Here is a 57,671-nt window from a genome sequence, read left to right as displayed (position 1 = left end):
TGCACGGCCGCGCCCCACGCCCCCGTCCACACCGGGCCTTCCGCGGCGCGCGGCTCCCGCCACGCGCCCTCGCGCGCTGTCGCTGCCGCCGCGACGACGAGCGTGGTGAGCACGGCCGTGGCGGCCGCGAGCCCGCCTCGTCGTCCTGCCCTCTGCCACGGTCGGAACGTTGCCGAACGCATCACGGATCTCCTCGGAAATAGAGTGATGAGGAGATCTCACCGCGTTTCGAGCCGGAGATCAGCGGGGCTGCCCCCCGAATCGTTCCTCCGGTTAGCCCCCGTCAGGGACGCGGCCACGTTCCCCGACAACTCCCGGCTGATCGCGCTGGCTTACGTCCGGTGACCTGCTCGTACCACCGGCGGCACCGGTACGCGCCGGGGCGTGACCGGACGCGGACCGGTACTTTGCTGCCATGTGCATATCGACAGGTGAGGCGGCGTTCTCCGGCACGATCCTGTACTGCGGGCGTCAACACCACGGCGAGCACGGCCTGATCCATGTCCTGGGCTACCAGAACACGGCCGTCAATTTGGCGGACGGCCCGAACGCCATGCTGCTGCACGTGCCGACCAGGCAGCTCACTCCGCGCCACTTTCTCTCCGCGGGGCGCTCCGGCGACGTCCTGCACCGCATGGTCGCCGCCGTGGACGTCGCCGCCGCGGCGGCCGACGACATCGTATGGATGGGCATGGAACCGCGGGCGGTCGTCCAGGTCTTCGACCACGACGTCTACACGGTGCTCCTGGCGGACGACCCCACCTCGATCCCCGCCGCGCTGTGGCAGGTGCCGCCGCAGCGGCGCCCCGACCTCGACCCGGAGCTCCTGCACTTCTACGCCGAGCACTTCCCGGACCACACCATCGTCGTGTGCTGCTTCGACAACGCCGAGGCGCGACGGGCCAAGCCCCTGTTGCTCTGGTACCAACCCCTGGACCCCGACCGGATGACCGTACCGGCCCTGGACAGCCACACCGGCAAGGCACCGGACCTCGACGCCGCCGTGCCCGTGGACCACTGGGTCCTGTTCTCCACCGACGAGGGTCCCGCAGACTGGGGCGCGCCCGTCGAGTACTCCGGGAGCATGCGCCACAGCCTGCGCGATTTCCTCCCCGCAGCGGTCATCGGCCGACACTACGGAGACGGGCGGACTCTGCCGAACGGGGACTTCACCATCAGCCACGGTGACCTGCTCGACGGCGACCCCGATCGCATCGAGCGCCTGCGGCCGAGCCGGGTCAGTGGTCGGAGTAGCTGAAGTCGCCCATGGTCCAGGCGCTGACGTCCTCGATCGCCACGCGGTACATCCCGCCCGTCTCCGGGATTCCCACCGTCCCCTGGAGAATCCGCGCCACATGGAAATGCAGATGTGTGGGCGGCCCCTCCTTGCGCGTGGTGGTGGTGAAGACGGCGGAGAAATCGCGCAGCTGGGCAGAGTCCGCCAGGACCTCGGAGACCCGCTGCCTCCAGACGGACTCGGGGGCCAGGCGGCCGGTGATGACAGCACCCCCGGCGACCACGGTCAGGGACATCTGGTTGCTGTGCCCGGATTCCACCAGGGCAGCGACTTCGGTGAGCAACTCGTCAGGCTTCGACATGAAAGAACATTTTAGCCGGGGGCTCCCGTCCCCGGCTGTCCGGTAGGCCCGGGGCGGAGCATCGGTGACCGGCCGTCGGCGAACCGTCCTCGGACGGGCGTCAGGGCAGCTGCCAGAGCAGGACCGAGTCCTTGTTCTCCTCGAAGATCGCCATGCTGAGGCCGATCGCCACGGTCCTGCCGTCCGGGCTGACAGCCACCGCCTCGACCTGGTTGGGGCACTCGTAGCCGCCGACCTTCTTCCCCGCCACCGTGTCCCACACGGCGACGGTCAAGCCCTCGCCGCCGACCAGCAGGCGCCCCTCCGGATGGAAGGCAAGTGTCCGGCACCACTGCTTGAACCGGGTGACCTCCGAGCGGGACTCCGTGTTCCACACCACGGTGTGGCCGTCCACGCCCGCGTAGGCGAGAAGGCTCCCGTCCGGGCTGAACACGACAGCTTTGGTGTTGCCGCTTCCCTTGATCTTGCCGGTGGCCTTGCCTGCGGGGGTCAGGGTCTCCAGATACTGCCCGCCGCCGACCAGCATCTCACCGTCGCCGCGGAACGCCACGGGCCCGCCGGAATTGCTCGTGGTGACGGTCTTGTGCTTGCCGGACGGCAGCTCCCAGAGGTGCAGGCTCCCCCCGCTGCTCGCGGCCAGTCTCCTGCTGTCCGCGCTGATCGCGAGGTGCGTGGGCCAGCCCTCCTGGCTCGTGCCACTCGCGGTGGACAGCGTGAACGTGTGCACGATCTTGCCGGTCTCCGTGTCCCAGACGCGGATCCTGCCCTCTTCCGCCCTGACCAGAAGGCGGAGATCCCGGCTGAACGCTGTGGACTGCCGGAACGCCTGGGCGCCGATGTGGACCGGGTCGCCGGTGCCGGCGCCGGTGCTCGGATTCCAGCGCCGGATGGTGTTCTGGTCGGCACCGTACAGGTGCCGGCCATCCTCGCTGAAGGCGAGCGTCCGCCCGTTCGCAAGGCCCTCCAGACGGACGACCTCTTCGGCTTCGTCCGGCTTCGAAGTGCCTTGCGGGGAACCTGTCTTGTCGCCGGTGCCGGAAGAACCGTCTGCCTTGTCGCTGTTACGCAGCAGGAGCGGCACCCCGACCGCTGTGGCGGCGGCCGCCGTGCCGAGCCCGGCGAACAGGAGCGTGCGCCGCGACAGGCCGCCCGGGCGCGGCTTGTCGCCCGCGGCATCGATGGTGCTCACCACCGGCCCGAATTCCGGTGGCGGAGCAGTCGGGGACAGCGGGAGGGTCGCCTGCGAGGGCGCGGCAGCCGCGGGCGACATCAGGGGAACACGGGGGTCCTCCGCGCCGGCTTCTGCCGGCCGTGGCTCCACCCCTCCACGCCCGCCCTCGGCCGCACGGGTCGCGAACCACCCGGGCAGGTCGTCGACGGTCGGCCGTGCCTCGGGGGCCTTGGCCAGGCACGCTGCGAGCAGCTCCCGCAGCGCACCGTCGTCGATACCGTCGAGTGCGGGCGGCTCGTCCAGGATGCGCTGGACGATCTCGATCAGCGTGGGCGCGTCGAACGGCCCGCGTCCGGTCGCGGCGTACGCGAGTACCGAACCGAGCGAGAACACATCGCTCGCCGTTCCCGCCCGGTCGGCGCGGATCTGCTCCGGAGACATGTACGAGTAGGTGCCGATGACCGTGCCCGTCGTCGTGAGCGAGCCGGCGTCCACGAGTCGGGCGATGCCGAAGTCGATGATCCGAGGCCCGTCATCGGCGATGATCACATTGCCGGGCTTCAAGTCCCGGTGCACCAAGCCGCACTTGTGGATCGCGGCGAGCCCTTCCGCGAGCCCCGCACCGAGCCGCAGCACGGCGGTGGCCTCCAGCGGTCCGCCCTTGGCGACGACTTCGTACAGTGTCGGACCCGGGATGAACGTGGTGACCAGCCAAGGGGATTCGGCATCGGGGTCGGCGTCGACCACCTGCGCGGTGTGGAAGCCACCCACCCGCCGGGCCGCGTCGACCTCGCGCGCGAACCGCTCCCGGAACTGCGGGGTCGTCGAGAGCTCACGCTTGATCAGCTTGACCGCGACCTTCCGGCCGCCCGGCGACGTACCGAGGAAGACCGACCCCATACCCCCCTCCCCGAGCCGTCCGTCCAGGCGGTAGGGGCCGACCCACTGCGGATCGTCGGGCCTGAGTGCGTCCATGGGTATCCGTCCGGTGTGAGGTGGCGCAGGGGGATTCGGGCAGTGGCTCGGTGGTCTCTCGGCACCGCCGCTCACGGCAGCTCCCACAGCTGGACCGATGGCTCGATCCCGTCCTCGCCGGCTGCCGGAGTGCATGCGCCCGCGAGAGTTCTGCCGTCCGGGGTGAAAGCGAGGCGGACGATGTAGGCCCGCATCGGAGTCTTCGGGTCGCCGACGACCAGGGTGGTGGCGAGTTTCCCGCTGTCCGCGTCCCAGACGCTGACCGTACGGCCGACGGTGTCGGTCTTCTCGGTCTCCACGAAGCGGCCGCCTCCCACGACGATCGCCTTGCCCGAAGTCCCGGCGTCGGCGGGCCGGTAGCCAACGCAGTCGATACGTCTGTGCTGGTCGGTGAGTGTCTGGACGAGACTTTCGGAGGCCAGGTCCCACAGCTCGACACCGGGGCCGCTCGCGATGAGGGTCCGCCCGTCGGGGCTGAACGCCACCTCGGAGTAGTTCGCGGACTTGTCGTCGCCCAGGGCACCGAGCAGGCGGCCGTTCGCGGTGTCCCACAACCGGATGCCGTTTCTGCTCTCCTCGCCGGTGATGCCGGCCAAAGTCTTGCCGTCCGGGCTGAAGGCGATGCTCCCCGCTTGTCCTTCGAGCGTCTCGCGGACCCGGCCCGTGTCCGGGTCCATCAGCTCGATCCGGCCGACGACGCCGACGGCCAGGGTCCTGCCGTCCGGGCTCACGGCCAGTGACGTGACGAAGTCGTTCTCGCCGGTGTACCCGGCCAGTTGCTTCTTCGGGGCTCCGCTGTACGTGTCCCAGGCCCGCACCTCCTTCAAGGCGCCGGAGTACACGGTGGCGCCGTCGGCGCTGAAGGTCACTGCCCAGACGGAATCGGTGTGGCCTTCGAAGGTTGCCCTCTCGCGGCGCGCGGTGAGGTCCCACAGTTTCACCGTCGTGTCGTAGCCGCCCGTGGCGAGGTACTTTCCGTCCCGGCTGACCGCCATGCTTTCGATCTTCCACCTGTGGCCTTCGAGCTCACCGACAGGCCTGGTGATGTCCCGGTCGGGGCTCTTGCTCGCGCGTGGCCTGCCCTTCGGCCCGGCGGATGGTTCGTCCCTCGGCCACAGCACGGCGGCGGCGGGCACGGCGACCGCGGCCGTCGCGGCGGCAAGCCCGCCGAACAGCACGGAACGGCGTCGCACCGGACTGCCGCCGCCGGGAGGCGCGGCCGGCTGCGGGGGTGCGACCGGGGGGATGGCCGGAGCGGGAGGCGCGGGGGCTGTGACCGACAGTCGGCGCAGGACTTCCGAGGTCGGCGGTCGAGCGGCGGGGTCCTTGGCGAGGCAGTGAAGGACCAGGTCGTGCAGCGGGCTGCCCACGGCGATGCCGGTGAGTACGGGTTCCTCGCTCGTGACCCGGTGGATGATGGCCAGGACGGTCGACGCGTCGAACGGGCCCCGGCCGGTGGCGGCGAAGGTGAGCACGGAGCCCAGTGAGAAGACGTCACCGGCGGGTGTCACCTCAGCGGGGGTGCGGATGTGCTCCGGCGACATGTAGGAGTAGGTGCCGATGACGGCGCCGGCGTGCGTCAGCTGTCCGGCGTCGGCCGCCTGGGCGATCCCGAAGTCGATGATGCGCGGGCCGTCGTCGGCGATGATCACATTGCCGGGCTTCAAGTCCCGGTGCACCAGGCCGCAGTTGTGGACCGCGGCCAGGCCCTCGGCGATTCCGGCGCCCAGGCGGAGCACGGCGTCGGGCGCGAGAGGCCCTTGCGCGGTGACGACCTGCTGGAGTGTGGGGCCCGGAATGTACTCGGCGGCCAGCCAGGGTGTCGCGGCCTCGGGATCGGCGTCGACGATCTGGGCGGTGTGGAATCCGCCCACGCGCAGTGCCGCCTCGACCTCGCGGGCGAATCGTGCGCGGAACTGGGCGGAGGCGGCGAGCTCCGACCGGACGACTTTCACCGCGACTCTGCGTCCGGCGGCCGATGATCCCAGGAAGACCTGTCCCATACCGCCCGCACCGAGCCGCCCTTCGAGCTGGTACGGGCCGACGCGCCGAGGGTCCGAAGGTGCCAGAGGGGCGACCATGGCTACGCGAATCTTCCGGATATACCTGTGATCACACGCGGAATATAACCATGATCGAAGGGGCGGGGGGTGCGGAACACCGCGCTGTTCATGACACTGCGCGTGTACGCCCGTTACCTGCCTGGCCTGCCCGCGCCACCGGCCCCCGGCGGCTCACCCCCGCCGCACCCGCCCCGCGATCCGGCGGCCCAGGCGGCCCAGCGTGCTCGACCGGTTCCACGTGCGGAAGGCGTCGGCCCGGACGCTGCTGCCCGTGCGGCCCACCGTCGCCTCGACCTCCGCGACGGCCTCGGGGGACATGGCGCGGACCGCCGGGCGCAGGACCTCGTCCAGGAGGGCGGCGGCCACCGGGGGCCAGGTCCTGCCCGCGTGCGGGTGGGCCGTCCAGACGGTGAAGCAGTCCGCCGCGTAGGCGGGTTGGGTGCGCAGCCGGGTCCGTACGGTCTCGGTCCGGGCCGTGCGGTCGTACGCGGCGATCAGCTCGGCGTCGTCGCCGTGGACGAAGTCGTACAGCTCGGCGCCCGGGCGGTCCGGGGCCAGCAGCCGTTCGACCAGGGCCGCGTGGGCCCGCTCCCGGAGTGCCGGTTCGACCGGCTCGGCCTGGGCGCACAGGGTTCGGACGGTCTCCGCCCAGCCGGGTTCCGGTGCGCCCGTGCGCAGTTCGCGGACCAGGTCCAGTAGCAGGAGGCCCGCCCGCTCCCGGCCGCCGATCTCCCCGGGGAAGCCGCGCAGCAGGTCGTGGGCGAGGGCCGCCGCCTCGTCGGTGCTCGCGGGGGACGGGCCGGTGGTGGGCGGCTCGGCGGCGGACGCGCTCAGCGCCGCGTCGACCAGGCGGGCCCACGTACCCGCCGCGCGGTGCGAGTCCGACGTGGCCGCGTCCAGCAGGAGGCGGGCCTCCTCGACCGTCGGGGCCCGGTCCTCCCACACCAGGCCCACCGCCGTGCGCAGCACCAGCGGCTCGGCGAAGGGGGAGAGGCCGGCCGCCCGCAGCACCCGGTGCCACACCGCCGCCCGGTCACCGCCCAGCGTCGCCATCGCCCCCGGCACCTCGGCGCACATCCGCAGATGCGGCAACGCCTGCGTCCCCGTGAACGGCAGCGCCACCCGCTCCAGGAACCGGGCCACCGCCCCGGGGTCCCGCGGGGCGATCCGGTCCAGCGCGCCGAGCAACGCCGTCCGCACCTCGAACTGCTCGTCCAGCAACTCCAGCAGGGCCGGGGCGAAGTCCGGGGCGCCCGGCCCTTCCTCGGCCGCCGCCTCCGTCAGTAGGGCCGGGGCCAGGCAGTCCACAACCCCCGGCAGCGACTCCGTACCGTCCACGCCCAGCAGCCTTGCCACCCGCAGCAGTTGTACGGTTCGCGCGACCGACCGGGGCCCGGCCTTGTCGCCCAGCTCGGTCAGGATCTCCGGGGCCAGCCGCTCCGCGACCGCCGCACCCTCCGGCCCCACGAACGCGTCCCGGCGCGGCAGTTCCAGCGAGCCGTTGCCGCCCCGTACCGCCTCCGTCACCAGCATCGCCGCGAGCGGAGCGGTCACCGACGCGGGGCAGCGGCCCTCCAGGGCGCCGAACAGCCGCCCCACCGCGTCGAATTCGGGGCCCGTACGGTCGTCGATGCCGGGGGAGGTGAGGGCCTCGACCAGCTGGCCCGTACGTTTGGCGTCCAGGGCGTACGGGCGGTCCGCCGCCCAACCGGCCGCCGCCGCACGCTCGTCCGGCCCGAGCGCGATCCCCGCGCACAGGGCCGTCACCGTCAACGGGCCTGCGGCGAAAGGCTCCCCGGGCAGCTCACGGGCTTCTCGGAACAGCTCCGGCGACCGGCTCCGCCAGACCCGCGCCGCCGTCGTCGCCCACACGTCGTCCGTACCGCCACCCGACGCTGGCCGCTCCGCGCACACATGAACCCGCAGGCCCGCCGCCCGCGCCGCCTCCGCATCTTCGGGCAGCACCCCCACCACCCGCGCCGCCGAACTGCCCAGCCGCCGGGTGTACGTGGTGAACGTCAGCCGCTCCGCGCACTCCCTCGGCAGGGTCACGGACGCGAGCCCCAGCCACCTCGCCACGTCCGCGCACTGCCGCTCCACCAGCACCACCGGCCGCCCGCCGGGCTCCGTCGGCTCGCTCGCCCGGCGCAGATCCGCCAGTACGGCCGCGAGCCAGGGGCCGCGCGACACGGCGAAGTCGTCCAGGCCCTCGGAGACCGCCGTCGGGCCGGGCGGCAGCGTCAGCGGGTCCGGTATCGCGCCGCCGGGCGTCACCGCCACCCAGTGCGGCGACCGCCACGCCTCGACCGGCAGCCGGTCGCCCGGCAGCGGCACCCCCGGCGGCAGATGCACCGCGTGCGCGTGGAACCGGACCCCCGGTCCCGCGCCGCCACTCGTGTCCCGTACCGGAGCCGACCGGGACACCAGACGGCTACCGTCGGAGAGGACGGCGTACGTGAACGACTGCGGCAGCGAGCGCAGTTCGCCGTCCGACAGGCGGTCCGGAACGCCCTCGGGCAGCTCGTAGCGCACCAACGGCTCGATCTCCGCCAGCAGGGCCCCGGACACCCCGGGACCGACCGCCGTGAACCGGCCCGCCGTCTCCTCGTCCCCCGGCGCGGCGGAGGTGTAGTGCACCTGTGCAAGGCTCATCTGTCGGCCCTCTTCGTCCTGCCGCGCCCGGTCCCCGTGCCCACCCCGTACGGCTGGGTCGGGGGAGAAGTCCGCAGCCGCGGGGGCGACGTTATCAAGGACGGGGAGGTAATCCCCACGCTGCGTCAGGTGCTGGCCCGAGGGCGGCCGGACTATGTTGACCGCATGGACGACGTGAGGCTTTCGGCGGGTGTGATCGAGTACCGCGACACCGGTGGTGACGGGCCCGTCGTGGTCCTTCTGCACGGCGTGGCCATGAACGGTTCGCTGTGGGACGAGGTCGTGGCCGGGCTCGGCGACGGGGTGCGGTGCGTCGTGCCGACCCTGCCGCTCGGCGGGCACCGCAGGCCCATGGACGCCGGGGCCGATCTGTCCGTCCTCGGGGTCGCGCGGCTGGTCGCCGAGTTTCTGGAAGCCCTCCAACTGGAGGACGTGACACTCGTGATGAACGACTGGGGCGGGGCCCAGGCCCTGGTCGCGGACGGGCGGGCCGACCGGATCGGCCGACTCGTCATCACCTCCTGCGAGGCGTTCGACAACTATCCGCCCGGGCTGCCCGGCCGGAACCTCGCCGCCCTCGCCAGGCTGCCCGGAGGGATCAGGGCCGCCTTCTCCCTGCTCCGGCTGAAGCCCGCCCGGCGGCTCCCCATGACCTGGGGGTGGATGAGCAAACGGCCCGTCCCGCACGCCACGATGGACGAGTGGTTCCGGCCGCTGCTGACCTCTGCCGAGATCCGGCGCGATCTGCGCGCCTATGTCCTCGGCGTACCCGAGAAGGCCGAACTCCTGCGCTGGACGGAGGAATTGCGGACCTTCGACCGGCCCGCGCTGGTGGTCTGGGCGACCGAGGACCGGGTCATGCCGCTCGACCACGGGCGACGCCTCGCCGACATCCTGCCGAGGGGACGGCTGGTGGAGGTGGCCGACAGCTACACGCTGATTCCTCAGGACCGGCCGGACGCCCTCGTCGAGCACCTGCGCGCCTTTCTGGCGGAGACCGGCTGACCCGGCCGGAGCCGCCCGGTTCTCCTGATGTCGCGATGAGGCAACAGTCCCCGGACACCTCCACCCACGGCAGCCCGCCGAACCTATGATCGATACGGCGTCGTAGAGGAGAGCGGGGGAGCGCTGTGACCTGTCATGTGCCGTTAAGAGGGGGCCGGTTCGCGCTGCCCCTGGCCCTGACCCTCGTGACCGTGCTGCTCGCCGGTTGCTCGGAGGCGGCGGACGATCCGGGGAAGGCAGAGAATCGCGACGCTTCGGCGAGCGCGAGCGCGGGCTCCGGCGGCGGCACCGGTGCCGGGCCGTCGCCCGAGGACGCGTTCGTACCCGACCCCGCCCGGCTCCCGAAGACCCGCGCCGAGGCACGCGACTTCATCGACCGCGTCATCGCCGGCCCCGACAGCTTCGGCCCCGGGGTGGTGAAGCGGAGCCCGTACGAGAGCGACCCCGCGACCTGGCCCGTGCTCGGCGAGGACTGTGTCTGGCAGCAGCGGAAGCCCGCGCCCAGCGTCCTCGCCACCCTCACCCGGTCGTTCGAGGTGCCCGCGGAGGCCGGCAAGGGGCCGGTGCGCCTCGCCGCCGTCGTCACCGTGCACCGCACCCGCCAGGACGCCACCTGGGAGATGGCCGAGTCGATCGAGGAGAGCATGCGCTGCCCCACCCAGCAGCTGCGCGAGGGCGAGCAGATCGGCTCCATGTTCGCCGGTGCGCTCCTCGGCGGCGAGGCCACCCAGAACACCTCCGAGGACTCCCTCACCGAGCTGGGGGAGTACCGGAGCTCCGAGCTCGGCGGGCCGCACCACTACTTCTGGCAGCAGGCGCAGACCCTCCAGTTCACCGTGGCCGTGACCGGCAAGGGGGCGAAGGGGCGCACCGAGCGGGAGATCGACGAGCTCGTCGTCCAGGCGCAGGGCACCATGCTGGCCCGGCTGGAATCCACCGTCGAGAAGCAGAGCTGAGGCCGGACGATGGACGACCTGCGACCCACCGACCCCGCCCGGATCGGCGGCCACCGGCTCCTCGGCCGCCTGGGAGCCGGCGGCATGGGCGTCGTCTACCTCGGACGCACCGACGCCGGAGCGCTCGCCGCGATCAAGGTGATCCTGCCCGAGTACGCCGGGGACGAGGACTTCCGGGCCCGCTTCCGCCGCGAGGCCGAGGCCGCCCGCCGCGTCGACAGCCCCTGGGCCGTGTCCGTCACCGGCGCCGACACCGAGGCCGAACGGCCTTGGCTTGCGACCGAGTTCGTGCCCGGGCCGACGCTGTCCGACGTCGTTGCCCGGCGCGGACCGCTCCCCGTACGCAGCGTCACCGTCCTCGGCCGACTGCTCGCCCGCGCCCTGTCCGCCGTGCACGCCGCCGGGCTCGTCCACCGCGACGTCAAGCCGGGCAACGTGCTGCTGACCGCGAGCGGCCCCCGGCTGATCGACTTCGGGATCGCCCGCGCCGCTGACGCGACCGCGCTCACCGCTACTGGGCTGATCGTCGGCACCCCGGGCTTCCTCCCGCCGGAGCAGGTGTCGGGTGGTTCGGTGGGGGCGGCCGGGGGTGTCGGGGCGACCGGGTCCGCCGGGGCATCCGGGCCCGGCGGGGCTATTGGGGTGATCGGGGCAGCCGGGTCCACTGGGGCTGCCACTGCCGTCGGGTCCGCCGGGTCCGGCGAAGCAAGCGGGGCCGCTAGGCCCGCCCGGGCGGACAGGGCCGCCGGGCCCGCCGGGGCGACCAAGTCCTCCGGGTCCACCACGGCCGCTGAGTTCGCCGGATCCGCCGAGCCCGCCGGGTCCGCCGATCCCGCCGAGTCCACCACAGCCGCCGGGTCCGGCGAAGGGGCCGGGTCCGCCGAGTCCACTGGGCCCGCCACTGCCGCCGGGTCCACCGATCCCGGCGGGTCCACCACGGCCGCCGGGTCCGGCGAAGCGACCGGGGCCGCTGGGCCCACCCGGGCCGACGGGTCCACCGGGCCCGCCGGATCCACCGATCCCGCCGGGGCGACCGAGTCCGCCGGACCCACCACGGCCGCCGAGTCCATTGGATCCACCGGACCCACCACGGCCGCCGGGTCCACCACGGCCACCAGGCCAACCGGATCCGCCGGGGACGTCTTCTCGCTCGGCTGTCTCCTGGCGTACGCGGCCACCGGGCGGCCGCCCTTCGGCAGCGGTGCGGTCGACGCCATCCTCTACCGGACCGTGCACGACGCCCCCGACCTCGGCGGCATCGACGACCCCGCGCTGCGCGCGCTCCTGGAACGCTGCCTCGCCAAGGACCCCGACACGCGTCCGACCGCCGCCGATCTCGACACCCTGATCGCCGAGGACCTCCCCGCCGGAGGCACCGCCGACTGGCTGCCCGAGGACGTCGTCCGGATCATCGCGGACCGGGCCGCCGCGCTGCTGGCCCTGCCCGCCATCGACGCCACCGTCGCCGTCACCGAGGAGCCCGGGCCCCCGCAACCCGCCCCCGGCCGACGGCGGTTCCTGCTCCTCGCGGCCGGTGGTGCTCTCGCCCTCGGCGCCGGAGCCTTCGCCGCCGTACGGCTCACCGGTGACGGAGCAAGCGGGGGAGGAGACGACGGGGCGCCCGGCGGACGGCGCCTCATCATCGGCGTGCACGCCGATCTCACCGGGCCCCTGAGCGCCGCCGGACGCGCCCAGGAACGCGGCGTCCGGCTCGCCGTCGACCGCTTCAACTCCCTCGACGACCGGCCCTTCCGGCTCGCCGTGAAGGGCCTCGACGACCAGGGCGACCCCGCCCGCTCGGCCCGGGTCGCCGAGGAGTTCGCCCGCGACCCGGAGGTCGTCGCGGTCATCGGCCCCACGAGCGACGATACGGCGGGGGCGGCCCTGTCCGCGTACGACGAGGCCGTGATGCCGGTCCTGACGGTGTCGGCCCTCCTGATGTCCTTCCCGACCCGGGCCAACGGTTCCTTCTTCCAGGCCTCCCCCTCCTACGCCGAGCTCTCCTTCCCCGTCGTCCACCGCCTGCTGCTGCGCCCCGACGTCGAGCGGCTGGGCATCCTGATCGACCGGTCCGGCGGGCAGTCCGCCTACCAGGCGGGCTACGCCGTCAACCTGCTGACACCCAAACTCACCACCGGTACCACCCACCCCCGAGTGGTGCCCGCCGGGACCACCGTCTTCGACCCGGTCGTCACCGACCTCCTCTCGCACCGGAGCGACGCCCTCTTCTACGCCGGTGAAGCAGCCGGCGCCGCCAAGGTCGCCCGCATCCTGGCCGACGGCTCCTTCCCCGGGCCGTGCATGGCCCAGCACACCGCCATGGGGCCGGAGTTCCTGGAACAGGCGGGCGCGGCGGCCGACGGCTGGGAGTTCGTCGCCCCGTTCATCGACGCCACCGCCCCGGCCGCCGCGACGTTCGCCGCCGCCCACCGCAAACGCTTCGGCGCCGCGCCCGCCGCGTGGTCGGCCGAGGCGTACGACGTGGCGGGGCTCGTCGCCCGTGAACTGGCCACCCTCGCCGAGGCGGCGGCCAAGGGATCCACCGCCACCACCAAGGGCGCGACGGACGCGGCAAAGGGGGCGTCGGCAAGTGTGACGCCCTCCGGCGACGGCCGGCCCAGCCGGTCCGCGCTCACCGCCGCGATCGCTGCCTCCCGGTACGAGGGGATCTCGCGCACCTACGCGTTCGACAAGGAGCGTCAGCGACTCGTCGGCCAGGACGCCCACTTGTACCGTGTGAAGGACGGTCGCGTCCGCTACGTCGGCCCCGCCCCGAAGCCCAAGAGCTGACGTGCGGCCCCTCACCTCCGAGGACCCCCGCACCGTCGGCCCCTACCGCACCCTCGTCCGGCTCGGCGCGGGCGGCATGGGCGTGGTCTACCTGGCGCGCTCGGCGGGTGGGGCGCTCGCCGCCGTCAAGGTGATCCGGGCCGAGCACGCCGCCGACCCCGGCTTCCGGGCCCGCTTCCGTCGCGAGGCCGAGACCGCCGCCCGGATCACCGGTCCCTGGGTGGTCCCGGTGCTCGGCGCGGACACCGAGGCCCGCGAGCCGTGGCTGGCGACCGCGTTCGTCCCCGGGCCCTCGCTGGCCCAGGTGGTGGCGGCCGGAGGCCCGCTGCCCACGGACACCGTCCGGGCGCTCGGGAGCCGGCTCGCCGAGGCCCTTGCCGCGGTCCACGAGGCCGGGCTGATCCACCGCGACGTGAAACCCGGCAATGTGCTCCTCGCCCTCGACGGGCCCCGCCTCATCGACTTCGGGATCGCCCGGCACGAGGGCGCCACCGCGCTGACCGCCACCGGTGCGGTGATCGGGACGCCCGGCTACCTGGCCCCCGAGCAGGCGTCGGCCGGGCCGCTGGGGCCGCCGTGCGACGTGTTCTCGCTCGGCTGCGTCCTCGTGTACGCGGCGACCGGGCGGGGGCCGTTCGGCGAGGGCGGTGGGGCGGGCGCTCTGTTCCGTACGGTCCACGAGGACCCGGACCTGACGGGTATCCCGGCCGGCCTGGCCCCCCTGATCGCCACCTGCCTCGCGAAGGACCCGGCCATCCGGCCGACCGCGAGCCGGGTCCGCGACGCGCTGGCGGGGGGCGGGGAGGCGGCCCCGATCCGGGGTGCGTCGGGAGACCCGCGCGAGTCCCCGGACGCGCTCCGGCCGAGGCCACCGGACCCGCGCGAAGCCCTCCGCGCCGCCTCGGACCCGGACCTGGCCTCAGACCCGGGCGAGCCCCCTCGTAACGCCCCCGCCCCCGCCCTCACCCCCTGGCACGCCCCCGCCGGGCTCCCCGCGCTGATCGCCGAGCGGTCCGCCGCCGCCCTCGCGCTGCCTGACCCCGAACCCCTGCCCACCACGCTCACCCCGGCCGGCGACGAAACCGCCGGCGACGAAGCCGTCAGCCGGGAAGGCCGGGAAGGCCGGGAAGGCCGGGAAGGCGGCCCCACCCGCCGCCGGGTCCTGACCGCCGGGGCCGTCGGGGCCGTCCTCCTCGTCGGTGGAGGTGCCGCGGGCTGGAACGCCCTGCGTGGGCGCGGTAGCCGGGCGGGCGGGCCGTCGGGTGGGGCCGGGGAGCCGCCCACGTACACGATCGGGCTCCACGCCGACCTCGGCGGAAGCGGACGGGTCACCGGGCTCGCCCACCAGCGCGGTGCCCAGCTCGCCGTCGCCGACCACAACTCCCTTAAGGACAAGGCGTTCCGGCTCGCCCTGCGTACCGAGGACGACCGGGGCGACCCGGCGGCGGCCCTCCGGGTGGCCGAGCGGCTGGCGGCGGACCCCGCGGTCATTGCGGTCCTCGGGCCGACCGGTCCCGTCCTGCGCGAGGAACTCGTCCAGCGGTACGGCGCGGCGCGGCTGGCCAACGTCGTCGTCGCGGCGGGCTCCAGCACCGTCGAGTCCGGGACCGGGCTCCACCTCTGCGTCACCCGCCCCCTGGACGGCATGCTCACCCCCGGCCTGATCAGCCACCTGGCCCGTACCACCCCGGCCGGCCGCATCCTCCTCGTCGAGGACGCCGCCGATGCCGGGCTCGCGGGGGAGGTCGGGCGCGCGTTCCGCGAGTCCACCCCCACCGGTGCCACACTCCTCGAACACCCTCTCGTCCGGGGCGACGCGGGCTTCGGCGCGGTCGCCCGTAAGGCCGTGAGCAGCGGGGCGGACGCCGTGGTGCTCGGGGGCGGCGACGCGTCCCGGGCCGCCCGCCTCGCCACCGCGCTGGCAGGCGAGGGTTTCACCGGCACCCGGGTCGCCGCCGGACCCGCCCTCGGGCCCGCCTTCCTCGACGGGGCGGGCGAGGCGGGCGACGGCTGGGTCTTCGCCGAGGCCTACGCCGACCCCGCCGCCCTCCCCGCGGCCCGGGCCTTCACCGCCGCCCACCGCAAGCGCTTCGGCGCACCCCCGGCGACCTGGGCCGCCGAGGCGTACGACGCGGTCGGCCTCATCGCCCGCGCCGCCGGGACCACCAGTGCCGCGGGCGAGGTGCGCAGCGGTATCGGCGGGCGGATCGTGCGCACCGAGCACCGGGGGATCGTGCGGACCCTCGCCTTCACCGCCTCGACCCGCCAGGTGCGCATCCCGGACGGGATCTTCCTCTACCGGATCGAGAAGGGGAACCCCCGCTTCCTGGGGCCGTACGGGGAGGTCCGGGAGGCGTCCGGCGGCAGCGGTCGGTGAACCCCCGGCCAGGTGTGAAGATCTCCTGGGGCGGCGCTTAAGAAATCCTCGATGGACCGGGGACCCCGCCGTACGGCAGCCTTTTCGGTGACGGCCGGGGACGGCGCGTGGAGCTTTTCGAGATGCTCCGTCCCGCCCCGCCGAACCCCCACCATGGGGGGTGACACCCAAGACCACCCCGGGCCGCAGGGTTCCTCCGACATGCCCCGCGGCCCGGGGTATTCACTCGCGTACCGACGTCAGGGAGCCACAGCCGTGAAGGCACTCGTCAAGCAGAAGGCCGAGCCCGGACTGTGGCTGATGGACGTGCCGGAGCCGGAGTACGGCCCCACCGACGTCCTGATCAAGGTCCTGCGCACCGGTATCTGCGGCACCGACCTGCACATCCGCGCCTATGACGGCTGGGCCCAGCAGGCGGTCACCACCCCGCTGATCCTCGGCCACGAGTTCGTCGGCGAGGTCGCCGCGATCGGCTCCGACGTCGCCGACATCGCCACCGGCGACCTGGTCAGCGGCGAGGGCCACCTCGTCTGCGGCAAGTGCCGCAACTGTCTCGCCGGCCGCCGCCACCTCTGCCGCTCCACCGTCGGCCTCGGTGTCGGCCGCGACGGAGCCTTCGCCGAGTACGTGGTCCTGCCCGCCTCCAACGTGTGGGTGCACCGGGTCCCCGTCGACCTCGACATCGCGGCGATCTTCGACCCGTTCGGCAACGCCGTGCACACCGCGCTCTCCTTCCCGCTGGTCGGCGAGGACGTCCTGATCACCGGCGCGGGTCCGATCGGCATCATGGCCGCCGCCGTCGCCAAGCACGCAGGCGCCCGCAACGTCGTCATCACCGACGTCAGCGAGGCCCGCCTCGCCCTCGCCCGCAAGGTCGGCGTCAGCCTCGCCCTGAACGTCGCGGACCGCACCATCGCGGACGGACAGCGCGAACTCGGCCTGCGCGAGGGCTTCGACATCGGCCTGGAGATGTCCGGCCGCCCCGAGGCGATGCGCGACATGGTCGCGAACATGACGCACGGCGGCCGGATCGCCATGCTCGGCCTGCCCGCCGAGGAGTTCGCCGTCGACTGGGCCCGCATCGTCACCTCGATGATCACCATCAAGGGCATCTACGGCCGCGAGATGTTCGAGACCTGGTACGCCATGTCCGTCCTGCTGGAGGGCGGCCTCGACCTCAGCCCTGTGATCACCGGCCGGTACGGCTTCCGCGACTTCGAGGCCGCCTTCGACGACGCGGCGAGCGGCCTCGGCGGCAAGGTCATCCTCGACTGGACCGTCTGACCGCCCGACCGTCTGATCCTCGAACTTCTCCTCGCACTCCTTAAGGAATCCGCATGTTCGACTCCGTACGCGACGATCTGCGCACCACCCTCGACGAGATCCGCGCCGCCGGGCTGCACAAGCCCGAGCGGGTGATCGGCACCCCGCAGTCCGCGACCGTCGAGGTCACCTCCGGCGGCCGCCCGGGCGAGGTCCTCAACTTCTGCGCCAACAACTACCTCGGTCTCGCCGACCACCCCGAGGTCATCGCCGCCGCCCACGAGGCGCTGGACCGCTGGGGCTACGGGATGGCCTCGGTCCGCTTCATCTGCGGCACCCAGGAGGTCCACAAGGAGCTGGAGCAGCGGCTCTCGGCCTTCCTCGGTCAGGAGGACACGATCCTCTACTCCTCCTGCTTCGACGCCAACGGCGGAGTCTTCGAGACGCTGCTCGGCCCCGAGGACGCGGTCATCTCCGACGCCCTCAACCACGCCTCCATCATCGACGGCATCCGGCTCTCCAAGGCCAAGCGCCACCGTTACGCCAACCGCGACATGGCCGAGCTGGAGACGCAGCTCAAGGAGGCCTCCGGGGCCCGCCGCCGGCTCATCGTCACCGACGGCGTCTTCTCCATGGACGGTTACGTCGCCCCGCTCCAGGAGATCTGCGACCTGGCCGACCGCTACGACGCCATGGTCATGGTCGACGACTCGCACGCCGTCGGCTTCGTCGGCCCCGGCGGCCGCGGCACGCCCGAGCTGCACGGCGTCATGGACCGGGTCGACATCATCACCGGCACCCTCGGCAAGGCGCTCGGCGGGGCCTCCGGAGGTTACGTCGCGGCCCGCGCGGAGATCGTCGCCCTGCTGCGCCAGCGCTCGCGCCCGTACCTCTTCTCCAACACCCTCGCCCCGGTCATCGCCGCCGCCTCCCTCAAGGTCATCGACCTGCTGGAGTCCGCCGGTGACCTGCGCGAGCAGCTCGCCGCCAACACCGAGCTGTTCCGCACCCGGATGACCGCCGAGGGCTTCGACATCCTGCCCGGCGACCATGCCATCGCCCCTGTCATGATCGGCGACGCGGGCAAGGCGGGCCGGATGGCGGAACTGCTCCTGGAGCGCGGTGTGTACGTGATCGGCTTCTCGTACCCCGTCGTCCCGCAGGGCGCGGCCCGCATCCGCGTCCAGCTCTCGGCCGCGCACTCCACCGCCGATGTGAACCGCGCCGTGGACGCGTTCGTCGACGCCCGGGCCGCGCTGGAGGCGGAGGCGGTCTGACCCGCCCGACCCGGTCGGTGGTTCCGCCGCCACCTGGGACAATGGGCACATGATCGATGCGCGGCGGCTGCGAATCCTCCGTGCGGTGGCCGACCACCGCACGGTGACCGCGGCCGCCGCCGCGTTGTACCTGACCCCGTCTGCGGTCTCCCAGCAGCTGGCCGCCCTGGAGCAGGAGACCGGCCACCGCCTCGTCGAACGCGGCGCGCGCGGGGCCCGGCTCACCGCCGCCGGGGAGATCCTGCTCGGCCACACCAACCTGGTCCTCGCCCAGCTGGAGCGGGCCGAGGCGGAGCTGGCCGACTACAGCGCGGGCGTCGCCGGTACGGTCACGGTCGCCGCGTTCGCCACCGGCATCGGCCTCGTGCTCGCCCCCGCCCTCACCGAGCTGGCCCGCACCGCGCCCGGCATCCGGGTCAAGGTCCAGGACGCGGAGGGCGACGCGAGCGTCCCGATGGTGCTGGACCGGCAGGTGGATGTGGCGGTGGCCGTCGAGTACCGGGGCGCGCCCGCCGAGGACGACCGCCGCCTGACCCGCGTCCCGCTGTACTCGGAGCCGTTCGACGCGGTGCTCCCGGTGGGCCACCGCCTCGCCGACCAGGCCCAGGTGGCGGTCGCCGACCTGGCGAAGGACCCGTGGATCGGTCCGTACCCCGGCAACCCCTGCCACGATGTGGTGGTCCTGGCCTGCGAGTACGCCGGTTTCGCCCCGCGCCTCGACCACTCGTCGGACGACTTCCACGCGGTGGTCGCGCTGGCTGGAGCGGATGCCGGGGTGGCGCTGGTGCCCCGCTCCGCGCTGCGCGGGATGGAGCTGACGGGGGTCGTCGTCCGCCCGGTCGAGGGCAGCGCCCCCACCCGCCGGGTCTTCGCGGCGGTACGCCAGGGAGCCGAAGGCCATCCGCTGATCCGGCCGGTGCTGGACGCGATGGAGGCGGTGGCCGTGCGGGAGGCGGGGCTGACGGCCGGGTTGTGACCCTGGGGCCGTGGGGCCGTGGGGCCGCAGGGTCCCGCGCCCTGGCACCCCGGCGCTCTGGGGCCCCGCGCCCTGGCGCCCCGGCGCTCTGGGGCTCCCGCGCCCCGGCGCTCCCGCGCCCCGGCGCTCCCGCGCCCCGGTGCTCCAGGACCGCAGGACTCCAGGGCCCCGGTCCCCTCGCGCCTCAGAGGCCCGGGCCCCGTGCCACCGCAACCCGCGCCCGCTCAGGCCGCCCGCGGCACCGACCGCCGGAACCTCCGCCACCGCCGCCCCGACGAAGCCGTCCCCGCCGCCCCCGGGTCGTAAGCGATCTGCCAGCAGACCAGTGCCACCAGGATCCAGATCGTCGCCCAGGCCGGAAGGCCCACCCCGAGCGGGGCCAGCGCGATCGACACCGCTACGCACGGCAGCGCCCAGCCCAGGAGCCAGATCCGGTCGGACCGGTCCGCCAGCGGTAGCGCCGCCGCCACGCCGGCCGCGAAATACCCCGCCATCGCCCCGCACAGCAGCCAGTGCTGTCCCCTCGGCAGGACGTCGTCGACATGCGCGACCGCCGAGCCCAGCGCCGTCGCCAGTGCGACCAGGAAACCGGTCATCACCGCGTGCAGCAGCATCGCCAGCCTCGGCGCGAGCGCGCCCCTGCGCAGGTGGGGGATGCCGTTGGTGCCGTACAGCAGACTCAGCGTGCAGATCGCGGCCAGCAGCCCGAACGCCCCGAGGCCGGTGGCCGCGAGCGGCCCGTCCCAGCCGTCGCGCTCGGACGCCGCGTCGATGATCTGGATGACGCCCTCACCCAGCACGATGATCACGTACAGCCCGAGCCGTTCGCCCATGTGCGCCGCGTCGATCCGCGACTCGCTGAGCCGGGGCGGTCCGGCGAACGGCCCGTGCGCGGGGCCCGGCGGCGGGCGGCCCTCACGGCGGCGCGCGGCCCGTTCGCCCGCCCGCCGCAGGGTGCGCTCGCGAGTGGAGACCAGCAGGGTGACGATGTCCAGCGCGATGCCGAGCGCCCAGAGCCAGTACCGCAGCGGCGTGTCCACGAAGAGCGAGACGAGCCAGGGCACGGCCCCCGCCCCGAACTGGGCCAGCGGCCAGTCCACCACGATGCTGCCCCGCCGCCAGACCTGGCCCGCCTGCCAGCGCAGCGCGACATACGCGACCACGAAGGCGATCGCGTGGCTGGACTGCACCGCGTGCACGGAGGCGGCCATCACGGCCATGCCGAACATCGCGATCAGCAAGGTACGGACCCGGGTCTCGGAGGCCGCGATGTCCCCGTAGACGGCGAACCCGGCCCAGGTGGTCCAGAAGGCCAGGTAGACCACCGCGTACAGGGCGAGATCCGCCAGATGGGGGCCGTCGTGCAGCAGACGGGCCAGCTGGCCCGCCCCGGCGACGACGACGAGGTCGAAGAACAGCTCGTTCCACCCGGCGTGCCGCTCGGCCGGCGCGGCGCTCCCCGTGGACTCCTTCGACTCCATGGACCCATGGTCGTCGGAGGGTGTCCGGCCGCGCCTCGGCTGTGGGCCGAATGGCGACGGCTCAGCCGGCCGGCTGGAGCAGATCCCACCGGTTGCCGTACAGGTCCTCGAAGACCGCGACCGAGCCGTACGTCTCGTGGCGCGGCTCCTCCAGGAAGCGCACCCCGGCCGCGCGCATCCGCTCGTGGTCGGCCGCGAAGTCCTCGGTGTGCAGGAAGAAGCCGACCCGGCCGCCCGTCTGCGCCCCGACGGCCCCGGCCTGCGCCTCGTCCTTCGCGCGGGCCAGCAGCAGCCCCGTGCCGTCCGCCGCTCCGTGCGGGCGCATCACCACCCAGCGGGAGCCGTCGCCCCGGTCGGTGTCCTCCACCAGCTCGAAGCCGAGCGCGTCGCGGTAGAACGCGAGCGCTTCGTCGTAGTCGCGGACGACCAGGGTGACCAGGGCGATGTGGGACATGGCGGGCCTTCCGGAGGTTCTGCGGCGGTGGGTTCTGCGGCGATGACGTTATACGTAACACTATCGCTTCGGTCCCCGGCCGCCGGGCACAATGCGCCGCATGGACTTCGTGGACGCTACGAGCACCGGCGGCCGGGCCGCGCTGAACGACCGGGCCCGCGCGCTCGCGGACACCGGACAGCGGCGCATCCTCGGGATCGCGGGCCCGCCCGGAGCCGGGAAGTCCACTCTGGCGGACCGGCTGGTCGCGGCCCTGGACGGACGCGCCGCCCTCGTCCCGATGGACGGCTTCCACCTGGCCGCCGCCGAGCTGGACCGCCTCGGCCGCGCCGACCGGAAGGGCGCGCCCGACACCTTCGACGCGGCCGGGTACGCGGCGCTGCTGCGGCGGCTGCGGACGCCGGACCCGGTGCACGCGGTCTACGCCCCGGCCTTCGACCGGTACCTGGAGGAGCCGGTCGCGGGGTCCCTGCCCGTCCCGCCGGACGTCCCCCTCGTCGTCACCGAAGGCAACTACCTGCTGCTCGACGACGGCCCCTGGGCCTCGGTGCGCGGGCTGCTGGACGAGGTGTGGTTCCTGGACCTCGACCCGGAGGTGCGGGTACGTCGACTTGTCGACCGTCATGTGCACCACGGCCGGCCCCGGCCCGACGCGGAGGAGTGGGTGGCCCGGTCCGACGAGGCGAACGCCCGGCTGGTGGAGCGGGGTCGCGACCGGGCGGACCTGATCGTACGGCTGCCCGACGGACGACGAACGGCGGCCGGCGACTGAAGACTGACAGCTGACGGCTGCCGAGGACCGACGAGGCCGACGCGGCTGAAGGCTGACGGCCCGACAGACGCGCAGCGCCGGAAGCCCGAAGACGGTCACTAACACCCCAAGCCCTGACACGCCCCCGGAAGCCGGTCGCATACGCCCCGCCGGGCGGGCAGGATGCTGTGTGCCGTGTCGCACCGCCAGGAGGCCCTGATGTCGAGCCCGAGCCACTTCGCCCAGCAGTCCGCTCCGCCCCCGCCCTTCACCGCCGACGACTACCGGGCCCGGATGGCGAGGGCCGCCGAGTCCGCCGCCGAGGCCGGGCTCGCCGGGGTGATCGTCGCGCCGGGGCCCGACCTCGTCCACCTCACCGGCTACCGCCCCGTGAGCACCGAGCGCCTCACGCTCCTCGTGCTGCGGGCCGGCCACGACCCGGTGCTGGTGGTCCCGACCCTGGAGGCGCCCGACGCGGCCGCCGCCACCGGGGCGCCCGCGCTGACCCTGCGGGACTGGACCGACGGCAAGGACCCGTACGAGGTCACCGCCCCGCTGCTCGACGCCGAGGGCCGCTTCGGGGTCAGCGACAACGCCTGGGCCATGCATCTGCTGGGCCTCCAAAGGGAGTTGCCCGGGACCTCCTACACCGCGCTCACCGAGCCCTCCCGATGCTCCGCGCGGTGAAGGACGCCGCCGAGCTGGAACGGCTCGCCGCCGCCGGGGCCGCCGCCGCCGCCACGTACGAGGAAATCCTCAAGGTGCGCTTCTCCGGCCGCCGGGAGGTCGACGTGGCCACCGATCTCGCCGCGCTGCTGCGGGAGTTCGGGCACTCCCAGGTGGACTTCACCGTCGTCGGATCCGGCCCCAACGGGGCCAACCCGCACCACGAGGCGGGCGAACGCACCATCGAGCGCGGCGACATGGTCGTCCTCGACTTCGGCGGCCTGAAGCACGGTTACGGCTCCGACACCTCCCGTACGGTCCATGTCGGCGAGCCCACCGCCGAGGAGCAGCGGGTCCACGACATCGTCCGCGAGGCCCAGCAGGCGGGCTGCGCCGCCGTCCGGCCGGGCGTCGCCTGCCAGGAGATCGACCGGGCCGCCCGCGCGGTGATCACCGAGTTCGGCTACGGCGACCGGTTCATCCACCGCACCGGCCACGGCATCGGCGTCACCACCCACGAGCCGCCCTACATGATCGAGGGCGAGGAGCAGCAGCTCGTCCCCGGCATGTGCTTCTCCGTGGAGCCGGGCATCTACCTCCCGGGCCGCTTCGGCGTCCGGATCGAGGACATCGTGGCGGTGACCGAGGACGGCGGGCGGCGGCTCAACACCACCGCCCGCGAACTCGCCGTCGTGGAGTAGAAGCAGGGGCGCGGCCGCGGGCGTTCAGTCGTCCGCGAGCACCACGCACGACTCCGGCGGCAGACGCAGCACCCCGTCCGGCCCCGGCGCCTCCACCGGCTCCCAGGCCGCCAGCACCCGCCCCCCGGAACGGCGGTGGCGTCCGAGGCCGAGCGGGATCGCCGCGGGCTTGTCGGCCAGGTTCACCACGACCCGCAGATCCCCCCTGCGGTACGCGAACCAGCGCGCGTCCTCGTCGAACGCGGTCTTCACCGACGCTAGATCGGGGTCGTGCAGATCGGGCAACGTCCGCCGCAGCGCGATCAGTTCGCGGTACCAGGTGAGCAGTCGCGCGTGCGGTTCGCGCTCCGGCTCGGACCAGTCGAGGCAGGACCGGTCCCGGGTCGCCGGGTCCTGCGGGTCGGGGATCTCCTCCTCCGCCCAGCCGTGCGCCCCGAACTCCCGTCGCCTGCCGTTGCGTACGGCATCGGCCAGCTCCGGATCCGTGTGGTCGGTGAAGAACTGCCACGGGGTGCGCGCCCCCCACTCCTCGCCCATGAACAGCATCGGGGTGAAGGGGCCGGTCAGCACGAGCGCGGCGGCGCACGCCTGGAGACCGGGGGAGAGGGCGGAGGCCAGCCGGTCGCCCAGCGCCCGGTTGCCGATCTGGTCGTGCGTCTGCGCGTACCCGACGAAGCGGTGCGCCGGGGTACGGGACACGTCGACCGGGCGGCCGTGCGTCCGGCCCCGGAAGCTGGACCACGTCCCGTTGTGGAAGAACGCCGACGTCACCGTCTTGGCGAGCGCTGCCAGCGGGGCCCGGGCGAAGTCGGCGTAGTAGCCCTGGGACTCGCCGGTGAGGGCGGTGTGCAGGGCGTGGTGGAAGTCGTCGTTCCACTGGGCGTGCAGCCCCAGGCCGCCCGCCGGGCGCGGGGTGGTGGTGCGCGGGTCGCAGAGGTCGGACTCGGCGATCAGCCCGAGCGGCCGCCCCAGCTCCACCGCCAGCGCGTCCACCGCCGCCGACAGCTCCTCCAGGAACGTCAGCGCCCGGGTGTCGGCCAGCGCGTGCACCGCGTCCAGCCGCAGCCCGTCGAGCCGGTAGTCGCGCAGCCAGGCCAGCGCGCTGCCCAGCAGGAACGCCCGCACCTCGTCCGAGCCCGGCGCGTCCAGGTTGACCGCCGCGCCCCACGGGGTGTGGTGGGTGTCGGTGAAGTACGGGCCGAAGGCGGGGAGATAGTTGCCGGAGGGGCCCAGATGGTTGTGGACGACGTCCAGGACCACCCCGAGCCCCAGCCCGTGCGCCGTGTCGACAAAGCGTTTCAGCCCCTCGGGCCCGCCGTACGGCTCGTGCACCGCCCACAGCGAGACGCCCTCGTACCCCCAGCCGTTGACCCCGGGGAACGGGCACACGGGCATCAGCGACACATGGGTGACCCCGAGCTCCGCCAGATGGCCCAGCCGGGCCGCCGCCGCGTCGAACGTGCCCTCCGGGGTGTACGTCCCCACATGCAGCTCGTACAGCACGGCCCGGTTCAGCCGCCGCCCCGCCCACCCGTTGCGCCAGGCGTACGCCCCCTGGTCCACGACCGCGCTCGGGCCGTCGGGCCCGTCCGGCTGCCGCCGCGAACGGGGGTCCGGCAGCAGGGGCCCGTCGTCCACCCGGAAGCCGTACCGGTCCCCGTCCGAGGCCTCCGCCTCCGCCGTCCACCACCCCTCGCGCCCCGCGTCACGCTCCATGGGGGACCGGACGTCCGCCGCCTCCAGCACGACCGAGTCCGCGTCGGGGGCCCACACCTCGAACTGCATCCACCACTCCTCGTCCCTGGGCGGGGCGCGCGGACGCCCGGGGACGGGCTCCACGATCCTCGCGACAGGCTCTTTTGCCGCCCGCCACCGGCGATTAAGGTCTGGTCCTGATCATTGCCCGGCGAGGCGCCCGCTCATACGGATTTCCCCACGTACGGCTGCTGGAGGCCGCGATGACCCTGCCGATCTTCCCGCCCGGTTTCCTCTGGGGAGCGTCCTCCTCCGCGTTCCAGACCGAGGGGGCGGTGGACGCGGACGGCAAGGGCCCCTCCGGCTGGGACGCCTTCGCCGCGCTGCCCGGCCGGATCAAGGACGGCACCGACACCACCCGGGGCACCGGCTTCCACGCCCGCTACCGCGAGGACGTCGCCCTGCTGGCCGGCCTCGGCGCCGACGCCTTCCGGTTCTCCGTCAGCTGGCCCCGCGTGGTGCCCGGCGGCAGCGGGGCCGTCAACGCCGACGGGCTCGACTTCTACGACCGGCTCGTCGACGAGCTGTGCGCCCACGGCATCACCCCCGCCCCGACGCTCTATTACTGGGACACCCCGCTCCCGCTGGAGGAGGCGGGCGGCTGGCTCGACCGGGACACCGCCTACCGCTTCGCCGAGTACGCGGGCATCGTCGCCGAACGCCTCGCCGACCGGGTCCCCATGTGGATCACGATCAACGAACCCGCCGAGGTCACGCTCCTCGGCTACGCGCTCGGCGAGCACGCCCCCGGCCGCACCCTCCTCTTCGACGCCCTGCCCGCCGCCCACCACCAGCTCCTCGCCCACGGCCTCGCCGTCCGCGCCCTGCGCGCGGCGGGCGCGGACAACATCGGCGCCGCCTTCTCGCACGCCCCGGTCTGGACGGCCGGCGACAGCGACGAGGACCGCTTCGGCGCGGAGCTGTACGACACGCTCACCAACTGGCTCTTCGCCGACCCCGTGCTCACCGGCCGCTACCCGGACGAGAACCTCGCCGCCCTGATGCCGGGCCCGGTCGCCGACGACCTGAAGGTCATCTCCACCCCGCTCGACTGGTACGGGATCAACTACTACAACCCGACCCTCGTCGGCGCACCCCGCCCGGAGGCCCTGGAGACCTTCTCCGGCTTCACGATGCCCGCCGAACTCCCCTTCGGGATACGGGAGATCGAGGGGTACGAGAAGACCGGCTTCGGCTGGCCCGTGGTCCCCGAGGGCCTCACCGAGATCGTCACCACGCTGCACACCCGCTACGGCGACCGCCTCCCGCCGCTCTACATCACGGAGAACGGCTGCGCCCTGGAGGAACCCCACGCCGACGACCGCCGCATCGCCTACCTGGAGAGCCACCTCACCGCCCTGCGCGCGGCGATGGACGCCGGGGTGGACGTACGCGGCTACTTCACCTGGTCGCTGACCGACAACGTCGAGTGGACGGAGGGGGCCTCGCAGCGGTTCGGCCTGGTCCACATCGACTACGAGACCCTGACCCGTACGCCGAAGGCCTCGTACGCCTGGTACCGCGACCTGATCCGCGCACAGAGGACACAGAGCGCGCAGGAGACCCAGGTGGCCCAGAAGCGGAATCCGGCGGTCGAGGGGGCTTACGCGGCACCGTCCGAATGATCAATACTCCCGCCATGGTCGTTGCTTCATGGTGGTCCCGGGCCCGGCTGGGGATCTTCGTTCACTGGACACCCGCCTCCGTCCCCGGCTGGGCCCCGCACCGTGTCCCCGCCGCCGAACTCCCGGCGGCGGGCCGGCGCGCTCCGCTGGGCTGGACCTCGTACGCCGAGTGGTACGAGAACGCGCTCCGCTTCCCCGGCTCCCCGGTCGCCGCCCACCACCGCGCCACCTACGGGAACCGCCCCTACACGGACTTCGGCCACGACTTCGAGGACGGGCTCGCCGGCTGGGACCCGGCCGCCTGGGCCCGCTCCTTCCGCGAGGCGGGGGCCGGCTACGCGGTCCTGGTCACCAAGCACCACGACGGGTTCTGCCTCTGGCCCTCGGAGACGGAGAACCCGCACCGCTCCGGCTGGCACACCACCCGGGACGTGGTCGGCGAGTTCGCCGAAGCCGTACGGGCCGAGGGCCTGCGCTTCGGTGTCTACTACTCCGGCGGGCTCGACTGGACCTTCGACGACCGGCCCATCGGCACGGCGGCCGACATGTTCTCCGCCGTCCCGCGCGGCCGCTACCCCGCCTACGCCGACGCGCAGCTGCGGGAGCTGATCCGCCGCTACCGGCCCGACATCCTCTGGAACGATATCGCCTGGCCCGCCTCCGCCGACGAGATCCGCTCGCTGGTCGACTTCTACCGCTTCACCGTCCCGCACGGCGTCGTCAACGACCGCCTGCTGCCGTACGCACCGCACTGGCGGGGTCTGCGCCTGCCGGGCGCGAAGGCGCTGTACAACTGGTGGGACCGCCGGACGGTGGCGCAGGGCGAGGGTTTCGTCCCGCGCACACCGCCCGTCTTCGACTTCCGTACGCCGGAGTACGCCCGTTACGAGGGCTCCGACCCGTACGAGATCACCCGGGGCGTCGACCACAGCTTCGGCTACAACCGCAACTCCGGTCCGGACGCCTTCATCGGCCGCGAGGCGCTGACCTCACTGGTCCGCGACACGGCGGCCGACGGCGGGAACGTACTGCTCAACGTGGGGCCGCGCGGCGAGGACGCGACGATCCCCGCCGAGCAACGGCTCCGCCTGGAGTGGCTGGCCGAGGAGGCCGGGGCCCTCACGCCAGATGGACCCACTCCTGGATGACCGGATACCCGGCACGGGCGAACGCGGCGGCCATCGGCGCGTTCCCCTGGTCCGTGGCCCCCGCGACGAACTCGGCGCCCTGCTCGACCAGGAAGCGCGTGCACTCCACCAGCAGGTCGTAGCCGTAACCGTGCCCGCGCGCCTCGGGCACGACCCCGATGAAACCGACGCAGGGCCCCGACGGGTTGTGCGCGGGCACCTGGATGCCCGCCACCTCCCCGTCCGGGGTGTACGCGAGCCGCCACCACTCCCGTGGCGAGGGGCACCAGTGGAAGAAGTCCAACTCCTCCTGGGCCGCCGCCTCCAGACCGCCGGGACCCTCGATGGCCTTGCGGGCATGGGCGTCCAGCGTCGCCGAGTGCACCCGGCGCAGCACATCGAGGATGACCGCGTCGTCCGGCTCCGGGCGGTAGGTCAGCCGGCCCGTCCGCTCGGGGAGCGGGCAGCCGGGGGTCCAGCGGTAGCGGTAGCGCTCGACCAGCGGCTTCATGCCGGCCGCCGTCGCGGCGGCGACCCGCTCCTCGACGGCGGCCCGCGCCGCCGGGTCGTCCCGCCATCCGGCGGGCGCGATCAGCTCGTACTCCTTGTCGAACGGGGCGCGGCGCAGGAGTTCGGCGCCCGCCTCCGCCTCCCCGTCCGCGAAGTCGAACCAGTTGAGCACGACGGGCTCGGTGTCCCCGGGCCCGCCCCACCAGGCGGCCCTGGCGACCACCTTGCCGTCGCGCAGGGCGACCCACGACCAGTCGGGGCGGTACTCGCCGCCGTCGGCGGTCGAGGTGTAGTGCTGGCCGAAGGCGGCCCGGCCCACGAAGGGGCTGTCCTGGAACGTGGTGAAGAGTGCGGCGTCGCTCGGCGTGAGCGCGCGGATGACCGGATCGGTCATGAAGGGTGTCCTCCGGGACGGAATGCCGCGCTCCCGGTCAGACGAGGTCCGACACCGCCCGGCGGACGGGACGGGAGCGCGAGAGTGACGTACTGCGGTCGGTGGTGCGGCTGTTCTCCCGCATGTTTCTCGCCTCCTTCCGCGACGGGCGTCGGATGTCGGTCCCGACCGTAGCCTCCGCCGACTCCCGCCGTCCACCGAGTATCCGGGACCCCGCGCTCACCTGCGCGCCTCGTCCCTCTCCGCGTCCCACACCATGGCGAGCGCCCGCTCGAAGTTGACGTACCCGAGACGCTCGAAGGACTTCGCCATCGGTACGTTGCCGAGGTCGGTCGCCGCCCGGATCCGCTCCACGCCCTCGGCCGCCAGCACCCGGGTGCCCTCGGCGAGGAGATCGTCGATGTACCCGTGGCCGCGCCGGGCGGGCAGTACCCCGATGTACGCGATGATCGGGTTGTAGTTGTTGCGGGCCGGGATCACGAAGCCGACCGGTTCACCGGTGGGCAGTTCGGCGATCCGCCACCAGGCCATCGGGGTCGAGTACCCGGCCAGCTCCTCGTCGTAGTGCTTCTCGGCCGCCGCGCGGGCGTCGAGCCCGGACGCCAGGTCCTCCTGCCCGTGGGCGTCGAGGGTCCCCTCCATCACCGGCGTCATCAGCGCCAGCAGATCCTCCCGGCCGGTGACCGGACGGAACACCAGCCGGCCGGAGTCCCCGGGCACCGGCGTACCGGCCCGCCACTCCAGCCGCAGCCGCTCCACCAGCAGCCGCGCCCCGGTCGCCTCCACCGCCGCGATCCGGGCCCCGACGGCCTCCCGGACCACCGGGTCCTCGCGCCAGTCCGGCGGCACGAACCGCCCGTACTCCGGCCGCTGCGCACCGGCCGGAACCACGGCCTCCGTCGCCCTCTCCAGCAGCCGGACGCCGATCTCGATCCGCTCCGGGGCGGGCAGTGCGTCATCCAGGTCGAAGAAGTCCAGCGCCAGCGGCTCACCGCCCGGCGCGTTCGTCCACCAGGCGGCCCTGGCGACGACCCGCTCGCCGTCCAGGGCGACCCACATCCACCCCGGGAGACGGCGTCCGGCGGCGAGGTCGTCGGCCAGCTCATGATCGAGTACGTACGAAAGACGGCGGAACAGGCCGAGTTCGCCGGGTCCGGACAGCGGACGGAACGTCAGACGGGATGGCGCAGGGGGCACACGGTCTCCTCGTGTTCCTCGTGGTGGGTGAGCGGCCAGACCCTAGCAAGGGGCCCCGGCGGCCGTCCTGTGAGAAAGCGGCGCAGGTCAGCGCGGGAGGAAACACGGGCTCGTCTGGACACTCCGGGGCCTTCGGCCCGACAATCATCGACGTGACATCCCCCTTCGAGTTCCACACGAGTCCCGCGCGGCTGTCGGACGCCCAGCGCGACCGTGTCGTCGGCGTGCTCAGAGAAGGTGCCGCACAGGGCAAGCTGTCGCACGACACCTTCATGCGGCGCATGGAACTCGCCCTCGTCGCCCGCCGCCCGGAGGAGCTGGCCGCCCTCACCGCCGACCTGGAGAACGGCGGCCGCTGGTCGAAGGGACTGGTCCGCGCGGTGGGCGGGATCTCCGCCTTCCCCGGGCGGCTGCGCCGCGCTTGGCAGACCGAGCGGCTCCCCAAGCTGCTGCTCCCCGCGCCCGGCCCGTATCCGCTGCTCATCGGCCGCGACCCGGCGAACGGGCTGCGCCTCAACCACGAGACGGTCTCGCGGCTGCACGCCGAACTCTCCGCGCACAGCGGCCGCTGGGTGCTGCGCGACCTCGGCTCCACCAACGGCACCTGCGTCAACGGCCAGCGGCTCGTCGGCTCCATCCCGGTGCGCGACGGCGACCAGGTGAGCTTCGGCCGGATGAGCTTCCGCCTCACCGCCCCGGACCGCCTCCCGGCGCCGACGCCCCGGCCGCAGGACCGCCTGCCCGAACTGCCGCCGCACGCACCCGGGCCGTCCGCCGCGGCGCCGCCCCAGCTCCCGCCGCAGGCTCCCGGCCTCCCGCCGCAGGGCCCGGCCTCCCCGCCTGCCTGAGCCCGGCGTCCGCCGCAAGGTCCCGGCCGCCCGCCTGAGCCCGCGCCGGGCCGGAGAGCTCAGGACGCCAGGACGCAGCCCCGGCCCCGGTTCGGTGCTGCTGGTGCAGTCCGCGCCCGTCCGTCACCGGCTCCCGGCCGACCGCCACCAACAGCCGCTCCGCCGCCACCGCGACCGACTCGCCCCGGGCGGTCCGCACCACGGCTCGCACTCCCTCGTCCACCACCTCCCGCTCCAGTAGCCGCGCGCCCACCTCGTCCGGGGCGCGGTCGGCGAGGACTGCGCGGTCCTCGGCGTCGACCCGCCCTGGCTGCGCTCGCTGGGCGTGTTCTCCCGGGTGCCCCGGACCGGGGCCGCGGCCGCCTTCACACAGCTGCTCGGCACCCTGCCCACCGCCGGGATCCGCCCCCTGCGCCCCGGCGAACCCTCACCCGAACGGCCGTACGCCGACTGCGGCGCGCCCCCGTCGGTGGTCCGCTGAGAGGGCGCGCGCCGACCGCCGGCGCACCGACTCCAGGGGGTGCGGGATGCCGGTCGACCGCCCCGACGCCCTGCCCGCCGCCCGTCGTCCGCATCGCCTTTCGGGCGGCCTGCCGGGGCTGCTGGCACCGGGGGCCACGACGGATCCGTACCGGCTGCGCCTCTACCGGCTGCTGCGCACCGACCACCCCCTCGGTTACGACCCGGCCCTCGGCGCCTGGCTGCTGAGCCGGTACACGGATGTGGCCCTGGCCCTCACGGATCCCCGGTTCACCGGCTACCCGCACGACGGGGCCCCGCGCGGCCAGGCCCCCGTCCCGCTCGGTCTCTGCCGGGGCAGCCTGGTCTGCGGCCCGCTCACCGTGCCGTGGAGCACCGCCGCCCCCGCGGTCGAGCGGACGGCGTACGTCCTGGCGCGCCGGATCGCCGGGCGTGACCGGGCGGACCTGGTCGCCGACTTCTGCCGGTGGCTGCCCGCCGGGGCCGCCGCCGCTGCGGCCGGGCTCGCCCACCCGGACCTGAGCACCCTGCCCCGGGTCGCCAACCACCGGCGTACCGGCGGGGGAGCCGGGGACTGCACCGGGTCCACCGCGCTCCGCGAGCACGCCCTCGCCTCGTTCCTCGCGAACATGCTCGACGACCCCGATCTGCTGGCCGCCGCGACCGCCGGAGAAGCGGCCCGGGGTGCGGGCGGGGCAGGCTCCGGGTCGCTGCTCGGGCGGGCCTGGGCCGAGACGCTGCGCCGCGATCCGCCCGTCCAGATCGTGCTGCGCCGCACCCGTACCGAGGTCGCTGTGACCGGCGGCACGATCCCCGCCGACGCACCCGTCGCCTGCCTCATCGGCGCGGCGGGCCGCGACCCGGCCCGGTTCGTCGCACCCGACCGGTTCGACCCGCTGCGCGCCGACGCCGACCCGCTGCTGATCGGTCCGGCCGGCTGCCCCGCCGCCCTCCTCGGCAGACTGGAGGCCGAACACGGCCTGCGCGCCCTGCTGACGGCGATGCCCGGCATCCGCTGGGCCGACGGCTTCCGCCCGGTGGCGGGCGGCCTCCTCACCCGAGGCCCGCGCGCCCTGCTCGTACGCCCGTCCTGACCCGGGAGGGCACGGGCCCCGACGGCGGCACGCCCACAGCGGCCCGTCAGTCGCCCACCCGCCTTAGCAACACCACCGGCCGTTCCGCGAACAGCTCTCCCGCCGCCACCCCGCCCCCCGCGAACTCCCGCCCGGGCGACGCCGACAGCACGTCCCGCCACGGGCCCCCGTCCGGCAGTTCCAGCACCGTGTCCCGCCAGCCCCCGCCCTCGGCCAGCCGCAGCGACAGGCGGGTCACCGCCGTGACCACCTCGCCCGAGCGGCAGAACGCCAGCAGATGCGGGGCGGCCGGGCCGGTCGTCGTCAGGGGTGCGTACGTCCCCGACTCGCCGAACACGCCAGGCAGTTCGCGGCGCAGCCCGAGCGCGGTCGCCGTCAGCGTCTGCTTCTCGTCCGGGACGTCCGGCCGCCGGAACGGCCGCCGGTTGTCCGGGTCGACCAGGGCCAGGTACTCGCTCTCCGTGCCCTGGTAGAGATCCGGCACCCCTGGCATCGTCAGATGCACCAGTGCCGCCCCCAGCACCTGGGCCCGGACATGCGGGGCGAGCGCGTCCGCGAACTCGGCGATCAGCCGCCGGGGCACGCCCTCCCCGTGGCCCGGCCCGGCCGCGACGAAATCCGACACCGCGCGCTCGTAGGCCGGGTCCGACTCCGTCCAGCTGGTGAACAGGCCCGCCTCGCGCACCGCTTTCAGCAGTGCCGGCTCCAGCCGCTCGCCCAGCTCGTCGGGCGGCAGCTCCGCGCAGCTGTACGCCGACTGCCAGGCCGTCCAGGCCAGTTGGGGGTCCGGGGCGGCGACCGGCGTCGCCGCCGTCAGCTCCGTCACCAGTGCCGCCCACCGCTCCGGGCACTGCGACAGCACCGCGATCCGGGCCCGGACGTCCGCGCTGCGCTTCGTGTCGTGCGTGGTCAGGACCGTGCCGGTGGCGGGCCAGTCGCGGGCGATCCGGGCGGCGAAGGAGTGGAACTCCTGCGGAGAGACGGCGGGTTGCCCCGGGGTACCGCCCACCTCGTTCGCGGAGATCAGAGGGACATACCGGTAGAACGCCGTGTCCTCCACCGACTTGGCGTGCAGCGCCGACGCCGTCTGCGTGAACCGGGCGCAGAACGACGCCTGTTCCTCCCCGCCACCGAGCCGCCCGAGCGCCAGATCCCGTACGACATCGACGGCCGCCGCCTCCTCCGGCACGGAGAAGACCGCCTTCGCGTCCCGTACCGTCTCATCGGTCAGCGTCTCCTCGGCGATCCGGGTCGGCGGCTCGCCCGCCGTGACGTACGGCCGGTAGACCGGGACACGTACCAGCAGCTCCCGAATCGCCGTCCGCAGCGCCCACGGGGCGTGGTCCCGCAGCGCGGGGTCCCGGTCGCAGATGGCCGCCGCCAGCCGGGTCAGCCACGCGGTCTCGGCGGCCAGCTCGTGTGTCGCCACCCGGTACGCGGCCCGGCGCACCGTCGCCGTCCAGTCGCCGCCCCGGTCGCCGGGCGGGCCCGCGAACTCCCGGTAGCGGCCGAGCAGTTCCGCCGCGCCGGACGGGTCGGTGAACAGCCCGTCGATCCGGCGCAGGGCGTCGTACCCGGTGGTGCCCGCGACCGCCCACTCCGCCGGAAGGCGCTCGTCGCCGGTGAGGATCTTCTCCACCACCGTCCAGCGCCCGCCGGTCGCCTCGTTCAGCCGCTCCAGATAGGCGGCGGGGGCGGCGAGACCGTCGGGGTGGTCGATGCGCAGCCCGTCCAGGACGCCGTCGCGGAGCAGTTCGAGAATCTTGGCGTGGGTGTCCTCAAAGACCTCCGGGTGCTCGACGCGGACCCCGATGAGCTCCGGGACGGTGAAGAACCGCCGGTAGTTCAGCTCCGTGCGGGCCAGCCGCCACCAGCCGAGCCGGTAGTGCTGCTCCTCCAGCAGCCGAGGCAGCGGGAGGTCCGCCGTACCGGCCCGGAGCGGGAACTCCAGATCGTGGTAGCGCAGCACCTCCCCGTCCACGGTCAGGTGCTCCAGCTCCCGGCCGAGCGGCCCGGCGAGCACCGGCAGCAGCACCTGGCCGCCGCCCGCCGTCCAGTCGATGTCGAACCAGCGGGCGTACGGGGAGGACGCGCCCTCGCGCAGCACCTCCCACAGCCGACGGTTGTGCCGGGGCGAGGCGGCCATGTGGTTGGGCACGATGTCCAGGATCAGCCCGAGCCCGTGCTCCCGGGCGGCCGACGCGAGCGACCGCAGCCCTTCCTCACCGCCCAGCTCCGCCCGGACCCGGCTGTGGTCGACCACGTCGTAGCCGTGGGTGGAGCCGGGGACCGCCTCCAGGACGGGGGAGAGGTGGAGATGCGAGACGCCGAGCGCGGCGAGATACGGCACGGCCTTCTCGGCGGCGGCGAACGGGAAGTCGGGCTGGAGCTGAAGCCGGTACGTTGCGGAGGGCGTCATGGCTTTTTACGTACCCCGCCCGGGGCGAACCGTGTCACCCCGGGCGGAACCTCACCCCTGCCGTCCCGGCCCCCAGGCCTCAGGCGGGCCGCTTCAGCACCGTCAGGCTGCGGCCGATCAGCGTGACCCGCTCGCCCTCGGCCACCTTCGGCCCCGCCCCCGGCTCCACCCCGTCCGGGCGCGCGGTGTCCACGACGACCTGCCACTGCTCCCCGTGGTCGACCGGGACCGCGAACTCCAGGGTCTCGGCGCTCGCGTTGAACATCAGCAGGAACGAGTCGTCAAAGATCCGCTCGCCGCGCGGCCCCGGCTCCGAGATCGCGTGCCCGTTCAGGAACACCGTCATCGCCTTGGCATGCGCCGCCTGCCAGTCCTGCTGCGTCATCTCCTCGCCCTCGGGGGTGAACCAGGCGATGTCGGACAGCTCGTCGTGGGTGCCCTCCACCGGGCGTCCGTGGAAGAAGCGGCGGCGCCGGAAGACCGGGTGGTCGCGGCGCAGCCACACCATGGCCCGGGTGAACTCCAGCAGGGTGGAGGCGGGGGTGTCGGCCGGCTCGTCCGGGTCGGGCCAGTGCACCCAGGCCAGCTCGTTGTCCTGGCAGTAGGCGTTGTTGTTGCCCTGCTGCGTACGGGCGAACTCGTCGCCGTGGCTCAGCATCGGCACGCCCTGCGACAGCATCAGCGTGGCGATGAAGTTCCGCATCTGGCGGGCCCGCAGCTCAAGGACCTCGGGGTCGTCGGTCTCGCCCTCCGCCCCGCAGTTCCAGGAGCGGTTGTGGCTCTCGCCGTCCCGGTTGTCCTCCCCGTTGGCGTCGTTGCGCTTCTCGTTGTACGAGACGAGGTCGTGGAGGGTGAAGCCGTCGTGGCAGGTGGTGAAGTTGATCGAGGCGAGCGGGCGGCGGCCGTCGTCCTGGTAGAGATCGGAGGAGCCGGTGAGGCGGCCCGCGAACTCCGCCAGGGTGCGCGGCTCGCCCCGCCACAGATCGCGGACCGTGTCGCGGTACTTGCCGTTCCACTCGGTCCACAGCGGCGGGAAGTTGCCCACCTGATAGCCGCCCTCGCCGACGTCCCACGGCTCCGCGATCAGCTTCACCTGGCTGACCACCGGATCCTGCTGCACCAGGTCGAAGAACGAGGACAGCCGGTCCACCTCGTGGAACTGGCGGGCGAGCGTGGCCGCCAGATCGAAGCGGAAGCCGTCCACATGCATCTCGGTCACCCAGTACCGCAACGAGTCCATGATCATCTGGAGGACGTGCGGGGACCGCATGAGCAGGGAGTTCCCTGTGCCCGTGGTGTCCATGTAATACCGCTGATCGTCGGTCAGCCGGTAGTAGGAGGCGTTGTCGAGACCGCGGAAGGAGAGCGTGGGCCCGAGGTGGTTGCCCTCGGCGGTGTGGTTGTAGACCACGTCGAGGATGACCTCGATGCCCGCCTGGTGGAGCGCCTTCACCGCCTGCTTGAACTCCAGCACCTGTTCGCCGCGGTCGCCCCAGGAGGCGTAGGTGTTGTGCGGGGCGAAGAAGCCGATGGTGTTGTAGCCCCAGTAGTTGGCCAGCCCCATGTCTGCGAGGCGGTGGTCCTGGACGAACTGGTGAACGGGCATCAGCTCGATCGCGGTGACGCCCAGTTCGGTGAGGTGGGCGATCACCTCCGGGTGCGCGAGCCCCGCGTACGTACCGCGCAGCTCGGGCGGCAGCCCCGGATGCAGCATGGTCAGGCCCTTCACATGGGCCTCGTAGATGACGGTCCGGTGGTAGTCCGTACGGGGACGGCGGTCGTCGCCCCAGTCGAAGTACGGATTGACCACCACCGAGCTCATGGTGTGCGGGGCGGAGTCCAGGTCGTTGCGGGCGTCCGGCTTCCCGAAGGGGTAGCCGTACACCGCCTCGCCCCAGTCGATCTTCCCGGCGACCGCACGGGCGTACGGGTCGAGCAGCAGCTTCGCGGAGTTGCACCGCGTCCCGCGCTGCGGTTCGTAGGGCCCGTGCACCCGGAAGCCGTACCGCTGACCCGGCATCACCCCGGGCAGATAGGCGTGGCGCACGAAGGCGTCGGTCTCGCGGAGCTCCACCGCCGTCTCCGAACCGTCGTCGTGCAACAGGCACAACTCGATCCGGTGGGCGGCTTCGGAGAAGACCGCGAAATTGGTTCCGGCGCCGTCGTACGTGGCGCCGAGGGGGTAAGCGTGTCCCGGCCAGACCTGCATGATGAAGACTCTTCCACTTCTGATCCGGGTGCGGTGGCTTTCCTCGGCCCGATACTCCTCGAAGACTTCCCGAATACGTCCCGAATCTTCCCCGAAAACGGGGCGCTCACCTAGGACGTCGCGCGGTGCGGCCGCATCCCGTCGCCGGGTACCGGCCGCACCGGTCAACTTCGGACACGCCCGTGCCGCCCCGGACGTGCTTGCGGACCCCGCCGTCGCCAGTGCGTCCGATTCCCGCTCCGGGACGGGGCCCCAATCACTATGAATCCGCTCACTCCACCCGATCTCGTCGCAAGGAACAAGCCTGACGATCAGGGGAGTTGAGAAAGTCCCCTGCGCATCGGGCTGCGTCGGATCACGCTCCCGGAGTACCCTTCCTTGATCGTTGGGTGGGGGAGTGGAAGGCGGTACGCGGGTGAGCTCGGGAGGGTTCGAGCTACCCCCAGGTGACGCAGGTCACGAGGGGGAATCGACCGATGCCCCGCCCGGGGCGGTGTCCCTCGCGCAGCCCATGGAGATAGGCGCCGAGCTGGACTGGGGATCGGAGGCCTGGGGCGAGGTGCGCACCCGCGCCCAGCGCGCCGGGCGGGCCTATATCTGGCTGAATCTGGTCGAACAACGCCTACGGGCCGTCGTCGCCGCGGTGCTCCGGCCGATCTACGAGCCGGTGCACGGCGAGGAGTGGGTGGTGGCCGCGGCCGGACCGGCCGGGCAGGAGTGGGTGCAGCGCGCCGTCGCCGTACGCGAGGTCTCGCGCCGCAAGGGCTATCTGCTCGACCCGGCCGACGACAACGTCCTCAGCTTCCTGACACTGCCGCAGCTGCGCGAGCTGATGGTCCAGCACTGGCCGTGCTTCGAGCCGTACTTCGACGACCGGCGCGATGTCGAGCTGGCCCTGGACGAACTGGAGGTCGCGCGCAACGTCGTCTCCCGCAACCGCGCGCTGAACGAGGCGGTCCTCGCCCAGGCGGAACGGGCCTCCGCCCGCCTCCTGGACATCCTCGGTAGCGGGGCCGGGGTGCCCTCGGCCGACCGGCTGCCGGTGGACGCGGTGGAGGAGCTGGTCGGCGACCGGTACGCGGACGTGGTCTCCGTCCACCCCGACCGGGTCCGGCTCCAGCGCCAGCTGCCCGCCGAGGACCTGTTCGGCGGGGCGCGGCGGCTCGACGCCATCGGGATAGGCCTCAACCTGCTCGTGCAGAACTTCTCCGGCCGCCGGCTCGTCCGGCTCGCGGAGTCGGGCTGCCGGGTGCGGCTGCTGTTCATCAACCCGGCCAGCAGCGCGGTCCGCCGCCGGGAGCGGGAACTCGGCCTCAAGAAGGGCGAGCTGAGCCGCTCGGTGGAGATGAACATCCTGCACATGCGCCGCGTCCGCTCCAAGCTCCGCGACCCCGGCGCGTTCCAGATCCAGGTCTTCGACGAGACCCCGCGCTTCACCGCCTACCTGGTGGACGGCGACGGCCCGGATGCGGTGGGCGTCGTCCAGCCTTATCTGCGGCGGGCCCGGGGCATGGAGGCGCCGGTGCTGGTGCTGCGCGGCGGGGGCAGGCGCACGGTGGTGCGGGAGGACCAGAACCACGAGCACGGGCTCTTCGAGACGTACCGCGAGGAGTTCGAATCGGTCTGGACGGACTCCCGGCCGGTCTCCTGACCCTCCTGACCCTCCACCGGGTGTTGTCAGTGGGCCGTGCGAAGGTGGTCATCACTCGGGGGGAGCACCACGGGGGAGCACCACGAAGGAGGTATCGGGATGAGCTGGCACCGGGGCACACTGGTCGGCTTCGACCTGGAGACGACGGGGACCGACGTCGAGAGCGACCGGATCGTCACCGCCGCACTCGTCCGGCTGGACCCGGACGGCACGGTCGCCGAGCAGCGGACCTGGCTGCTCGATCCGGGCGTGGTGATACCGGAGCAGGCCTCCGCGATCCACGGCATCGGCACCGACCACGCCCGCAAGCACGGGGCGCGGGCCGCCTCCGCGGTCGAGGAGATCGCCCGCGCGGTCGCCGAAGTGCTGCGCTCGGACGTCCCGCTGGTGGTGATGAACGCCCGCTACGACCTCTCCCTGCTGGACCGCGAATGCCGCAGGTACGGACTGCCGTCGGTTGAGGAGCGCGTCGGCGGCGCGCCGTCACCCGTCATCGACCCGCTGGTGATCGACAAGCACGTCGACAAGTACCGCAGGGGCAAGCGGGCCCTCCAGGCGCTGTGCGACCACTACGGGGTCACGCTCGACGGGGCCCACGACGCGAGCGCCGACGCGGTGGCCGCGGTGCGCGTGGTGCGCCGGATGGGCGAGCGCCACCGGCCCGTGGCCACCCTGCCGCCCGACGAACTGCACGCCCTTCAGGTGCGGGCGGCCGCCGAGCAGTCGGCCTCGCTCCAGGCGTATCTGCGGCGCACGACCGACCCGGCGGCCGTCGTCGAGCCGGCCTGGCCGCTGATCCCGCGCAGCGGCTGAGCCGGACCGCCGCCGAGCCGGACCGCCGCTGAGCCGGACCGGCCGCTCGTTCCCCGGGCGCGCCGACCGATTCCGGCGTCAGTTCGGGGCGGGGGTGGGCGTGTCGTCGGCCTTGATGTCGAAGTTGATCTTGTCTCCGTCGACCGAGGTCACCTTGACCGAGACGCCCAGTGTGCTGCCGTCCTTCGCCGTGAGCGTGCAGCGGGTGGAGGTGCCGACCTTCCCGGCGAGGTCCTCGGGACAGGTGATGTCCGGCTTGGGCTGGTTCGTGGTGGCCGCGAGCTTTTCGGAGACGGTCGTGGCGAGCTTGTCGGAGGACAGCTTCGGCTCCGAGTTCCCGATGCTGACCGACCCCGAACAGCCGACGAGCAGCACGCCTGCGGCCACGGCCGAGAGGCTCCACGTCACTGCGGTCGAACGGGCTGGGGGCATGGGTGTTCCCTTCGAAGGGTGTGGGGTGGCCGGGCCGAAGCATACGCGCCGCCAGCGGACCGACGACGGGGCCGCTCGGAGTGTGACCGGACAGCCCGGAACCCGTACCCCGGCCCGTTCAGAACGGGTACCAGCGCACCTCGGGATCGCCCTCGCGCAGTGACGCCACCCGGCGGCGGAACTCGGCGAGCGCCTTCGGGTTGACCGGGGCGTGCTGCGCGACCCAGGCACAGCTGGCCGTCTCGCGGGCGCCGCGCAGGACCGCGCAGCCCTCCCACTCCCGGACGTCCCAGCCGTACGCGGCGGTGAAGGCGTCGTAGGCCGCGGGGTCGAGGCCGTAGCGGTCGCGGGAGAGGGCGAGGACCACCAGATCGTGTTCCCGCAGATCGGCGGAGAACGTCTCCAGGTCGACCAGGACCGGGCCGTCCGGGCCGACATGGACGTTGCGCGGGAGCGCGTCGCCGTGGATCGGACCCGGCGGGAGGTGGGGGACCAGGGCGGCGGCCGCGGCCGCGAAGCCGTCGCGGCGCTCGCGGAGGTAGTCGGCGTCCGCCGGGTCGATCGCGTCGCCCGCGAGGGTCAGCCAGCGCTCGACCCCGCCGAGCAGTTCACGGCGCGGGAGCGTGAAGTCCGCCGGGGCGGGCAGCGCGTGCACCACGGAGAGCGGCGGCGCCAGGTCGCGCGGTTCGGCGGGGCGTACGGGGTCGGGGAGCCGGTGCCACAGCGTCACCGGGTGGCCCTCGACCAGGCGGGCCCCGCTCTCCGCCGCGCGGACGGCCGGGACACCGGACGCGGCGAGCCAGTCGGCGAGCGCCACCTCCCGCTCCGCCCGCGCGCGCAGCTCGGGGTGGCCGGTGGCGTCCCGGCCGACCTTGATCACCAGGTCGCCGGCGGCGAACACCGCGTTCTCGCCCAGCGCGAGCAGCTTCGCCGCACCGGAGAACCCGGTGGCCGTCAGTACCTCGCGCGCACGCATCTCGTCCATGGGTGCGATTTTCGCATCCGTGCAGGCCACCTTGACGAACCGACGGACCGTCAGCACGATGTCGGAGGCCTTCCGGGCAGCCGGAACGGGATGAAGTCCACCTCAGGTGCGTCAGGCGGATACGGGAGGGAGGGGGCTTCTCCGTGACATCGGTGACCGCGACGAAGCGGACCGGACCGGACGGCCCGCACGGCGGGCGCGGCGGCAGGGACGGACAGGGCGGGCGGCCACGGAGGTCCTGGCGGCCGGGGCCACCGGGTCCGCCCCGGGGCAAGGCGTTCGGGGACCGGGCCGCCTGGTTCCTGGTGCTGCCCGCGCTCATCCCGATCCTGATCCTCAGCGTCGGACCGCTCCTCTACGGCATCGCGCTCGCCTTCACCGACGCCCAGTCCGGTCGGACCCGCTCCACCCAGTGGATCGGCACCCTCAACTTCCAGGACCTGCTGCACGACACCCTGTTCTGGGACTCGTTCCGGATCGGTCTGGTCTGGGCCGTCGGCGTCACCGTCCCGCAGTTCCTCCTGGCCCTCGGCCTCGCCCTGCTGCTCAACCAGAACCTGCGGCTGCGCTGGGCAGCCAGGGCCCTGGCGATCGTCCCCTGGGCGATGCCCGAGGTCGTCGTCGGCATCATGTGGCGGCTCGTCTACAACCCGGACGCGGGCATCCTCAACGAGACCATCCGGGACTTTGGGCTCGGCGACGGGCGGGACTGGCTGACCGGCCTCGCCACCGCGCTGCCCGCCGTCATCCTCGTCGGCATCTGGGCGGGCATGCCGCAAACCACGGTGGCCCTGCTCGCCGGACTCCAGAACACCCCGCGCGAACTCCACGAGGCGGCCGCCCTGGACGGCGCGGGCGCCTGGCGCCGGTTCCGTACGGTCACCTGGCCCGCGATCAAGCCCATCGCGCTCGCGATCTCCGCGCTCAACCTGATCTGGAATTTCAACTCCTTCGCCCTGGTCTACGTCCTGACCAGCGGCGGACCCGGCGGCCGGACCCGGCTGCCGATGCTCTTCGCCTACGAGGAGGCCTTCCGCTACGGGCAGTTCGGCTACGCCGCGGCGATGGGCTGTATGATGGTCGCGGTGATCTCCGTGCTCCTCGCCCTCTATCTCGTCGGCCGGCTCAGGGGAGGCGAGGACCGATGAGGCGAGGACCGGTGAGGCGAGGACCGATCGGGCGTGGGCTGCTGACACGCGGAGCGCCCGACCGTGAGTCCACCGGGCTGCGTACCGGCCGGGCCGCGCGCACCGGGCAGTACCTGGCCCTCCTGGCGTACCTGGTCTTCCTCGCGTTCCCGTTCGTGTGGCTGATCTCGACCGCCTTCAAACCCGCCCGCGAACTGGGCTCGCTGCACCCCACCTGGATCCCCGAGAACCCCACCCTGGACAACTTCCGGCAGGCCTTCGACGAGCAGCCGCTGCTCCAGGCCGCGGGCAACTCGCTGGTCGCCGCCGTCTCCGCCGCCCTGATCGCCGTCGTGATCGCCACCCCGATGGCCTATGTGATGGCCCGCCACCGGGGCCGCCTCGCCACCGCGGCGACCGGCTGGGTCGTGGTCAGCCAGGCGTTCCCCTTCGTCCTGGTGATCATTCCGCTCTTCCTGATCCTGAAGAACCTGCATCTGATCAACACCCTGTGGGGCCTGATCCTCGTCTACGTCGTCTGGTCGCTGCCCTTCGCGCTGTGGATGCTCGCCGGATACGTACGCGCCGTGCCCACCGAGCTGGAGGAGGCCGCCGCCGTGGACGGCGCGGGCCGCGTCCGTACCCTCGTCTCGGTCGTCGCCCCGCTGCTCGCCCCCGGCATCGTCGCCACCGCGCTGTTCGCGTTCATCACCGCATGGAACGAGTTCTTCTTCGCGCTCGTCCTGCTCAAGACCCCGGAGAAACAGACCTTGCCGGTCGTCCTCACCCACTTCCTCGGCGCGGAGGGCGTGGCCGACCTCGGGCCGCTCGCCGCCGCCGCGTTCCTCGCCACCCTCCCCTCCCTGGTGCTCTTCGCCTTCATCCAGCGGCGGATCACCGGCGGGATGACGGCCGGGGCGGTGAAGCACTGATGCGCGCCGCGGTCCGGCGGGCGGCCACCGCCGTCGCCGTACTGGCCCTGCTGCTCGCCGGCTGTTCCGGCGGCGGTGACGACGGGCGGGACGCGGACGGGACGATCCGGCTCCGCTTCCAGTCGCTGGCCTGGCAGAAGGAGTCCGTCGACGCCAACAAGCAGCTGGTGAAGGAGTGGAACGCCGCCCACCCCGACGTCCGGGTGGAGTACGTCCAGGGCAGCTGGGACAGCGTCCACGACCAGCTCCTCACCTCCTTCGAGGGCGGCGAGGCCCCCGACATCATCCACGACGCCTCCGACGACCTGGCCGACTTCGCCTACGGCGGCTACCTCGCCGACCTTCGCCCCCTCCTGCCCGCCCGGCTCAAGGCCGGCATCCCCGAACAGTCCTGGCGCACCACCACGTTCGGCGAGGGCGTCCACGGGGTGCCCTTCCTCCAGGAGCCCCGGGTCCTCATCGCCAACACCAAGCTGCTGAAGGCCTCGGGCGTACGCATCCCGACCCCGGAGCGCCCCTGGAGCTGGGAGGAGTTCCGGCAGGTGACGAAAGAGCTGACGGGCCAGGGGCGGTACGGGATCGCCTGGCCGCTCAAGGAGCCCGTCTCCGTCACCCTCAACCTGGGCCTGTCCGGCGGCGGGCAGCTCTTCCACCGCGACGGCGACGGCAAGGCGGTCCTGCGGTTCGAACCGGGCGACGGCGTGGTCACCGGCACCATCCACGACCAGGTCAACACCGACAACAGCGCGGCCCGCAGCGCGCTGGGCATGGGCGGCTCGGACGCGCTGCCCGGGTTCTTCGGCGGCCGGTACGCGATGCTGCCGCTCGGCTTCTCCTACCGCCAGCAGATCATCCAGCAGGCCCCCGAGGGGTTCGACTGGACGGTCCTGCCGATGCCCGCGGGCGCGGGCGGCGCGGTCCAGGGCGTCAGCCCGCAGACGCTGTCGGTCGCGGAGGACAGCCCGCACAAGAAGGAGGCCGTCGCGTTCATCGATTTCCTGCTGCGCCCCGCCAACATGGTGCGCCTCGCCCGGGGCGACTGGATGCTGCCCACCGGGACCGAGGCGCTGGCCGATCCGTCGCTGCGTGCGGCCGAGCACGGCTGGGCCGTCGGCACCGCGCTCGCCGAGGGCTTGCGTCCTGCGCCCGCCCAGTCGGTGCGCGGCTATCCCGAGTGGAAGGACAAGGTGGCGACCCCCGCGTACCAGGAGTTCTACAGTGGCGCGATCGACACCGAGGAGCTGAGCAAGAGGCTGGTGGAGGACGGGAATCGGGTGCTGGCCCGCTACCAACGCTGATTCCGGCATCGAAAGATGTTTTACGACACGTCTCGTCTCGTTTGCGGTGGGCGGCATGCCGGAATCCCCGCGTGACGAGGGCCGCGGCGAGCCCATGACCGCCGAGTTGAAACAGACCGAGCGCGGCAAGGCGTACTACGCGCGCTTCGCGGACTGGCTCACCGAGAACGGCCTCGGCCATGTCTCCAGCGACGACTTCGTGGCCCGCCCGCGCCGCGGCCTCGTCCTGATCCCCGAGGCGCTCCAGCCGAACGTGGACCGGGTGAACCGCGAGATGTACACCTTCGTCGGCGCCTGCCGGGGCGACCGCGCCGACCAGGGGGAGTGGCAGCGGCCCGCCGACGCCGAGAAGGTGCTGCTGGTCTCGCTCGGCTCCTCGTTCACCGAGCAGCCCGCCTTCTACCGCGAATGCGTCGAGGCCTTCGGTGACCTGCCAGGCCGGTATGTGGTGCTCCGGATCGGCGCGCACGTCGACCCCGCCGAACTCGGTGACGTACCGGGCAATGTGGACGTACGCACCTGGGTGCCGCAGCTCGCCGTCCTCAAGCGACGCGGACATGCTCCAGTCGCCGGGAGTGGCCCGGCATCTGCCGATGGAGGAGGCGGACGCCGCGAGCCTGCGCTGTCGCGCTGAGCGGATCCGTCTGACTGCTATCCGGACGTTCTGCGTCCCGTCCCGACCGCCGCCACCTGCGGCAACTCGGGGCGGGACGCTTCTGTTTCGGCTCTGTGAAGCCGATATCGCGACGGGTCCGGTCGGCGCATCTGCACGCACGCCCTCGCGATTTCACACCCGGGACCGGCCGTTCACCCCTCTTGCGCACACCTTCACGGGTCTTCACATGTCTTCACGCATGGTCACTCCCGCCCCAGAGGGCTCGGGAGGGGTGCGGGCGCCGGCCGGGCGGGGAGCGCCCGGCGCTTCAAGTGCCGCTCTGAGCAGGCGGTATACGGCTCGGAGCGATCTTGTCGGGGTGGCCGCGGACCCGCCGATCCGGGCGAGGTAACCGCCCGACCGGTCTCCACGGCCGTGGTGACCAGCCATGGCCGATTTCTTATTACGAAACCTTGTTGAGCAAGTCACACCTCCATGAAGGCCTTGATCTGTGCTCGTCAATCGGTCAGGGTTTCGAGCCAGCCCCCGGAGATCTTCCGGCCGAGGGCCAATCCCCCCACAAAGAATGACGAGGAGAACCCTCTTCATGGCCAAGCACCAGCGCACCCGTCGCATCAAGCTCACCGCCGCGATCACCGCCGTGGCGGCCGCCGCCGGAGTCACCCTTCTCGGAACCTCGTTCGCGGGAGCCTCGCCGGCCCCCATGGGCACGGTCTACGGCACGGACGCCGCGACCGCGGTGTCCGGCAGCTACATCGTCCTGCTGGACGAGAAGAAGGCCGACAAGTCCGCGCTCGCCAAGGAGTACGGCGGCAAGCTCAAGCGCGACTACTCCTCCAGCATCAACGGCTTCTCCGCCAGCGGCCTTTCGGAGACCGAGGCCAAGCGCCTCGCCGCCGACCCGGCCGTCGCCAAGGTGGTGCAGAACAAGAAGTTCAGCATCGACGCCACCCAGGAGAACCCGCCGTCGTGGGGTCTGGACCGGATCGACCAGACCGAGACCGCGGGCGACAACGCCTACACCTACCCGGACGCCGGCGGCGAGGGCGTCACCGCGTACGTCATCGACACCGGTGTCCGCGTCACCCACGAGGACTTCGAGGGCCGCGCCACCTCCGGCTTCGACGCCGTCGACAACGACGACGACGCCGACGACGGCAACGGGCACGGCACCCACGTGGCGGGCACCATAGCCGGGGCCGCGCACGGCGTCGCCAAGAAGGCGAACATCGTGGCCGTCCGCGTCCTGGACGACAACGGCTCGGGCACCACCGAGCAGGTCATCGCCGGCATCGACTGGGTCGCCGCCAACGCCAAGGGCCCGTCCGTCGCCAACATGAGCCTCGGCGGCGGGGCCGACCCGGCCCTCGACGAGGCGGTCCAGAAGGCCATCGCCGCGGGCATCACCTTCGGCGTGGCCGCCGGCAACGAGTCCAGCGACGCCGGCCAGGGCTCGCCCGCCCGGGTCCCCGAGGCGATCACCGTCGCCTCGTCCACGGAGGACGACGAGCAGTCCTCGTTCTCCAACTACGGCTCGATCGTGGACATCTACGCCCCGGGCTCGGACATCACGTCCACCTGGAACGACAGCGACACCGGCACCAACACCATCTCCGGTACGTCCATGGCCACCCCGCACGTCGTCGGCGCGGCCGCCGTCTACCTGGCGGGCCACCAGGACGCCACCCCGGAGGACGTCGCCACGGCGCTCACCGAGGGAGCCACCCCGGACGCCATCAGCAACGCCACCGAGGGCACGGCGAACCTGCTCCTCAAGGTCGTCGAGTAACCACCCCGGTTCCGGCCGGGCGCCGGGCGGCGGTGGTCCCACACCCCGCCGCCCGGCCACCACCCGCACAGCAGCCGCCGCGCTCTCCCCCACGGGGCGCGGCGGCTGCGGCGTGTCCGGGGAACGGTTCTAGGGGGTGTCTTGCCGATCATGCCGGGCTCGCGTGCCCTGGCACCGCACCTCGCCGCGTTGTCGTCACTCGCCATGGCTCCGCCATGACTCCCTCCTCCGCCTTGCGATGCACGGCACCAGACCCCGCTCCCTGATCCGGCCTGATCGACAAGACACCCCCTAGGCTGGGTGGCCATGACGACGTACGCCGCGCTGCTGCGCGGGATCAACGTGGGCGGTACCAAGAGGGTTCCGATGCCCGAACTGCGCGAGGTGCTCGCCGAACTGGGCCACACCGGCATCGCCACCCATCTCCAGAGCGGCAACGCCGTCTTCCGCAGCGACAGCGAGGACGAGCAGGCCCTCGCCGCAGCCCTGGAGCAGGCCCTGCACGAGCGGTTCGGGTTCACCGTCGACTGCCTCGTCCGCGATGCCGCGTATCTCGCGGCCGTCGCCGACGCCTGCCCCTTCCCCGCCGCCGAGCTGGAGGGCAAGCAGCTCCACGTCACCTACGTCGACCGGCCCCTGGACGCGAGCCGCTTCGCGGACCTGGACGCGGAGGCCTTCCTGCCGGAGGAGTTCCGGCTCGGCGACCGCTGTGTGTATCTGTACGCCCCCGACGGCCTCGGCCGCTCCAAGCTGGCCGTCGAGCTGAGCCGCCCCCGCCATGTCAAAGGCCTCGTCGCCACCAGCCGTAACTGGAACACCGTGGTGAAACTCGTGGAGCTGACCCGCGACTGAACCGTCGCCCGCCGCCCCGGGGGTCCACACCGCGGGGCGAGCAAGTTAGCCTTGCCTTCGTTTGGCTGGAGGTAGGTGGCCGGAAATCCCCCCTCCGCGGTTTGTGGACATGCTGAGGAGCAGAAGAGTGGGGGCTGACAGCGCCGGGCGCGGCGTCATACGCCGGGCTGTCGCGGGACAGCGTCGGGACGTCGCCGTGGGATCCGTCCTGGGCGCCTGCCATCAGATCGGCGAGGCGCTCGTCCCCGTCCTCATCGGGCTGATCGTCGACCGTGCCGTGGTACGCCCCGACGGGGGAGCGCTGGCGATCTGGCTGGTGGTCCTCGCCGTCGTCTACACCCTGCTCTCCTTCGGCTTCCGCTTCGGTGCCCGCGCCGGTGAACGCGCCGCCGAACAGGCCGCCCACCAGCTGCGCCTCGACGTCGTACGCCGGGTCCTCGCCCCGCACGGCGGCGCGGAGGCCGGCCGGCCGCCCGGCGCGCTGGTGAACGTGGCCACCGAGGACGCCCGCCGGGTCGGAGCCGTCAACATGGCCCTGACCCTCGGCATCGCCGCCGTCGTCGGAGTCGTCGCGGGCGCGGTGCTCCTGCTCCGCGCCTCCCTGCCCCTCGGGCTCCTCGTCCTGGTCGGCGCCCCGGTCCTGATGGCGCTCGGCCACTTCCTGGCCCGCCCCCTGGAACACCGCAGCGAGGCCGAACAGGAACAGGCCGCGCATGCCTCCGGGGTGGCCGCCGACTTGGTCGCCGGGGTCCGCGTCCTCAAGGGGCTGCGGGCCGAGCGCGCCGCCGTCGACCGCTACCGCGCCACCAGCCAGGCCTCCCGCGAGGCCAATGTGCGCGCCGCCCGCGCCGCCGCCCTCCAGACCGGCCTGATGCTCACGCTGACCGGCTCGTTCATCGCGCTCGTCGCCCTCGTCGGCGGCCGCCTGGTCCTCAGCGGCTCCATCGGCCTCGGCGCCCTCGTCTCCGCCGTCGGCCTCGCGCTCTTCCTGCCGGGCCCGATCAGCGTGCTGGCCTGGGTCGGCGCCGAACTGGCCAAGGGCCGCGCCTCCGCCGCCCGCATCGCCGACGTACTGGCCGCCCCGGGCGAGACCACTGGCGGCACCGCCGAACCAACCGCCGACGCCTGCGGCGAACTGCGCCTGAACGGCCTCGGCCACGCCGGACTCGACGCCCTCGACCTGACCGTCCGCCCCGGCGAACACCTCGGCGTCGTCGTCACCGACCCGGCCGACGCCGCCACCCTGCTGCACTGCCTGGCCCGCCGCTGCGACCCGGAGCGGGGAAGCGTCGAACTCGACGGCGTCCCCCTCACCGAACTGGCCCCCGCCGCCCTGCGCTCCGCGCTGCTCGTCGCCGAGCACGACGCCCAGCTCTTCGACGGCACCCTCCTGGAGAACGTCACCGCCGCCGCCCCCGCCGGGGCCGACCCGCGCGCCGCGATGGACGCCGCCGCCGTCGACGAGGTGGCCTCCGCGCTGCCCGGCGGCACCGGCGGCCGCATCGGCGAGCGCGGCAGCTCGCTCTCCGGCGGCCAGCGCCAGCGCGTCGCCCTGGCCCGCGCCCTCGCCGCCGACCGCGGCGTCCTCGTCGTCCACGACCCGACCACCGCGGTCGACGCCGCGACCGAGGCCCGGATCGCCGCCGGTATCCGGGCCGCCCGCACCGGCCGCACCACCGTCCTGGTCACCAGCAGCCCCGCTCTGCTCGCCGCCACCGACCGCGTCGTCCTCGTCGACGGCGGCACGATCACCGCCGAGGCCCCGCACGAGGACCTCGTACGCGACCATCCCGTCTACCGCACGGCGGTGCTCACATGACCAGCCCCTCGCCCTCCTCGCCCACGGCCGACGACAGCGCCGAACTGCTCCCCGTCGCCACCCCCGCCCGCACCCGGGCCGCCCTGCGCACCCTGATCCGCCCCGACCGGGGCCTCGCCCTGACCGGCATCGGCGTCCTGGTCGCGGCCACCGCCGTCGGCCTCCTCGTCCAGCCGCTGCTGGGCCGGATCGTCGACATCGTCGCCGACGGCCGCCCCGCCGGGGACCTGACCCTCCCGGTCGTCCTCCTCGTCGCGGTCGCCGTCGTCCAGGGCCTCACCACGACGCTCGGGCTGACCCGGATCGCCCGGCTCGGCGAGACCGTACTGGCCCGGCTGCGCGAGCGGTTCGTCGAACGCGCCCTGAACCTCCCCGCCGACCGGCTGGAACGCGCCGGGGCCGGAGACCTCACCGCCCGCGTCACCGGCGATGTCGCCCGGGTCGCCGAGGCCGTCCGCTCCGCGCTGCCCGAGATGGCCCGCTCCGTCCTCGCGATCCTCCTCACCCTCGGCGCGCTGGCCCTGCTCGACGTACGGTTCCTGCTCGCCGCGCTCCTCGCCGTCCCCGTCCAACTGCTCACCGCCCGCTGGTACGTACGCCGCGCCCTCACCCTGTACGCCGACCAGCGGGTCGCCAACGGGGCCCAGCAGCAACAGCTCCTGGAGACCATCGGCGGGGCCGTGACCGTACGCGGACACCGGCTGGAGGAGCAGCACACCGAGCGCAGCGCCGGACGCTCGCGCAAGGCCGTCGACCTCACCATGCGCAGCGTCAACCTGGTCCTCGGCTTCTACGGGCGGCTGCACATCGCCGAGTACATCGGCCTGGCCGCCGTCCTCATCGCCGGATTCTGGCTGGTCCGCGACGGCGCGGTGTCGATCGGTACGGCCACCGCCGCCGCTCTCTACTTCCACAGCCTCTTCGGACCCGTCAACGCCGCCCTGGTGCTGCTCGACGACGCCCAGTCGGCGGCGGCCGGACTGGCCCGGCTGGTCGGCGTGACCGACCTGGCGGAGCAGCCGGAGCGGCCGTCGCAGCCGGCCGCCGGGAAGGCCGCGCCCGCCGGAAAGACCGCGCCCGCCTCCGTACCGCGTCAGCGCATCGCTTCTTCGCAAGCCGCCGTCACCGTCCACGCCGTCAGCCACGCCTACGGGCCCGGCCGCCCCGTGCTGCACGACGTCTCCCTCACCCTGGAGCCCGGCGAACACGTCGCGCTCGTCGGGACCAGCGGGGCCGGGAAGTCGACCCTCGCCCGGATCGTCGCGGGCGTCCAGCAGCCCACCGCGGGCACGGTCACCGCACCGGCGGGCGCGGGGGAGCACCCGGTCGTCCTGGTCACCCAGGAGGTCCATGTGTTCACCGGCACCCTCGCCGACGACCTCCGGCTCGCCCGCCCCGACGCCACCGACGCCGACCTGCGTGACGCCCTGTCCGCCGTGCACGCCCTGGACTGGGCCGAGGCGCTGCCCGACGGGCTCGCCACCGTCGTGGGGGAAGGCGGCCACCGCCTCGACCCGGCCCGCGCCCAGCAACTGGCCCTCGCCCGGCTCGTCCTGGCCGACCCCGCCCTCGCCGTCCTCGACGAGGCCACCGCCGAGGCGGGCAGCGCGGGCGCCCGGGTCCTGGAACGCTCCGCCGAGGCCGCCCTCGCCGGCCGCACCGCCCTGGTCGTCGCCCACCGCCTCACCCAGGCCGTCGCCGCCGACCGGGTCGTCGTACTGGAGGCCGGCCGCGTCGTCGAGAGCGGCCCGCACGACGAACTGCGCGACGCGGACGGCCCGTACGCCGCCCTCTGGCGCGCCTGGTCCGGCAGCCGGGCCACCACCGCACCGCACCCCTGACCCCACGCACCCCCACGGCACCTCCGCCCCCGTCCCCGGCGTACGCCACCCTCCCGAAGGAAACCGTCATGTTCCGCATGATCCAGCGCACCCGGCTGACCGCCGTGGCCGCGTCCGCCCTGCTGCTGTTCGGAGCCGCGGCCTGCGGACCCGACGAGAGCGACGACGCCGCCGCGCCGCCCGCCGACAGCGCGCCGAAGGGCGCCTACCCGGTCACCCTCGACCACAAGTACGGCGAGACCACCCTGAAGTCCGAGCCGCAGCGCATCGTCACCGTCGGCCTCTCCGACCAGGACGCCGTGCTCGCCCTCGGCAAGGTCCCGGTCGGCACCACCGAGTGGCTCGGCGAGTTCAAGGGCGCGATCGGCCCCTGGGCCGAGAAGGCGCTCGGCGACAAGGCGCGGCCCACCGTCCTGCACGACGACGGCACCGGCCCGCAGGTCGAGAAGATCGCCTCCCTGCGCCCCGACCTGATCCTCGCGCTCTACTCGGGCCTCACCAAGGACCAGTACCGCACCCTCTCCAAGATCGCCCCGGTCGTCGCCCAGCCCAAGGACGGCCCGGACTGGTCCATCTCCTGGCAGGACCAGACCGAGCAGGTCGGCAAGGCCCTCGGCAGGAGCGACGAGGCGAAGGCCCTGGTCGCGAAGACCGAGAAGCACATCACCGACGCCGCCGCCGCGCACCCCGAGTTCAAGGGCAGGAGCGCCGTCGTGGCCACCCCGTACGAGGGCATGTATGTCTACGGCCCCCAGGACAACCGCTCCCGGCTCCTCAACGGCCTCGGCTTCCAGCTCCCCGCCGGCCTGAGCACGGTCGTCGGCGACGCGTTCGGCGCGAACATCAGCAAGGAGCGCACCGACCTCCTCGACACCGACGCCGTCGTCTGGATCGTCACCGACCCGGCGAAGGACACCAAGAAGCTCCACGCCGACCCGCTGTACGGCAAGCTCGACGTCGTCAAGGAGGGCCGCGAGGTCATGGTGAAGGAGAGCAGCCACTTCGGCAGCGCCGTCTCCTTCGTGAGCCCGCTGAGCCTCCCGTACACCGTCGACCGCCTGGTCCCGATGCTGGCCGCCGCCGTCGACGGCAAGACGGACACGAAGGTCGTCCACCCCGCGTCCTGACGCCCCCTCCTCCCTTCCGGGCCGCCCCGCACCGACGGGGCGGCCCGCCCACCCCTCCCGTGAGGAACCGGACCGTGGAGCCAGCCCCGTGACCCGCCCCGCCCGATGGCGCCCCGCTCTGCTCGTGGCCGGGCTCGCCGCGCTGCTGGCCGTGCTCTGTCTGCTCTCGATCGGCCTCGGGGCGCTCAGCATCCCGCCCGGCGAGGTGATCAGGGCCCTGACGGGGCAGCCGACCGGCCCCCGCGTCGAGGACGTCATCTGGTCCGTGCGCATCCCGCGTACGGCGCTGGGCCTGGCCGCCGGAGCGGCGCTCGGCCTCTCCGGCTGTGTGATGCAGGCGCTGACCCGTAACCCGCTGGCCGACCCCGGCATCCTCGGCGTCACCGCCGGGGCCGCGTTCGCCATCGTCATCGCCGCCGGGGTCGCCGGGATCGGCTCGCTGCTCGGCTACATCTGGTTCGCGTTCGCCGGGGCGATGGCGGCCGGCGTCGTCGTCTATCTGCTGGGCCGGATGGGGCGTTCGGGGTCGACCCCGGTGAAGCTGGCCCTCGCCGGAGTCGCCGTCACCGCCGTCCTGTCCTCGCTGACCAGCGCCGTCGTCCTCACCGACCCGGCCGCGCTGGACCGCTTCCGGTTCTGGTCGGCCGGCTCGCTCGCCGACCAGGACGCCTCCACCGTGCTGCGGATCCTGCCCTTCCTCGGGCTCGGCGCCCTCCTCGCGCTGGCGAGCGCCCCCGCCCTCAACAGCCTCGCCCTCGGCGACGACGTGGCCGCGTCCCTCGGCCGCAAGCTCGGCCTCGTCCGCCTCCAGGGCGTCGTCGCCGTCACGCTCCTCACCGGGGCGGCCGTCGCGGTGATCGGGCCCGTCGTCTTCATCGGCCTGGTCGTCCCGCACGTCGCCCGGGTCCTCGCCCAGTACGCCGGACTCGGCCCCGACCACCGCTGGCTGCTGCCGCTGTCGGCCGCGCTCGCCGCGGGGCTGCTGCTCGGCGCGGACATCCTCGGCCGGGTGATCGCCCGGCCCGTCGAAGTGCAGGCCGGGATCATCGTCGCCTTCATCGGCGGACCGTTCTTCATCGCCCTGGTCCGCCGACGTCGCCTCGCGGAGATCTGACCATGACGACCGACTCCGTGACCACCAGCACCGTCACCGGGAAGACCAAGGCCGCCGCCCGCCCCTTCCGGCTCGCCTTCCCGCCGCTCTCGGGCACCCTGCGCCCCCGTCAGCTCGCCGTCAGCGCCGGGCTCGCCGTCGCCGTGTTCGCGGCGCTGTGCTGGCACGTCTCCATCGGCGAGTACGGGATCCCGCTCGCCGACGTCGCCCGGGCGCTGACCGGCTCCGGGGATGCGGGCACCCTCCTCGTCGTCCAGGAACTGCGGCTGCCCCGCGCCATGACGGGCCTGCTGGCGGGCATCGCGTTCGGCATGTCCGGCGCGCTCCTCCAGACGATGACCCGCAACCCCCTGGCCAGCCCCGACATGATCGGCCTCACCCAGGGCGCCGGAACGGCCGTCGTCGCGGGCATCGTGCTCGGCTGGGACTTCGGCCTCGGCACCCAGGCGCTCGGCCTCTTCGGCGCCCTCGCCAGCGCCCTGATCGTCTACGGGCTCGCCTGGCGGCGCGGCACCACCGGCTACCGCATCATCCTCGTCGGCATCGGCGTCTCCTGGATCTGCCTCAGCGCCACCGACTATCTGCTCGCCCGGGGCGGCCGCTTCCAGGCCCAGGCCGCCCTCGGCTGGCTCGTCGGCAACCTCAACGGCCGCGACTGGCAACAGGCCGAGCCCCTCGCGTACGCCCTCGTCGTCCTGGTCCCCGCCGCCCTGCTCATCGGCCGCCTCATGCGGACGCTGCAACTCGGCGACGACGTGGCCAAGGGGCTCGGCACCCGCGTCCAGACCGTCCGGCTCACCGTCCTGCTCACCGGCGTCGGTCTGGTCGCCTTCGCCACGGCGGCGGCCGGCCCCGTGGCCTTCGTGGCGCTCGCCGCCCCGCAGATCGCCCAGCGGCTGTGCCGCACCGCCTGGCCGCCGCCGCTCGCCGCCGGACTCACCGGCGCCCTCGTCGTCCTCGCGTCCGACGTCGTCGCTCGCGAACTGATCCCCGGCACCGAACTGCCCGTCGGGATCGTCACCGGAGTGCTCGGCGCCCCGGTGCTGCTCTGGCTGCTCATCCGCGTCAACCGCGCGGGCTCAGGAGGCTGACCGATGTCCACCGCCGAACCCGATCTGCGGGCCGAGGGCCTGCACCTGGGCTACGACGACCGAGCCGTCGTCAGCGGCCTGGACCTGGCCGTGCCGCCGGGCCGGATCACCGCCATCGTCGGTGCCAACGCCTGCGGCAAGTCGACCCTGCTGCGCGCCCTGGCCCGGCTGCTCGCCCCGCGCGAGGGCGCGGTCAGCCTGGACGGACGGGCCCTGCACTCCATCCCCACCCGGGAGCTGGCCCAGCAGCTCGGCATCCTCCCGCAGTCGCCGGTCGCTCCCGAGGGCCTCACCGTCATCGACCTGGTCAACCGGGGCCGTTCCCCGCACCAGACGTGGTGGCGGCAGTGGACCAAGGCGGACGAGCAGGCGGTGCACGACGCGCTCACCGCGACCGGCACGACCGACCTCGCCGACCGCGCCGTCGACGAACTCTCCGGCGGCCAGCGCCAGCGCGCCTGGATCGCCATGGCCGTCGCCCAGGGCACCCCGGTCCTCCTCCTCGACGAGCCGACGACGTATCTCGACCTCGCCCACCAGATCGACGTCCTGGACCTCGTCGTCGACCTCAACCGGCGCGAGGGACGCACGATCGTCATGGTCCTGCACGACCTCAACCAGGCCTGCCGGTACGCCGACCACGTCATCGCGATGAAGAAGGGCGACATCGTCGCCGAGGGCGCGCCCGCCGACGTGATCACCGCCGAGACGGTCGAGGACGTCTTCGGCCTGCGCTGCCAGGTGACCACGGACCCGGTCAGCCGCACCCCGCTGGTCATCCCGGTCGGCCGCCACCACACCCCGGAGCTGGAGGAGCCCGCCAAGACCCTCGGCTGACGGGCCGCCGCACCTACCCGCCGTACGGCGGCCCGCCCGATGCCGGACTCAGATGCCCGCCGACGCCATCTCGATGATCGAGCGGTAGTTGGCGGCGGTCGTGACCACGCAGGCGCGGTAGGTGCGGTTGTCCTTCACCACGAGGAAGTAGTCGCGCAGGTTCTTCCAGTACTGGACGAGATAGCCGAGGCCCGGGACGAAGCCCGGCGGCCGGGGCACCAGCGCGAACGCCTCGGAGCACCGCAGGATCTGGTCGGTGGCCTGCGAGAGTACGTCGGCGACCTCGGCGTTCATGTTCCAGCCGGCGGCCAGCTGGGGCGTCCAGATGGCGCCCGCGATCTCGCGCAGGTGCTCCTGCTCCTCGGGCGTCGGATCGGCCTGGAGCCGGAACGCCTCGGCGGCCGACGGTGCGCCGGTGTGCGCGCCGCCGGAGGCCAGGGCCGGTGCGGCGGCCCCGGCGGTGAGCATCGCCCCGGACAGCGCCAGCGCTAACGCCGCGATCGTCGTGGACCCGCGTCTTCTCATGATGGTTCCCCTCCCGGTCGCCCGCCCTGTCGGCGGGACCGCGCGGTCGCTCCGCGCGAACCGACGCTGACATGCGGCCCGTTGCCCGTCAACGGCGCCTGTTCGGCCGTTCCGCGCCCCGGACGACGTACGCAATGGCCCACCGCTCCGACCACGGATTGGCCCGGGAATCCACGCCACTCACTGCCTAGGCTGAGACGCATGAGCACACAGCACCCCACCACCGGGCCCGCCGCCCGCACCGCCGTCGACTTCTTCTTCGACCCCGCCTGCCCGTTCGCCTGGATCGCCTCCCGCTGGATGCTGGAGGTGGAGCGGCACCGGGACATCGAGCTGCGCTTCCGCCCCATGAGCCTCTACCTGCACAACGAGGGCAACGACCTGCCCGACTGGTACCGCGAGCTCGTCGACAAGTCGATCGGCCCGGTCCGGGTGGCCGTCGCCGCTGCCGCCGCCCACGGCGACGGAGTCCTGCGCGACCTCTACACCGCGTTCGGCACCCGCATCCACCGGCACAAGGAGGAGGACTTCGACGCGGTGATCGCCGCCTCCCTGGCCGAAGTCGGTCTGCCCGCCTCCCTGGCGGAAGCGGCCCACTCCACGGCGTACGACGACGAGGTCGCCCGCCACCACGACGCGGGCAAGGACCCGGAACAGGGCGCGTACGTGGGAACGCCGACGATCCACGTCGACGGCACGGTCTGGTTCGGCCCGGTCCTCAACGCGATCCCGCGCGGCGAGGAGGCGGCCGAACTCTTCGACAGCTTCCGGGTCCTCGCCAACCACCCCGGCTTCTTCGAACTCAAGCGGGCCCGCTCCGGCGGCCTGTCCTACGACTGACCCGCCGGGGCCGCCGGGGGGTCCGCGCCGGTCCGTCCTTAGGATCGTCGACATGGCGACGGGGGCGGGGTTGTGGGACGCGGGGCTGCTGGCCTGGTACGGGCCGGGGACCCCGCTGGTGCAGCGCGTGCGGAGCTACCGCCCGAATCGGCGGGGGCACATCAAGCTGGCGCGCTGGGCGCGGATCGGCTGCATCCGGGTGGCGGCCGTGACCTTCGTCGTCCTCGCCCTGGCGGTCACCCTGGACCCGCCCCCCGGCTCGGACGCCGGCGCGCGGGGCCTGATGGGGGCTTCGGCCCTCGTGACCGCCTCCGTCATCTGGCGGTTCTCCCTCGTCAGGGTGGTGCTGCGCCCCGGCGAGATCGTCCGCCACAGCGTGTGGCGTCACACCGTCGTGCCCTGCTCCGCCGTGAGGCGGTTCGTCCGCCCGGAGGGCCGCTCGCCGCTCGCCCTGGAGACCCATGCGGGGGAAGAGGTCCACTTCTGGTGGCTGGACGGGTCTCTGTGGGACCTGTTCTACAACTTCTCCGGCGTCTGCGCCGACGCCATGGAAGCCCACGTCCGCATGGCCCGATCGAAGTCGCCCCGAGCACGTCCGGCCCGGTCGGGCTCGCCCCGGTCCCGTAAGGCGGCCCCGCGCTACGCGCCGGTGGAGCGGCGGTTCACCTGGTCGGTGGGCGCGGACGCCATGGCCCTCGGGGCCGTCGTCTGCGCGGTCGCCGGGCTGATCGGACTGATCGGCTGAGAGCCGACCCGCTCTCCCCGGCCCTCACGCCGACAGCGACGCCCCCACCGGCACCCGCGCCTCGTCGAAGCGGTTCAGCAGCAGCCGCGCCAACTCCGGGGCCGGGCCCAGCACATCGGCCAGGACGTCCGCACCGGCCGCTTCCGCGCCCGCCGCGATGCGGTCGGGGAGCCGGCCGGGGGCGATGACGTACGGGGCCACCGCCACCCGGTCCACGCCCTCGGCGCGCAGGGCCCGTACCGCGTCCTCGGTACGGGGAAGGAGTGCGGAGGCGAACGCAGGCCGCACGGCGCACCAACCGGTGTGCCGCAGCTCCCGCGCGATTTCAGCGATCACTGCGATCGCCTCCGGGTCTGTGGATCCCGCCGAGGCCAGGACGAGCCCGGTCCGGGGAAGGTCGCCGGGACGGACCCCGGCCTCCCG

Annotated in this window: 44 protein-coding genes and 4 pseudogenes (2 of these 48 only partly in view); 31 read left to right on the top strand and 17 right to left on the bottom strand. The window is 73.4% G+C overall.

Annotated features, from left to right (window positions below; translation table 11 throughout):
• Positions 1–182: the 5' portion of an SGNH/GDSL hydrolase family protein gene (locus A3Q37_RS04465; RefSeq protein ID WP_079137653.1), read on the bottom strand. The gene continues 1,138 nt to the left of window position 1, outside the view; only the first 182 of its 1,320 coding nucleotides appear in the window; its start codon is at positions 180–182; the stop codon falls past the left edge of the window.
• 233 nt (positions 183–415) lie between these two features.
• Between A3Q37_RS04465 and A3Q37_RS04460 the strand changes: the two genes are divergently transcribed.
• Complete coding sequence (locus A3Q37_RS04460) at positions 416–1,258, top strand: hypothetical protein (protein WP_065477719.1); 843 nt, start codon at positions 416–418, stop codon at positions 1,256–1,258.
• Here the strand turns inward: A3Q37_RS04460 and A3Q37_RS04455 are convergent.
• The 4 genes from A3Q37_RS04455 to A3Q37_RS04440 form a co-directional block, all read right to left on the bottom strand.
• On the bottom strand, positions 1,239–1,598 hold the full coding sequence (locus A3Q37_RS04455; RefSeq protein ID WP_065477718.1) for a hypothetical protein: 360 nt from the start codon (positions 1,596–1,598) through the stop codon (positions 1,239–1,241). The genes A3Q37_RS04460 and A3Q37_RS04455 overlap by 20 nt on opposite strands.
• A gap of 100 nt (positions 1,599–1,698) precedes the next feature.
• The gene (locus A3Q37_RS04450; protein ID WP_065477716.1) at positions 1,699–3,744 is read right to left on the bottom strand and encodes a WD40 repeat domain-containing serine/threonine protein kinase; all 2,046 of its coding nucleotides are present in this window, start codon (positions 3,742–3,744) and stop codon (positions 1,699–1,701) included.
• Between the two features lie 71 nt (positions 3,745–3,815).
• A complete protein-coding gene (locus tag A3Q37_RS04445; RefSeq protein WP_065477711.1) occupies positions 3,816–5,825 on the bottom strand; it encodes a WD40 repeat domain-containing serine/threonine protein kinase in 2,010 nt (669 codons plus the stop codon).
• A gap of 153 nt (positions 5,826–5,978) precedes the next feature.
• Positions 5,979–8,459, bottom strand: a complete 2,481-nt coding sequence (locus A3Q37_RS04440) for a GTPase-associated protein 1-related protein (protein ID WP_079137652.1) — start codon at positions 8,457–8,459, stop codon at positions 5,979–5,981.
• A gap of 165 nt (positions 8,460–8,624) precedes the next feature.
• On the opposite strand from A3Q37_RS04440, the gene A3Q37_RS04435 reads away from it, so the two are divergent.
• The 7 genes from A3Q37_RS04435 (at position 8,625) to A3Q37_RS04405 (ending at position 19,103) form a co-directional block, all read left to right on the top strand.
• A complete protein-coding gene (locus A3Q37_RS04435; RefSeq protein ID WP_065477989.1) occupies positions 8,625–9,464 on the top strand; it encodes an alpha/beta fold hydrolase in 840 nt (279 codons plus the stop codon).
• Positions 9,465–9,589: 125 nt separating this feature from the next.
• Complete coding sequence (locus A3Q37_RS04430) at positions 9,590–10,420, top strand: hypothetical protein (protein WP_255311732.1); 831 nt, start codon at positions 9,590–9,592, stop codon at positions 10,418–10,420.
• A gap of 9 nt (positions 10,421–10,429) precedes the next feature.
• Positions 10,430–13,210 carry a bifunctional serine/threonine-protein kinase/ABC transporter substrate-binding protein gene (locus A3Q37_RS37620; RefSeq protein WP_255311731.1) on the top strand — a complete coding sequence of 927 codons (2,781 nt, stop codon included), beginning with the start codon at positions 10,430–10,432 and terminating at the stop codon, positions 13,208–13,210.
• 1 nt (position 13,211) lies between these two features.
• Positions 13,212–15,587, top strand: coding sequence for a bifunctional serine/threonine-protein kinase/ABC transporter substrate-binding protein (locus A3Q37_RS04420; protein ID WP_065477706.1), 2,376 nt, complete (start codon positions 13,212–13,214; stop codon positions 15,585–15,587).
• 255 nt (positions 15,588–15,842) lie between these two features.
• On the top strand, positions 15,843–16,871 hold the full coding sequence (gene tdh / locus A3Q37_RS04415; RefSeq protein ID WP_065477704.1) for an L-threonine 3-dehydrogenase: 1,029 nt from the start codon (positions 15,843–15,845) through the stop codon (positions 16,869–16,871).
• 53 nt (positions 16,872–16,924) lie between these two features.
• Positions 16,925–18,127: a glycine C-acetyltransferase gene (locus A3Q37_RS04410; RefSeq protein ID WP_065477701.1), complete on the top strand. Its 1,203-nt coding sequence runs from the start codon at positions 16,925–16,927 to the stop codon at positions 18,125–18,127.
• A gap of 49 nt (positions 18,128–18,176) precedes the next feature.
• Positions 18,177–19,103, top strand: a complete 927-nt coding sequence (locus tag A3Q37_RS04405; RefSeq protein ID WP_065477699.1) for a LysR family transcriptional regulator — start codon at positions 18,177–18,179, stop codon at positions 19,101–19,103.
• Positions 19,104–19,327: 224 nt separating this feature from the next.
• Here A3Q37_RS04405 and A3Q37_RS04400 read toward each other — a convergent pair whose 3' ends face one another.
• On the bottom strand, positions 19,328–20,584 hold the full coding sequence (locus A3Q37_RS04400) for a low temperature requirement protein A (RefSeq protein ID WP_065477697.1): 1,257 nt from the start codon (positions 20,582–20,584) through the stop codon (positions 19,328–19,330).
• A gap of 61 nt (positions 20,585–20,645) precedes the next feature.
• Entirely contained in the window at positions 20,646–21,038 is a 393-nt protein-coding gene (locus A3Q37_RS04395) for a VOC family protein (RefSeq protein WP_065477693.1), read from the bottom strand.
• Positions 21,039–21,138: 100 nt separating this feature from the next.
• Between A3Q37_RS04395 and A3Q37_RS04390 the strand changes: the two genes are divergently transcribed.
• Both A3Q37_RS04390 and A3Q37_RS04385 read left to right on the top strand, forming a co-directional pair.
• Positions 21,139–21,810, top strand: a complete 672-nt coding sequence (locus A3Q37_RS04390) for a nucleoside/nucleotide kinase family protein (RefSeq protein WP_176711341.1) — start codon at positions 21,139–21,141, stop codon at positions 21,808–21,810.
• A 198-nt stretch (positions 21,811–22,008) separates the two neighbouring features.
• Positions 22,009–23,156, top strand: a pseudogene (locus A3Q37_RS04385) (M24 family metallopeptidase).
• 24 nt (positions 23,157–23,180) lie between these two features.
• Here the strand turns inward: A3Q37_RS04385 and treZ are convergent.
• Positions 23,181–24,941 (bottom strand): malto-oligosyltrehalose trehalohydrolase, encoded by a 1,761-nt coding sequence (gene treZ, locus A3Q37_RS04380; protein WP_065477688.1) that lies wholly within the window; start codon positions 24,939–24,941, stop codon positions 23,181–23,183.
• Positions 24,942–25,114: 173 nt separating this feature from the next.
• Between treZ and A3Q37_RS04375 the strand changes: the two genes are divergently transcribed.
• Positions 25,115–26,536 (top strand): GH1 family beta-glucosidase, encoded by a 1,422-nt coding sequence (locus A3Q37_RS04375; RefSeq protein ID WP_065477687.1) that lies wholly within the window; start codon positions 25,115–25,117, stop codon positions 26,534–26,536.
• Positions 26,533–27,684: an alpha-L-fucosidase gene (locus tag A3Q37_RS04370; RefSeq protein WP_065477685.1), complete on the top strand. Its 1,152-nt coding sequence runs from the start codon at positions 26,533–26,535 to the stop codon at positions 27,682–27,684. The genes A3Q37_RS04375 and A3Q37_RS04370 overlap by 4 nt, the downstream gene beginning before the upstream one ends.
• On the opposite strand, the gene A3Q37_RS04365 is transcribed toward A3Q37_RS04370, so the two are convergent.
• Together A3Q37_RS04365 and A3Q37_RS04360 are read right to left on the bottom strand one after the other, a co-directional pair.
• On the bottom strand, positions 27,656–28,567 hold the full coding sequence (locus A3Q37_RS04365; protein ID WP_065477683.1) for a GNAT family N-acetyltransferase: 912 nt from the start codon (positions 28,565–28,567) through the stop codon (positions 27,656–27,658). The genes A3Q37_RS04370 and A3Q37_RS04365 overlap by 29 nt on opposite strands.
• Positions 28,568–28,786: 219 nt before the next feature.
• Positions 28,787–29,764: a GNAT family N-acetyltransferase gene (locus tag A3Q37_RS04360; protein ID WP_065477681.1), complete on the bottom strand. Its 978-nt coding sequence runs from the start codon at positions 29,762–29,764 to the stop codon at positions 28,787–28,789.
• A gap of 152 nt (positions 29,765–29,916) precedes the next feature.
• Between A3Q37_RS04360 and A3Q37_RS04355 the strand changes: the two genes are divergently transcribed.
• Positions 29,917–30,612, top strand: coding sequence for a DUF1707 and FHA domain-containing protein (locus tag A3Q37_RS04355; protein WP_079137650.1), 696 nt, complete (start codon positions 29,917–29,919; stop codon positions 30,610–30,612).
• 115 nt (positions 30,613–30,727) lie between these two features.
• Here the strand turns inward: A3Q37_RS04355 and A3Q37_RS37615 are convergent.
• Positions 30,728–30,868, bottom strand: a pseudogene (locus A3Q37_RS37615) (dihydrolipoyl dehydrogenase); the annotation flags it as partial.
• On the opposite strand from A3Q37_RS37615, the pseudogene A3Q37_RS35355 reads away from it, so the two are divergent.
• Together A3Q37_RS35355 and A3Q37_RS04350 are read left to right on the top strand one after the other, a co-directional pair.
• Positions 30,860–31,093, top strand: a pseudogene (locus A3Q37_RS35355) (LysR family transcriptional regulator); the annotation flags it as partial. The pseudogenes A3Q37_RS37615 and A3Q37_RS35355 sit on opposite strands and share 9 nt — an antisense overlap.
• Positions 31,094–31,139: 46 nt before the next feature.
• Complete coding sequence (locus A3Q37_RS04350; RefSeq protein WP_065477679.1) at positions 31,140–32,186, top strand: cytochrome P450; 1,047 nt, start codon at positions 31,140–31,142, stop codon at positions 32,184–32,186.
• Positions 32,187–32,232: 46 nt separating this feature from the next.
• Here the strand turns inward: A3Q37_RS04350 and treY are convergent, their stop codons facing one another.
• Together treY and glgX are read right to left on the bottom strand one after the other, a co-directional pair.
• Positions 32,233–34,605: a malto-oligosyltrehalose synthase gene (treY, locus tag A3Q37_RS04345; RefSeq protein ID WP_065477676.1), complete on the bottom strand. Its 2,373-nt coding sequence runs from the start codon at positions 34,603–34,605 to the stop codon at positions 32,233–32,235.
• Between the two features lie 79 nt (positions 34,606–34,684).
• Positions 34,685–36,814, bottom strand: coding sequence for a glycogen debranching protein GlgX (gene glgX / locus A3Q37_RS04340; protein WP_065477674.1), 2,130 nt, complete (start codon positions 36,812–36,814; stop codon positions 34,685–34,687).
• 415 nt (positions 36,815–37,229) lie between these two features.
• On the opposite strand from glgX, the gene A3Q37_RS04335 reads away from it, so the two are divergent.
• Together A3Q37_RS04335 and A3Q37_RS04330 are read left to right on the top strand one after the other, a co-directional pair.
• The gene (locus tag A3Q37_RS04335) at positions 37,230–38,465 is read left to right on the top strand and encodes an SAV2148 family HEPN domain-containing protein (protein WP_065477978.1); all 1,236 of its coding nucleotides are present in this window, start codon (positions 37,230–37,232) and stop codon (positions 38,463–38,465) included.
• A 99-nt stretch (positions 38,466–38,564) separates the two neighbouring features.
• Positions 38,565–39,278, top strand: coding sequence for a 3'-5' exonuclease (locus A3Q37_RS04330; RefSeq protein WP_065477672.1), 714 nt, complete (start codon positions 38,565–38,567; stop codon positions 39,276–39,278).
• 78 nt (positions 39,279–39,356) lie between these two features.
• On the opposite strand, the gene A3Q37_RS04325 is transcribed toward A3Q37_RS04330, so the two are convergent.
• Both A3Q37_RS04325 and A3Q37_RS04320 read right to left on the bottom strand, forming a co-directional pair.
• Positions 39,357–39,710, bottom strand: a complete 354-nt coding sequence (locus A3Q37_RS04325) for a DUF4333 domain-containing protein (protein WP_065477670.1) — start codon at positions 39,708–39,710, stop codon at positions 39,357–39,359.
• A gap of 118 nt (positions 39,711–39,828) precedes the next feature.
• Positions 39,829–40,695, bottom strand: a complete 867-nt coding sequence (locus tag A3Q37_RS04320) for a phosphotransferase enzyme family protein (RefSeq protein ID WP_065477666.1) — start codon at positions 40,693–40,695, stop codon at positions 39,829–39,831.
• 143 nt (positions 40,696–40,838) lie between these two features.
• Here A3Q37_RS04320 and A3Q37_RS04315 point away from each other — a divergent pair, with 143 nt between their 5' ends.
• The 12 genes and pseudogenes from A3Q37_RS04315 (at position 40,839) to A3Q37_RS04260 (ending at position 55,138) form a co-directional block, all read left to right on the top strand.
• Positions 40,839–41,843 (top strand): carbohydrate ABC transporter permease, encoded by a 1,005-nt coding sequence (locus A3Q37_RS04315; protein WP_065477664.1) that lies wholly within the window; start codon positions 40,839–40,841, stop codon positions 41,841–41,843.
• On the top strand, positions 41,840–42,754 hold the full coding sequence (locus A3Q37_RS04310; protein WP_255311730.1) for a carbohydrate ABC transporter permease: 915 nt from the start codon (positions 41,840–41,842) through the stop codon (positions 42,752–42,754). The genes A3Q37_RS04315 and A3Q37_RS04310 overlap by 4 nt, the downstream gene beginning before the upstream one ends.
• Positions 42,754–44,052 (top strand): ABC transporter substrate-binding protein, encoded by a 1,299-nt coding sequence (locus tag A3Q37_RS04305; RefSeq protein ID WP_065477662.1) that lies wholly within the window; start codon positions 42,754–42,756, stop codon positions 44,050–44,052. The genes A3Q37_RS04310 and A3Q37_RS04305 overlap by 1 nt, the downstream gene beginning before the upstream one ends.
• A gap of 85 nt (positions 44,053–44,137) precedes the next feature.
• A pseudogene (locus A3Q37_RS04300) lies at positions 44,138–44,675 on the top strand (glycosyl transferase); the annotation flags it as partial.
• A gap of 579 nt (positions 44,676–45,254) precedes the next feature.
• Positions 45,255–46,457, top strand: a complete 1,203-nt coding sequence (locus A3Q37_RS04295; protein ID WP_065477660.1) for a S8 family peptidase — start codon at positions 45,255–45,257, stop codon at positions 46,455–46,457.
• Between the two features lie 306 nt (positions 46,458–46,763).
• Entirely contained in the window at positions 46,764–47,309 is a 546-nt protein-coding gene (locus A3Q37_RS04290) for a DUF1697 domain-containing protein (protein WP_065477658.1), read from the top strand.
• 127 nt (positions 47,310–47,436) lie between these two features.
• Positions 47,437–49,128 (top strand): ABC transporter ATP-binding protein, encoded by a 1,692-nt coding sequence (locus A3Q37_RS04285; protein ID WP_065477657.1) that lies wholly within the window; start codon positions 47,437–47,439, stop codon positions 49,126–49,128.
• Positions 49,125–50,969, top strand: coding sequence for an ABC transporter ATP-binding protein (locus tag A3Q37_RS04280; protein WP_065477654.1), 1,845 nt, complete (start codon positions 49,125–49,127; stop codon positions 50,967–50,969). Before A3Q37_RS04285 ends, A3Q37_RS04280 begins: the two co-directional genes overlap by 4 nt.
• 68 nt (positions 50,970–51,037) lie before the next feature.
• A complete protein-coding gene (locus tag A3Q37_RS04275; RefSeq protein WP_065477652.1) occupies positions 51,038–52,096 on the top strand; it encodes an iron-siderophore ABC transporter substrate-binding protein in 1,059 nt (352 codons plus the stop codon).
• 88 nt (positions 52,097–52,184) lie between these two features.
• Positions 52,185–53,210 carry an iron ABC transporter permease gene (locus A3Q37_RS04270; protein WP_065477650.1) on the top strand — a complete coding sequence of 342 codons (1,026 nt, stop codon included), beginning with the start codon at positions 52,185–52,187 and terminating at the stop codon, positions 53,208–53,210.
• A gap of 2 nt (positions 53,211–53,212) precedes the next feature.
• Positions 53,213–54,301 carry an iron chelate uptake ABC transporter family permease subunit gene (locus A3Q37_RS04265; protein WP_065477648.1) on the top strand — a complete coding sequence of 363 codons (1,089 nt, stop codon included), beginning with the start codon at positions 53,213–53,215 and terminating at the stop codon, positions 54,299–54,301.
• A gap of 3 nt (positions 54,302–54,304) precedes the next feature.
• Positions 54,305–55,138 carry an ABC transporter ATP-binding protein gene (locus tag A3Q37_RS04260; RefSeq protein WP_065477646.1) on the top strand — a complete coding sequence of 278 codons (834 nt, stop codon included), beginning with the start codon at positions 54,305–54,307 and terminating at the stop codon, positions 55,136–55,138.
• 48 nt (positions 55,139–55,186) lie between these two features.
• On the opposite strand, the gene A3Q37_RS04255 is transcribed toward A3Q37_RS04260, so the two are convergent.
• A complete protein-coding gene (locus tag A3Q37_RS04255) occupies positions 55,187–55,663 on the bottom strand; it encodes a hypothetical protein (RefSeq protein WP_065477644.1) in 477 nt (158 codons plus the stop codon).
• A gap of 201 nt (positions 55,664–55,864) precedes the next feature.
• On the opposite strand from A3Q37_RS04255, the gene A3Q37_RS04250 reads away from it, so the two are divergent.
• Both A3Q37_RS04250 and A3Q37_RS04245 read left to right on the top strand, forming a co-directional pair.
• Positions 55,865–56,503 (top strand): DsbA family protein, encoded by a 639-nt coding sequence (locus A3Q37_RS04250; RefSeq protein WP_065477642.1) that lies wholly within the window; start codon positions 55,865–55,867, stop codon positions 56,501–56,503.
• 52 nt (positions 56,504–56,555) lie between these two features.
• Positions 56,556–57,248 (top strand): hypothetical protein, encoded by a 693-nt coding sequence (locus tag A3Q37_RS04245; protein ID WP_065477640.1) that lies wholly within the window; start codon positions 56,556–56,558, stop codon positions 57,246–57,248.
• A 24-nt stretch (positions 57,249–57,272) separates the two neighbouring features.
• Here the strand turns inward: A3Q37_RS04245 and A3Q37_RS04240 are convergent, their stop codons facing one another.
• Positions 57,273–57,671: the 3' portion of a sirohydrochlorin chelatase gene (locus tag A3Q37_RS04240; RefSeq protein WP_065477638.1), read on the bottom strand. The gene runs 354 nt beyond the window's last position; only the last 399 of its 753 coding nucleotides appear in the window; its start codon lies off the right edge, out of view; it ends in the stop codon at positions 57,273–57,275.

Origin of the sequence: Streptomyces sp. PTY087I2, assembly GCF_001687325.1 — a bacterium.
Taxonomy (GTDB): Bacteria; Actinomycetota; Actinomycetes; order Streptomycetales; family Streptomycetaceae; genus Streptomyces.
Note: the sequence above shows the minus strand (reverse complement) of the source record. Positions and strands in the feature narration are given on the sequence as shown.

Coding starts and splice junctions, on each gene's coding strand:
- A3Q37_RS04330 (WP_065477672.1), top strand. CDS start 38,565: ATGAGCTGGCACCGGGGCACACTGGTCGGCTTCGACCTGGAGACGACG.
- A3Q37_RS04320 (WP_065477666.1), bottom strand. CDS start 40,695: ATGGACGAGATGCGTGCGCGCGAGGTACTGACGGCCACCGGGTTCTCC.
- A3Q37_RS04290 (WP_065477658.1), top strand. CDS start 46,764: ATGACGACGTACGCCGCGCTGCTGCGCGGGATCAACGTGGGCGGTACC.
- A3Q37_RS04370 (WP_065477685.1), top strand. CDS start 26,533: ATGATCAATACTCCCGCCATGGTCGTTGCTTCATGGTGGTCCCGGGCC.
- A3Q37_RS04310 (WP_255311730.1), top strand. CDS start 41,840: ATGAGGCGAGGACCGGTGAGGCGAGGACCGATCGGGCGTGGGCTGCTG.
- A3Q37_RS04295 (WP_065477660.1), top strand. CDS start 45,255: ATGGCCAAGCACCAGCGCACCCGTCGCATCAAGCTCACCGCCGCGATC.
- A3Q37_RS04250 (WP_065477642.1), top strand. CDS start 55,865: ATGAGCACACAGCACCCCACCACCGGGCCCGCCGCCCGCACCGCCGTC.
- A3Q37_RS04410 (WP_065477701.1), top strand. CDS start 16,925: ATGTTCGACTCCGTACGCGACGATCTGCGCACCACCCTCGACGAGATC.
- A3Q37_RS04260 (WP_065477646.1), top strand. CDS start 54,305: ATGTCCACCGCCGAACCCGATCTGCGGGCCGAGGGCCTGCACCTGGGC.
- A3Q37_RS04405 (WP_065477699.1), top strand. CDS start 18,177: ATGATCGATGCGCGGCGGCTGCGAATCCTCCGTGCGGTGGCCGACCAC.
- A3Q37_RS04275 (WP_065477652.1), top strand. CDS start 51,038: ATGTTCCGCATGATCCAGCGCACCCGGCTGACCGCCGTGGCCGCGTCC.
- A3Q37_RS04325 (WP_065477670.1), bottom strand. CDS start 39,710: ATGCCCCCAGCCCGTTCGACCGCAGTGACGTGGAGCCTCTCGGCCGTG.
- A3Q37_RS04395 (WP_065477693.1), bottom strand. CDS start 21,038: ATGTCCCACATCGCCCTGGTCACCCTGGTCGTCCGCGACTACGACGAA.
- A3Q37_RS04445 (WP_065477711.1), bottom strand. CDS start 5,825: ATGGTCGCCCCTCTGGCACCTTCGGACCCTCGGCGCGTCGGCCCGTAC.
- treY (WP_065477676.1), bottom strand. CDS start 34,605: ATGACGCCCTCCGCAACGTACCGGCTTCAGCTCCAGCCCGACTTCCCG.
- A3Q37_RS04350 (WP_065477679.1), top strand. CDS start 31,140: ATGCCGGTCGACCGCCCCGACGCCCTGCCCGCCGCCCGTCGTCCGCAT.
- A3Q37_RS04375 (WP_065477687.1), top strand. CDS start 25,115: ATGACCCTGCCGATCTTCCCGCCCGGTTTCCTCTGGGGAGCGTCCTCC.
- A3Q37_RS04255 (WP_065477644.1), bottom strand. CDS start 55,663: ATGAGAAGACGCGGGTCCACGACGATCGCGGCGTTAGCGCTGGCGCTG.
- A3Q37_RS04450 (WP_065477716.1), bottom strand. CDS start 3,744: ATGGACGCACTCAGGCCCGACGATCCGCAGTGGGTCGGCCCCTACCGC.
- A3Q37_RS04305 (WP_065477662.1), top strand. CDS start 42,754: ATGCGCGCCGCGGTCCGGCGGGCGGCCACCGCCGTCGCCGTACTGGCC.
- A3Q37_RS04245 (WP_065477640.1), top strand. CDS start 56,556: ATGGCGACGGGGGCGGGGTTGTGGGACGCGGGGCTGCTGGCCTGGTAC.
- A3Q37_RS04435 (WP_065477989.1), top strand. CDS start 8,625: ATGGACGACGTGAGGCTTTCGGCGGGTGTGATCGAGTACCGCGACACC.
- A3Q37_RS04365 (WP_065477683.1), bottom strand. CDS start 28,567: ATGACCGATCCGGTCATCCGCGCGCTCACGCCGAGCGACGCCGCACTC.
- A3Q37_RS04400 (WP_065477697.1), bottom strand. CDS start 20,584: ATGGAGTCGAAGGAGTCCACGGGGAGCGCCGCGCCGGCCGAGCGGCAC.
- A3Q37_RS04265 (WP_065477648.1), top strand. CDS start 53,213: ATGACGACCGACTCCGTGACCACCAGCACCGTCACCGGGAAGACCAAG.
- A3Q37_RS04280 (WP_065477654.1), top strand. CDS start 49,125: ATGACCAGCCCCTCGCCCTCCTCGCCCACGGCCGACGACAGCGCCGAA.
- A3Q37_RS04460 (WP_065477719.1), top strand. CDS start 416: ATGTGCATATCGACAGGTGAGGCGGCGTTCTCCGGCACGATCCTGTAC.
- glgX (WP_065477674.1), bottom strand. CDS start 36,814: ATGCAGGTCTGGCCGGGACACGCTTACCCCCTCGGCGCCACGTACGAC.
- A3Q37_RS04440 (WP_079137652.1), bottom strand. CDS start 8,459: ATGAGCCTTGCACAGGTGCACTACACCTCCGCCGCGCCGGGGGACGAG.
- A3Q37_RS04455 (WP_065477718.1), bottom strand. CDS start 1,598: ATGTCGAAGCCTGACGAGTTGCTCACCGAAGTCGCTGCCCTGGTGGAA.
- A3Q37_RS04390 (WP_176711341.1), top strand. CDS start 21,139: ATGGACTTCGTGGACGCTACGAGCACCGGCGGCCGGGCCGCGCTGAAC.
- A3Q37_RS37620 (WP_255311731.1), top strand. CDS start 10,430: ATGGACGACCTGCGACCCACCGACCCCGCCCGGATCGGCGGCCACCGG.
- treZ (WP_065477688.1), bottom strand. CDS start 24,941: ATGCAGTTCGAGGTGTGGGCCCCCGACGCGGACTCGGTCGTGCTGGAG.